At 71.3% G+C, this 57,671-nt stretch carries 39 protein-coding genes, 1 tRNA gene and 1 pseudogene (2 of these 41 cut by a window edge); 18 read left to right on the top strand and 23 right to left on the bottom strand.

The features are described 5' to 3' along the window. Positions 1-836 carry the 3' portion of an ATP-binding protein gene (locus WMF22_RS07080; RefSeq protein WP_438035271.1) on the top strand. It extends 574 nt beyond the left edge of the window, so only the last 836 of its 1,410 coding nucleotides appear in the window; its start codon lies off the left edge, out of view; the stop codon is at positions 834-836. A 40-nt stretch (positions 837-876) separates the two neighbouring features. On the opposite strand, the gene WMF22_RS07075 is transcribed toward WMF22_RS07080, so the two are convergent. The 3 genes from WMF22_RS07075 to WMF22_RS07065 all read right to left on the bottom strand — a co-directional run bounded on the left by WMF22_RS07075 (position 877) and on the right by WMF22_RS07065 (position 4,837). Further along, the gene (locus tag WMF22_RS07075) at positions 877-2,145 is read right to left on the bottom strand and encodes a glycoside hydrolase family 113 (protein WP_438035270.1); all 1,269 of its coding nucleotides are present in this window, start codon (positions 2,143-2,145) and stop codon (positions 877-879) included. 52 nt (positions 2,146-2,197) lie between these two features. Beyond that, entirely contained in the window at positions 2,198-4,195 is a 1,998-nt protein-coding gene (locus tag WMF22_RS07070) for a protein kinase domain-containing protein (protein ID WP_438035269.1), read from the bottom strand. Between the two features lie 294 nt (positions 4,196-4,489). Then, entirely contained in the window at positions 4,490-4,837 is a 348-nt protein-coding gene (locus tag WMF22_RS07065; protein ID WP_437298338.1) for a transcriptional regulator, read from the bottom strand. A gap of 204 nt (positions 4,838-5,041) precedes the next feature. Here WMF22_RS07065 and fusA point away from each other — a divergent pair, with 204 nt between their 5' ends. Next, positions 5,042-7,153: an elongation factor G gene (fusA, locus tag WMF22_RS07060; protein WP_438035268.1), complete on the top strand. Its 2,112-nt coding sequence runs from the start codon at positions 5,042-5,044 to the stop codon at positions 7,151-7,153. 25 nt (positions 7,154-7,178) lie between these two features. Here fusA and WMF22_RS07055 read toward each other — a convergent pair whose 3' ends face one another. Next, positions 7,179-8,801, bottom strand: coding sequence for a L,D-transpeptidase (locus WMF22_RS07055; RefSeq protein WP_437298336.1), 1,623 nt, complete (start codon positions 8,799-8,801; stop codon positions 7,179-7,181). A gap of 252 nt (positions 8,802-9,053) precedes the next feature. Between WMF22_RS07055 and WMF22_RS07050 the strand changes: the two genes are divergently transcribed. Further along, positions 9,054-9,127: transfer RNA gene (locus WMF22_RS07050), tRNA-Arg, on the top strand. A gap of 190 nt (positions 9,128-9,317) precedes the next feature. Here WMF22_RS07050 and WMF22_RS07045 read toward each other — a convergent pair. Together WMF22_RS07045 and WMF22_RS07040 are read right to left on the bottom strand one after the other, a co-directional pair. Continuing rightward, complete coding sequence (locus tag WMF22_RS07045; RefSeq protein WP_438035267.1) at positions 9,318-10,268, bottom strand: hypothetical protein; 951 nt, start codon at positions 10,266-10,268, stop codon at positions 9,318-9,320. Positions 10,269-10,407: 139 nt separating this feature from the next. Then, the gene (locus WMF22_RS07040) at positions 10,408-11,442 is read right to left on the bottom strand and encodes a GNAT family N-acetyltransferase (protein ID WP_438035266.1); all 1,035 of its coding nucleotides are present in this window, start codon (positions 11,440-11,442) and stop codon (positions 10,408-10,410) included. Positions 11,443-11,533: 91 nt separating this feature from the next. Between WMF22_RS07040 and WMF22_RS07035 the strand changes: the two are divergent. Both WMF22_RS07035 and WMF22_RS07030 read left to right on the top strand, forming a co-directional pair. Beyond that, positions 11,534-12,996, top strand: a pseudogene (locus WMF22_RS07035) (PLP-dependent aminotransferase family protein). A gap of 350 nt (positions 12,997-13,346) precedes the next feature. After that, a complete protein-coding gene (locus WMF22_RS07030) occupies positions 13,347-13,997 on the top strand; it encodes a methyltransferase family protein (protein WP_438035265.1) in 651 nt (216 codons plus the stop codon). An 87-nt stretch (positions 13,998-14,084) separates the two neighbouring features. Here the strand turns inward: WMF22_RS07030 and WMF22_RS07025 are convergent, their stop codons facing one another. Beyond that, positions 14,085-15,392 (bottom strand): serpin family protein, encoded by a 1,308-nt coding sequence (locus WMF22_RS07025; RefSeq protein WP_438035264.1) that lies wholly within the window; start codon positions 15,390-15,392, stop codon positions 14,085-14,087. 99 nt (positions 15,393-15,491) lie between these two features. Between WMF22_RS07025 and WMF22_RS07020 the strand changes: the two genes are divergently transcribed. After that, positions 15,492-15,977, top strand: a complete 486-nt coding sequence (locus WMF22_RS07020; protein ID WP_437298330.1) for a gluconokinase — start codon at positions 15,492-15,494, stop codon at positions 15,975-15,977. Positions 15,978-16,060: 83 nt separating this feature from the next. Here the strand turns inward: WMF22_RS07020 and WMF22_RS07015 are convergent, their stop codons facing one another. After that, positions 16,061-17,482, bottom strand: coding sequence for a hypothetical protein (locus WMF22_RS07015; protein WP_437298329.1), 1,422 nt, complete (start codon positions 17,480-17,482; stop codon positions 16,061-16,063). A gap of 884 nt (positions 17,483-18,366) precedes the next feature. Between WMF22_RS07015 and WMF22_RS07010 the strand changes: the two genes are divergently transcribed. Next, positions 18,367-20,970, top strand: coding sequence for a GAF domain-containing protein (locus tag WMF22_RS07010; protein ID WP_437298328.1), 2,604 nt, complete (start codon positions 18,367-18,369; stop codon positions 20,968-20,970). A 708-nt stretch (positions 20,971-21,678) separates the two neighbouring features. Here the strand turns inward: WMF22_RS07010 and WMF22_RS07005 are convergent. The 4 genes from WMF22_RS07005 to WMF22_RS06990 all read right to left on the bottom strand — a co-directional run bounded on the left by WMF22_RS07005 (position 21,679) and on the right by WMF22_RS06990 (position 27,808). After that, entirely contained in the window at positions 21,679-22,014 is a 336-nt protein-coding gene (locus tag WMF22_RS07005; protein WP_437298327.1) for a hypothetical protein, read from the bottom strand. A 735-nt stretch (positions 22,015-22,749) separates the two neighbouring features. Continuing rightward, entirely contained in the window at positions 22,750-24,891 is a 2,142-nt protein-coding gene (locus WMF22_RS07000; RefSeq protein WP_437298326.1) for a response regulator, read from the bottom strand. A gap of 472 nt (positions 24,892-25,363) precedes the next feature. Further along, complete coding sequence (locus WMF22_RS06995; RefSeq protein ID WP_438035263.1) at positions 25,364-26,479, bottom strand: prephenate dehydrogenase/arogenate dehydrogenase family protein; 1,116 nt, start codon at positions 26,477-26,479, stop codon at positions 25,364-25,366. A gap of 198 nt (positions 26,480-26,677) precedes the next feature. Further along, positions 26,678-27,808, bottom strand: coding sequence for a serine/threonine-protein kinase (locus tag WMF22_RS06990; protein WP_437298324.1), 1,131 nt, complete (start codon positions 27,806-27,808; stop codon positions 26,678-26,680). A 255-nt stretch (positions 27,809-28,063) separates the two neighbouring features. Here WMF22_RS06990 and WMF22_RS06985 point away from each other — a divergent pair, with 255 nt between their 5' ends. Then, entirely contained in the window at positions 28,064-33,145 is a 5,082-nt protein-coding gene (locus tag WMF22_RS06985) for a sensor histidine kinase (protein ID WP_438035262.1), read from the top strand. A gap of 119 nt (positions 33,146-33,264) precedes the next feature. Here the strand turns inward: WMF22_RS06985 and WMF22_RS06980 are convergent, their stop codons facing one another. The 3 genes from WMF22_RS06980 to WMF22_RS06970 are packed head-to-tail and all read right to left on the bottom strand — an operon-like array spanning position 33,265 to position 36,324. Continuing rightward, on the bottom strand, positions 33,265-35,418 hold the full coding sequence (locus WMF22_RS06980; protein WP_437298322.1) for a heavy metal translocating P-type ATPase: 2,154 nt from the start codon (positions 35,416-35,418) through the stop codon (positions 33,265-33,267). A gap of 2 nt (positions 35,419-35,420) precedes the next feature. Continuing rightward, positions 35,421-36,017 (bottom strand): hypothetical protein, encoded by a 597-nt coding sequence (locus tag WMF22_RS06975; RefSeq protein WP_437298321.1) that lies wholly within the window; start codon positions 36,015-36,017, stop codon positions 35,421-35,423. Between the two features lie 46 nt (positions 36,018-36,063). Continuing rightward, the gene (locus WMF22_RS06970; protein WP_437298320.1) at positions 36,064-36,324 is read right to left on the bottom strand and encodes a hypothetical protein; all 261 of its coding nucleotides are present in this window, start codon (positions 36,322-36,324) and stop codon (positions 36,064-36,066) included. Positions 36,325-36,927: 603 nt separating this feature from the next. On the opposite strand from WMF22_RS06970, the gene tssC reads away from it, so the two are divergent. From tssC to WMF22_RS06955, 3 genes are all read left to right on the top strand, one after another. Continuing rightward, positions 36,928-38,400 carry a type VI secretion system contractile sheath large subunit gene (gene tssC, locus WMF22_RS06965; RefSeq protein WP_437298319.1) on the top strand — a complete coding sequence of 491 codons (1,473 nt, stop codon included), beginning with the start codon at positions 36,928-36,930 and terminating at the stop codon, positions 38,398-38,400. 82 nt (positions 38,401-38,482) lie between these two features. Next, complete coding sequence (locus WMF22_RS06960; protein WP_437298318.1) at positions 38,483-40,597, top strand: M13 family metallopeptidase; 2,115 nt, start codon at positions 38,483-38,485, stop codon at positions 40,595-40,597. Positions 40,598-40,630: 33 nt separating this feature from the next. Beyond that, positions 40,631-41,263, top strand: a complete 633-nt coding sequence (locus tag WMF22_RS06955; protein ID WP_437298317.1) for a glutathione S-transferase family protein — start codon at positions 40,631-40,633, stop codon at positions 41,261-41,263. 651 nt (positions 41,264-41,914) lie between these two features. On the opposite strand, the gene WMF22_RS06950 is transcribed toward WMF22_RS06955, so the two are convergent. Then, positions 41,915-42,259, bottom strand: coding sequence for a hypothetical protein (locus tag WMF22_RS06950; RefSeq protein ID WP_438035261.1), 345 nt, complete (start codon positions 42,257-42,259; stop codon positions 41,915-41,917). On the opposite strand from WMF22_RS06950, the gene WMF22_RS06945 reads away from it, so the two are divergent. Next, entirely contained in the window at positions 42,258-43,328 is a 1,071-nt protein-coding gene (locus tag WMF22_RS06945) for a glycoside hydrolase family 43 protein (protein ID WP_438035260.1), read from the top strand. The genes WMF22_RS06950 and WMF22_RS06945 overlap by 2 nt on opposite strands. Before the next feature lie 23 nt (positions 43,329-43,351). On the opposite strand, the gene WMF22_RS06940 is transcribed toward WMF22_RS06945, so the two are convergent. Continuing rightward, positions 43,352-44,014, bottom strand: coding sequence for a hypothetical protein (locus WMF22_RS06940; protein ID WP_437298315.1), 663 nt, complete (start codon positions 44,012-44,014; stop codon positions 43,352-43,354). Here WMF22_RS06940 and WMF22_RS06935 point away from each other — a divergent pair. Together WMF22_RS06935 and WMF22_RS06930 are read left to right on the top strand one after the other, a co-directional pair. Continuing rightward, positions 43,986-45,698 carry a family 43 glycosylhydrolase gene (locus WMF22_RS06935; RefSeq protein WP_438035259.1) on the top strand — a complete coding sequence of 571 codons (1,713 nt, stop codon included), beginning with the start codon at positions 43,986-43,988 and terminating at the stop codon, positions 45,696-45,698. The genes WMF22_RS06940 and WMF22_RS06935 overlap by 29 nt on opposite strands. Before the next feature lie 2 nt (positions 45,699-45,700). Continuing rightward, positions 45,701-47,188: a UxaA family hydrolase gene (locus WMF22_RS06930; protein WP_438035258.1), complete on the top strand. Its 1,488-nt coding sequence runs from the start codon at positions 45,701-45,703 to the stop codon at positions 47,186-47,188. Positions 47,189-47,285: 97 nt separating this feature from the next. Here WMF22_RS06930 and WMF22_RS06925 read toward each other — a convergent pair whose 3' ends face one another. The 4 genes from WMF22_RS06925 to WMF22_RS06910 all read right to left on the bottom strand — a co-directional run bounded on the left by WMF22_RS06925 (position 47,286) and on the right by WMF22_RS06910 (position 52,055). Continuing rightward, positions 47,286-48,599, bottom strand: a complete 1,314-nt coding sequence (locus tag WMF22_RS06925) for an MFS transporter (RefSeq protein WP_438035257.1) — start codon at positions 48,597-48,599, stop codon at positions 47,286-47,288. A gap of 31 nt (positions 48,600-48,630) precedes the next feature. After that, positions 48,631-49,761, bottom strand: a complete 1,131-nt coding sequence (locus tag WMF22_RS06920; RefSeq protein ID WP_438035256.1) for a mannitol dehydrogenase family protein — start codon at positions 49,759-49,761, stop codon at positions 48,631-48,633. Between the two features lie 53 nt (positions 49,762-49,814). Next, positions 49,815-50,828, bottom strand: coding sequence for a zinc-binding alcohol dehydrogenase family protein (locus WMF22_RS06915; RefSeq protein WP_438035255.1), 1,014 nt, complete (start codon positions 50,826-50,828; stop codon positions 49,815-49,817). Positions 50,829-51,023: 195 nt separating this feature from the next. Next, the gene (locus tag WMF22_RS06910; protein WP_438035254.1) at positions 51,024-52,055 is read right to left on the bottom strand and encodes an amidohydrolase family protein; all 1,032 of its coding nucleotides are present in this window, start codon (positions 52,053-52,055) and stop codon (positions 51,024-51,026) included. 741 nt (positions 52,056-52,796) lie between these two features. Between WMF22_RS06910 and WMF22_RS06905 the strand changes: the two genes are divergently transcribed. From WMF22_RS06905 to WMF22_RS06890, 4 genes are all read left to right on the top strand, one after another. After that, positions 52,797-52,949, top strand: a complete 153-nt coding sequence (locus WMF22_RS06905; protein ID WP_437298308.1) for a hypothetical protein — start codon at positions 52,797-52,799, stop codon at positions 52,947-52,949. Continuing rightward, entirely contained in the window at positions 52,946-54,037 is a 1,092-nt protein-coding gene (locus tag WMF22_RS06900; RefSeq protein ID WP_438035253.1) for a PfkB family carbohydrate kinase, read from the top strand. Before WMF22_RS06905 ends, WMF22_RS06900 begins: the two co-directional genes overlap by 4 nt. Next, complete coding sequence (locus tag WMF22_RS06895; protein ID WP_438035252.1) at positions 54,034-54,705, top strand: bifunctional 4-hydroxy-2-oxoglutarate aldolase/2-dehydro-3-deoxy-phosphogluconate aldolase; 672 nt, start codon at positions 54,034-54,036, stop codon at positions 54,703-54,705. Before WMF22_RS06900 ends, WMF22_RS06895 begins: the two co-directional genes overlap by 4 nt. Positions 54,706-54,977: 272 nt before the next feature. Further along, positions 54,978-56,099, top strand: coding sequence for a YncE family protein (locus WMF22_RS06890; RefSeq protein WP_438035251.1), 1,122 nt, complete (start codon positions 54,978-54,980; stop codon positions 56,097-56,099). A 96-nt stretch (positions 56,100-56,195) separates the two neighbouring features. Here WMF22_RS06890 and WMF22_RS06885 read toward each other — a convergent pair whose 3' ends face one another. After that, positions 56,196-57,140 carry a lamin tail domain-containing protein gene (locus WMF22_RS06885; protein ID WP_438035250.1) on the bottom strand — a complete coding sequence of 315 codons (945 nt, stop codon included), beginning with the start codon at positions 57,138-57,140 and terminating at the stop codon, positions 56,196-56,198. Positions 57,141-57,151: 11 nt separating this feature from the next. Beyond that, on the bottom strand, positions 57,152-57,671 hold the 3' end of the coding sequence (locus WMF22_RS06880; RefSeq protein WP_438035249.1) for a PEP/pyruvate-binding domain-containing protein. 1,643 nt of this gene lie beyond the right edge of the window; the window shows 520 of its 2,163 coding nt (coding positions 1,644-2,163); its start codon lies off the right edge, out of view; it ends in the stop codon at positions 57,152-57,154.

Below are 57,671 nucleotides of genomic sequence, written 5' to 3'. Positions count from 1 at the left end.
AGCTGCGCAGGTGCGTCTATCGCCCGCTCCTCTCGATCCGCGCCGCGATCGACCGCTACGGGGCCGGCTCGCACGACGCCCGCGCGCCGCAGGGCGGGCTCGACGAGCTGCGCGAGATCGCCGTCGCGTTCAACGAGATGGCCGCCGCGCTGGCCGAGCAGCGCAAGAGGCAGCTCGGGATCCTCGCGAGCGTCGCGCACGACCTGCGCAACCCGCTCGCCGCGCTGAAGCTCACCGTCGACGGCCTCCGGCCGGATCGGCCCCTCCCCCACGAGGAGCGGCTCCGGTCGATGCTCGCCCGCATCGGGAAGGAGGCCGCGCGCTGCGATCGGATGCTCACGGACCTCATGGACATCGCGCGGCTCGAGGGCGGCGAGCTCGAGCTGCGCCGCGAGACCCGGGACGCGCGCGAGCTCGCCCGCGACGTCGTGGAGCTCTACCGCCCGACCGCGACCGCGCACGAGCTCGGGCTGTCGCTCCCCGAGGAGCCCGTCCCGCTGTGCTGCGACCCGATCCGGATCGAGCAGGTGCTCAACAACCTGGTCGCGAACGCCATCAAGTACTCGCCCGCGGGCGGCGCCGTGCAGGTGACCGTCGCGCGGGCAGGCGCCGAGGTCTCCATCGCGGTATCGGATCGCGGGGTGGGGATCGCGGCCGACGATCAGCGACGGCTGTTCGAGCGCTACTTCCGCGCCCCGTCGTCGAGCGGCGTGGCCCCGGGCGTCGGCCTCGGCCTGTGGGCCGCGCTCCGCATCGCCGAGGCGCACGGCGGGCGCATCGAGGTGACGAGCGCCGAAGGCAGGGGCTCGACCTTCACCCTCCGCCTACCGTCATGAGCGCATCGTCCCGCAAGGAGCGGCTCGTCCGCTCCTCCGGCTACGGGAACAGGCCCCCGGGCTCGTCGGGATCGAGCTCCCAGCCGAAGAGCCCCGGGGTGCGGGCGCGGTGCCCGCCGAGCGCGTCGCCGGGCAGCCGGGGGCCGTCAGCGGCCCAGCGGGTGGCGAAGGCGTCGCGCAGCACGAGCTCCGCGAGCTTGCCCCTCGGCGAGAAGCCCCACTCGGCCTCCTGCGAGACGTCGTCCGGATCGGCGTAGAGCCGCCAGACGAAGAAGCCGGCGCACGTGCGCGCGTCGAGGAACGGCGCGATCACCGCGGCGTAGGCCTCGGCCTGCGAGCGCTGGTCGACCACCACGCCCTTCATGCGGTCGGGCCACTCCCACGGGCGCACGGCGGGATCGCGCCGCGTGGTGTAGCCGATCTCCGTCAGCAGGATCGGCTTGCCCCACGCGCGCGCCACGGCGTCCACCCCGGCCGCCACCTTGCGCCCGCCGCGCAGGAGCTCCTCGAACGACGCGCCCTCGCGCTCCGCCAGCGGGTAGAACGCGTTGATGCCGATGAGGTCGAGCGCGTCGAAGATCAGCGTGTGCTCGACGTCGTCCCAGTTCGCCGAGTAGGTGAGCAGCCCCGGGTACACGCGGCGCACCGCCTCGATGATCGGCAGGAAGCTCGCCGCCCGCTGCGTCGTCACCCAGCTCCGCAGCTCGACGCCCACGCTGAGCATCTCCGCGCCGCCCTCGCGCGCGACCGCGGCCCACGTGAGCAGGAACCGGCGGTACGACTCGGCCCAGCGCGCCCAGCCGGCGTCGTCCCCGGGGTCGATGAGGGCCCGCCACTCGCCGCTCTCGACCCAGAGGTGCGGGACGAGCAGCACCTTGAGCCCGCGCGCGTGCGCCTGCGCGATCGCCGCGAGCACGTTGCGCCGGTTCTCCTCGAACGGCGCCTCGAAGACGAGATCGACGCCCGTGCCCTTGCCGTCCCACACGCGGCCGAACGGCGTCAGGCTGACCCACGTCGCGCCCATGGCGACCGCCTCATCCATCGCCCGCCCGCTCGCCGCAGTGCCGTAGCCTCGGCCCGGGTGCCGCAGGTTCTCGATCGGCCCGATCGTCACGCCGCGCACGCCGCCCCAGCCCGACACGGCCCACCCCGCCGCGCCGTACGGCAGGTGCTCCGGCGCGACCCGCGGCGCCTGCTGCGCGACCCGCGGCGCGGCGCTCGCAGAGCGCACAGGAGCGCCGGCCACCGCCGCCGACACGGCGAGCGCCGCGCCCGCTGCGCGGGCGAGCGCCCAACCTCCTCGACTCATCCCTGGCACGGGCCGCCTTATACCAGGCAGGCGGACCGCCGGGCCGCGGACGTCACCCGCCGTCGCTCGCCTGAGGTCGCTGCGCGCCGTCGCCCTCTGCGGGCTGCTGCGGCGCGCGCGCGCCCTCGGCGGGCTGCGCCGGCCCAACCGCGCCCTCCTCGGGCCGCGGCGGCTCGCGCCGGGACGCGTCGCGCTCGTGCCGCGCGCGGGTGGTCGCCTCACGCCACGCCCGCTCGCGCTCGAGCTTCTCGCGCCGCCGCCGCCGCTCGCGCTCGACCTCGTCGTAGATGACGTCGGGGCGCCGCGCGTCGGGCCGGGCCCCTCGCGCTTGCGCCACCCGCGGCGCCTCGCTGTCCGGGCCCACGGCGCTCGCGGGAACCAGCTCGGCCGCCGGGGGCTCGGGAGAGGGCTCCGGCGCGGCAGGGGCGGCCGCGCTCGATCGCCTGGCCACCACCGACGAGCGCGCCTCCTGGACCGCGCGCTCCGCCAGCCCCTTCGCCGCAGGCAGCGCGCTCCCGCCTCCGTCGAGCGTGCGCATCTGCACGAGCCACACGCCGCCGATCCCCGCGAGCATCCCGAACAGCGCGAACGCGATCGCGAGCCGCCGGGGCCACGGCGACGGCCCCCGGCGCACCACCGTGAGGCGCTCCGCATCGGCCTCGGCCAGGGCACGCGCCGGGAGCACCGGCGTGACGCGAGGCGCCGCGCCGTCGCTGACGCGGTGCACGACCTTGCGGCCGAGCGGAACGGGCGTGTCCTCGGCGGTCGGCTGCTGCCCTGGCCTGCCCGCCTGGGGATCGGAGCGGCGCTCCGGCGGGCTCACCGTCAGGACCGGCGGGGGCGGAGTCCGGCTCGCCCGGAGCTGATCGCCGCCGTCCCACCCCGCCCCCGCGTGCGACACCAGCGTGGCGTCGGACAGACGTCCTGCGGGAGATTCCCACTTGGCCGTCGTCTCGAGGTCGCTCAAGAGATCGTCGGGCGACATCCTCGGCAGGTCCGCCAGCGTGTCGGCCTCCCACTCGTCCGCGGCGACCGGTGCAGGCGTCGCCATGCGGACGGTCTCGTCCGCCCGGAGCGCCTCCCACACGCGCTCGGCCGCGTCCTCCGCGCCCTCGCCCCCGAAGCGCGCGAGCGCGAACGCGAGCTTCGCGACGTCCGAGGGGCGCGCCTCCGGGTCCTTGGCGAGGCAGCGCAGCAGGAGGGCCCGCAGCTCCGGGGGCTCGACGCCCGCCGGAAAGGGCGCGGGCGGCTCGGTCAGGACCTTGGTGCAGATCTCGAGCTCGGTCGGCGCATCGAACGGGCTCGCCCCGCAGAGCAGCGCGTAGGCGACCGCGCCGATCGACCAGATGTCGGCGCGCTCGTCGATGCCGCCCGCCGACCGCATCTGCTCCGGCGCCATGAAGAGCAGCGACGTCCGCATGGCGCCCGAGGCGGCGTTCGGCCCCTCGCTCTCGACGCCGCAGGCGACGGCCGACACCCCGAAGTCGAGGACCTTCACGCTCGGGGCGCCGTCGCCGAAGCTGAGAAAGAGGTTCTCGGGCTTGATATCCCGGTGGAGGATCCCGATGCCGTGCGCCTCGGCGACCGCCTCGCAGATCTGCAGGAGGTACTTCACCGCCTCCCTGACCCGGATCGGCCCGCGGCGCCGCAGGTAGCTCGTGACGTCGGAGCCCTCCAGGTACTCGCTGACAACGAACGGCGCGCCACCTTCGACCCCGACGTCGAGGATCCGCGCGACGTACCTGCCCTTGAGCGCGCGCGCGGCGCGGGCGCCCCGGAGCAGCCGATCGACGGCGTGCCTGTTCTCGACGAGCCTCGGATCGACGCGCTTGAGCGCGACGCGCTGGCCCGACAGGCGATCGGTGGCGAGCTGGACGACGCCCACGCCGCCGGCGCCGATCCGGGTCTCCACCGCGTACCTGCCGGCGACGATCTCTTGCCACCTCGGGCCGCCCTCGGCCGCCCGCGGCGCACGTTCAGCGTCGATCCACGCGTCGGTCCGCTCCCGTGCGGCCGCGCGATCCTCTCCTCTGGGCTTCAGCGACGTCAACGCACTGCCTCGGTGTGTGTCCGCGAGCTCCGCGGACAGAGTCAAAGCCTGTCCCCTGAATAACAGATTCAGAGTGCTGCTATCGCGTCCATGACGTGTCGTCTAGTGACACCCGGGCACGAAAATGTCCGTTCTTCACGCATTTTGGCGCAGCTGGCTGGCCGGCCAGCTGGCCGGCCGGCCGGCCTGCAGCCATCTCCATCATCCGCGGCATCCGCGGCATCCGCGGCTATTTTCATGGGCCATCGAGCCATCGACACCGCGTCCATGCGTTCCGCGTGCCATCCACGCGGCTCACGGCGGGAGCCCCAATGCGAGCGCGACGAGATAATCGACGCCGCTCAGGATCAGGACGAGCGCTGCAGCGGACGCCGCGCCGAGCCCGAGCGCCTTCAGCGCGCGGAAGAGCGCTGTTCCGCGTGTTCCACGCGCCCCCGGCCGCCCGTGCTGGACGCCGCGCGTGACCCAGCACCACCCGAGCATGGACAGCGGGCCGAACGCGTAGAGGGCCGCGCCCCAGGTCGCTCCGTTCCAGCAAGCGGCGCGCTGCTCGGGCGTGAGCCGCCGTCGGTCCCAGCGCTGCAGCGCGAACGGCAGCGCGATCCCGAGGACCATCTGGAGCGCGAGGCGGAGAGTGCTCATTTCGTGCGCCGAGCTCCCGGACGAGCGCTCCACTCAGGCAGCGCCGGACAAGCGCAAATCGCCAGAGCACGCCGCAGCGCGTCGCGGCAGAGCTCGGGTGAGCGACTCGCTGCCCGGCTTCGCTGACCTCCTGCCCCGAGGAAAGCGCCGCAAAAATCGCGTGCCGGCCTTCTCGATCTCGACGGGGATTGGTACGAACGAGGGATGACAACGACTGAGGCAGGGGACATCAGGAACGTTGCAATCATCGGGCACAAGGGGGCTGGGAAGACATCGCTTGCCGAGGCCATGCTGTACGTCGCCAAGGCGACGGCCAGGCTCGGCAAGGTGGACGACAAGTCGAGTGTCCTCGACGAGACCGCCGAGGAAAAAGAGCACGTTTGCTCGTTCGAGGCGAGCGTCGCGCACCTCTCCTGGGCGGGGAAGAAGGTCAACCTCGTCGACACGCCGGGCGAGGGCAGCTTCCTCGCCGAGACGCGGCTCGCCCTCGCGGCGGTCGACGCGGCCATCCTCGTCGTGAGCGGCAAGGACGGCGTGCAGCCGATCACCGAGCGCGTCTTCGGCTGGGTGAGGGACGCAAAGCTACCGTGCATGGTCGTCGTCACGAAGGTCGACGCCGAGAACGCCCGCCCCGACGAGGTGCTCGCCGAGGTCCGCGCGCGCCTCAAGGCGCCGCTCGCGGTGATGGAGGAGCGCGTCGGCGAGGGGCTCCAGCACCGGGGGGTCGTCGCCATCCGGACGAAGAAGGCCTGGCTCGACAAACCCGAGGCGCCCGCCACGGCCGCCGGCTCTCCCGTGCCGGCCGACGCCGCGGGCGCCGTCGAGAAGGCCCGGGGGAAGCTCGTCGACGACGTCGCCGGCAGCGACGACGAGCTCACCGAGCGGTACCTGACCGAGGGCGATCTCACGCAGGAGGAGCTCGATCAGGGGCTCCGCGCCGCGGTCCGCCAGGGGGCGCTGATCCCGGTCTACTTCGCCTCCGGGGTCCGCCCGAGCGGCGTCGCCGCGCTGCTCGACGGCATCGTCGAGCTCGTGCCGCCGCCGACCGAGCACCCGGCCTGGAGCGGCGTCGTCCCGAGCGGCAAGCCCGGCGCCGCGCCGCAGGCCGCGGAGCGGCCGTCGTCGGCGGAGGCCCCGGCCGCGGCGTTCGTCTTCAAGACCTCGATCGATCCGCACGCCGGCCGCACCTCGTTCGTGCGCGTGCTCTCCGGCGTGCTCCGGCCCGACGCCACGGTGCTCAACGCGAGCACGGGCGGCTCGGAGCGGCTCGGCAAGATCCACAGCGTGGTCGGCAAGGACCACAAGCAGGTGGACGAGGCGCGCGCCGGGGACATCGTGGCGCTGCACAAGCTGAAGGCGACGCTGAGCGGGCACACGCTCTCGGACGAGAGGCACGCGTTCCTGCTCTCCGCGCCGGAGCTGCCGCCGGCCCTCTTCTCGCGCGGCGTGCGGTTCGACGCCAAGGGCGGCGAGGACAAGGTCGGCAACGCGCTCTACCGGCTGACCGAGGAGGACCCGGGGCTCAGCGTGCACCAGGACGCGTCGACCCGCGAGCTCGTCGTCTCGGGGCTCGGCGCCCTGCACCTCGAGATCACGGTGGAGCGCATCCGCCGGCGCGTCGGGGTCGACTGTCGGCTCGGCCCGCCGCACATCGCCTACAAGGAGACGATCTCGAAGAAGGCCACGAACATCGAGGGCAAGCACAAGAAGCAGACGGGCGGACATGGCCAGTTCGGCGTCTGCTACATCGACATGGAGCCTTTGCCGCGCGGCGGCGGCTTCGTCTTCGAGGACGCGGTCGTGGGCGGCGCCGTGCCGCGGCAGTTCATCCCCTCGATCGAGAAGGGCATCGTCAAGTCGATGTCGAAGGGCGTCCTGGCGGGCTACCCGATGATCGACGTCAAGGTCCGGCTCTTCGACGGCAAGTACCACGACGTCGACTCCTCGGACGCGGCGTTCCAGATGGCGGGCAGCAAGGCCTTCAAGGCCGCCGCCGCGCAGTGCGCGCCGGTGCTGCTCGAGCCCATCGTGCGGCTCTCGGTGACGGTGCCGAGCGTCGCGATGGGCGACATCATCGGCGACATCAACAGCCGCCGCGGGAGGATCATCGGCACGGACTCGGTCGAGAGCCAGACGATCGTGAACGCGTTCGTCCCGCTCGCCGAGGTGCTCGAGTACGAGTCGAAGCTGAAGAGCATGACCCAGGGCAAAGGCACGTTCACGATGAACGTCGAGCACCTGGAGGTCTGCCCGCCGATGGTGCAGGACAAGGTGATCAAGGAGAGCGGCTTCAAGGCCGAGGCCGACGAGGACTGACCCGCGCCGCTTCCTGAGCCCCGCTCTAGGGATGGATGTGGACGATGGTCCCTTCCCCCGTGGCCTTCCCCGCGCTGACCCCGTGCCATCCGTCGGGCACGGGGGGATCGGTCCAGAGGAACACCCGGCGCGCGTCGATCGGCGACAGGTTGATGCACCCGTGGCTGCGCGGCTTGCCGTAGTCGTCGTGCCACGGCGCCGCGTGGATCGCGTAGCCAGCCTCGAAGTACTGCACCCACGGCACGTCGCGGAGCTCGAACTTGTTGTCGACCTCGTGCGCGTCCATGGTCGTCGTGACGTGTTTGTCGCGGATCCGGAACGTCCCGCGCACGGTCGAGAAGGTCTTCTTGGGGTCGCCGAGCCCGTCGCGCCCGGTCGCCGCCGCGGTCGCGTAGACCGGCCTGTTGCCCTCGTAGAGGATCAGCGTCTGGGTGAGGATCGAGATGTCGATCCACTTCACGTTCCCCTGCGCGAACGACGGCAGCTCCGAGGGCTTCACCGCGATGGCGACGTCGGAGTCGCGCACCCACGTCCCGTCCTTCGCCTCGACGAGGCGGGCGCCGCCGACCTTCTTCGAGCGCCCCGTGAGCTGCACGGCGGTGTGCCAGGGCAGCGCGCCCGCCTTCTCCATCTCGCCGCCGGAGATGTCGTAGCGCTTCGCGCCCTGCCGGTGCACGAACGCGAGCGGCAGCTCCCACCCCTTGGTCATGTCGACGCCGTGGAACGTGGAGCCGCGGGCGGGCTTGAGCTTCGAGGTGGGCACGAGCCGCGCGTCGGTGGTCAGGGCGAAGCGCCGCCCGCCGTCGCCCATGAAGGTGTCGACGAGGGCGAGCCCTGCCTTGCGCGCGATCCGGTTGGTGATGATCGCGTACCCTGGGACCTTGAACGACGAGATGTTCGGGAGCTGCCGGCCGCCCTTGAAGAACCAGGGGATCTCGTCGCTGCCGTTGCCGCCGAAGAGCTCGCTGTCGCCGAGCTCGGGCGGCTCCGCGGGCGGGTCGGCGACGGCGTTGCCCGCCGCGTCGAGCGGCACGTCGTTGGCGCCGACCTTGACTTCGTCCCACTTCTTCTTGAGCTTCTTGTAGCTGCGGAGGTGCCGCTCCAGGCTCATCTCGTACTTGAGCTGCTCCTTCGTGGACGGCATCCGGTAATAGTTCGGCGCGATGGCCCGGACGAAGGCGTACGGGTACGGCATCGGCTTGGACAGGTCGGGCCGCCGCGTGAGCGCCCGGAGGATCGGGTGCTGCGTGTCGATCGTGGCGTCACTGTCCGCGCACATGAACCCGGCGGGCAGCACGCGGTAGTAGCCGCCCTGGCAGTCGTCGAACGCGGCGGGCTTCTCCCCGCGGGGCGCCGTCCCGCCCGCGCGGAGGTAGCCGAGCTTGGCCGAGCGCCGGTCCGCCTTCTCGTAGATGGGCGCGACCATCTGCACGGCGCCGATGCGGGGCCCGTCCGGGCGCGGCAGGGTGGCGGGGTCGTTCTCGGCGGCCTTCTGGGCCGCGCCCGCGGACAGGCTGATGATGCCCTCGGGCGTCGCGTTCTCCCCGCCGGTGCAGGCCGGCAGGGCAAGGGCGACGACGGCCAGGGCGAGCGGGAGGGGTCCGCGCGCCGGGGCCGGGAGCGCGGAGCTTCGCTGTCGGGCATCCATGCTCCGGGAATGCCGGACAGACGGGCAGGGGGCCAAATTTTGGCCGTCGCGCCGCCGCCCTCGCGGGCGGGCGGCGGCGGCGCCACGGCTGGCGCGGGCCCTCGGCAAGCGACGGGTGACGACGGGTGACGACGGGTGACGGCGTGGGGACGGCGGGGCGGGAGGGCGGCAACGCGCAAAGGTGCAGGAATGGGGTTGCGCGAGAGCCCGGTCTTGGGTAGGTTCGGGGCCCCTCGCGAAACCCGCGAGAGTGCGCCACTAGCTCAGCTGGATAGAGCGTCGGCCTCCGGAGCCGAAGGCCAGTGGTTCGAATCCACTGTGGCGCGCTGGGTCCTCTGCCTTTCCGCAACGTTCGCGGCTGGCTGGTCTGCGCTTCGCCCGGAATCCACGCGAGCGCAAGGTGGGGAGCTGGTTCCCCGAGCCTCCGCGCGTTGATCGCCGGCGAGGGCGCGACGGTGGCCGACCGACGCCGCGGCGGTCGCGTCGGTGGCGTGGCCGCGCGCCCCAGGCGAAGTTCTAGGGGCCATCGTTCGCTTTTGCGCCAATCAAGACACGCCACTCATCAGCGTAGCTCGGATCGTCGCTCGGGAGGTAGGCGTCAGGGCCGCGCGCGTAGTTGTCCACGCTCGTGCCCACGATCGCGCGGTATGCCCCGCTCGCGTCGATATCACCTTCGTGACCGTCGAGAATCGAGGCGCCGGGCACACCGCCGACCCGGAACGAGATCCGGGATCTGCGGCTGCTCCGGTATTCATCTCGAATTTCTAGGGGACATCCTTCTCCGGTGGCCGGCAACATCGAGATCGGCGCGAAGTAGCCTTCAGGGGTCCAGCTCGAAGCGCGAACGCCTCCCGCGAGCAGCGCGCCCGTGACATCGGAGCCGGCGCGCACCTCGAACCACTGATAGACCGCGTCGAACTCGGCATATCGCGCCGCCCGGAGGAACACGGGACCGCTCGCCGGAATGGCACCGAGGATGTGCGGATTGGAAATGGTGAGCGTCAGGCCGTGCACCGTGCCGTCTGCGGACGTACACGCGAGGTCGCGCGACGCTGCGCTGGCTGCCTCCACCTGGCAGGGCGCGGCGAGATTGTAATCATAGACATCGGACGGCTCTTTCGGCCAATCCTCCACAATGAGCTCGAAATCAGCCGAAATCCCGGCCTGTCGAGGCTCGCAGACGGAAGTCTGCTCTGGGTTCGCCGGGTCGTCGTCGTTGCCCATGGGCTCGTCGTTGCCCGTGGGGTCGTCGTCGTTGCCCATGGGATCGTCGTTGCCCGTGGGGTCGTCGTCGCCCCTGGGGTCGTCGTCGTTGCCCCCGAGGTAGTCGTCGTTGAACGGGCGAGCAGCAGGACCGCACGCGATCGTCGTGCAGACCGGTGCGAGAGCCATGAGCGCAACAGCAAACGCGGATAACGTGCGTCCCATGCGACGGCGAATACGCAACGGGTGTGCCGGCACGGACATCGACGAAACCGCGGCATCTCGCGTCGTGCACACCAACGTGCGTGGCACACATCGTCATCGTTTGTTACGGAATGCGCCATGCGTCCCGTGAGCCGCCGCCGCGCAGCCGCACGGCCCCGTCGCGCGCCCGAGCGCCGCTTCACGCGCGGACGAGCTGCATCTCCGTCGACGTGAACGGCCGCGGCGGCAGCGCCGCGCGGTCGCGGAAGCCGAACCGCGCGTAGAACGAGTGCGCGTCCTGGGTGCCCAGGTGGACGTGGCTCGCGCCGCGGAGCGCGGGATGCCCGAGCAGCAGCCGCACCACCGCCTCGCCCACGCCGCGGCCCCGCAGCGAGGGCGCGACCATCACGTCGTACATCCACGCGCGCCTGCTCCCGTCGCTGATCGCCCGCGCCGTCGCCACGAGCCGGGCCGCCGCGTCGCGCGCGCCCACCCACGCCGACGAGCCGAGCAGCGCCCGCGCGATCGCCTCGCGCGACACGCCCTGGTTCCAGTAGCCGCCCTCCAGCAGATCGACCGCCTCGGCCACGTCGCGCGGGCCCAGCGCGCACGCGAGCACGCAGCCCGCCGGCGCCTCCAGGAACCCGGGCACCGGCGTGTCCGGGCAAGCGCCGCGGAGCAGCTCGATCGCCGCGGGATCGCCCGGCGCACCCCGCTCCCAGAGCTTCGTGAGGATCCGCGCCCGCTCCTCGGGCGTCCGGTTCTGCGCGAGCTTCGCCTTGCCGTCGAGCCGCGACAGCGGGACCGCGAGCACGAGGATCCCGGCGATCGCCTTGCGGTAGAGCGGGCTCGACGCGTCGAGCGGCGTGTACCCGCCCTCGGGCTGGTACTTCTGCATCAGCGCCTCCAGCACCTCGGCCTTGTGATCCGGATCGTCCACGCGCTCGATCACCCCGTGGACCTGCGCGCTCCGGTAGAGCGTCGTCGCCGGGCACGCCCGCTCCGGATCGGTGAAGTAGCTCGGGATCGACGCGACGACCTGCTCGCACGACACCACCGCGGGCCGGCCGACGGCCTCGATCTTCTCGCCCACGGGCGCGCCGTGGAACGCGATCGCGCCCCGGACCACGACGCCGTGCACCGTCCTCAAGACCGGCTCGCCCTCGGCCGTCGTCGACGCCAGGTGGACCACCTCCGCGAGACCGAGGAGCGCCTCGGCCTCCGCCCTCTCCATGCGAAACATCTCCCTGCGCATGGACCGAGGTTGGCGCGCACCTGGTACTCTCGAAAGATCCGGTTCGCCGATTTCTGCTAGACCAGCTGGCATGCCCTGGGAGCTCGCCCTCGCGGTCGATCCCGCCGCGCCGCAGCCGATCTTCCTCCAGATCGCGCGCGCCCTCGCCGACGACATCCGCCGCGGCCGGCTCCGCGCCGGCGCCGAGCTGCCGGGCAGCCGCGCGCTCGCGCGGTCCCTGTCGGTCCATCGCAACACCGTGCTCGCCGCGTACCGCGAGCTCGCCGCCGAGGGCTGGATCGAGGCCAGCGCCGCGCGCGGCACCTTCGTCTCGGCGGAGCTGCCGGCGCCGGCGCCCCGCGGCTTCGCCCGGCGCGCGGCCGCGCGGGCGGAGGTGCCGGCGCGGCTCGGCTTCGATCTCGGCGCGACCTCGCTCCGGCACGTGCCCATCATCCCGCCCGGCACGCTCCGCATGAGCGGCGGCCTCCCCGACATGCGCCTCGTCCCGACCGCGGCGCTCGCGCGCGCCTACCGCCGCGCGCTGCGCGCCGGGTCGACGCGGCTGCTCGACTACGCCGATCCGCGCGGCGACGAGCGCCTCCGCGCCGCCCTCGCCGCGATGCTCTCGGCGGTGCGCGGCCTCGCCGCAGGGCCGGAGTCGGTCCTCGTCACGCGCGGCAGCCAGATGGCGCTCGACCTCGTCTCGCGCGCCCTGATCGCGCCGGGCGACGCGGTCGCCGTCGAGTCCTACGGTTACCGCCCCGCGTGGGAGGCGCTCCGCCTCGCCGGCGCGCGGCTCCTCCCGCTGCCGGTCGACGCCGCGGGCCTCTCCGTCGACGCGCTCTCCGAGCTCGCCGAGCGGGAGCGCCTGCGCGCCGTCTACGTCACCCCGCACCACCAGTACCCCACGACCGCGGTGCTCGCGCCCGGCAGGCGCATCGCGCTCCTCGAGCTCTGCCGGGCCCGCCGGATCGCGATCCTCGAGGACGACTACGATCACGAGTTCCACTACGACGGCCGCCCGGTGCTGCCGCTCGCCAGCGCGGACACGGCCGGCGTCGTCGTCTACATCGGCACCCTGTCCAAGATCCTCGCCCCCGGGCTCCGGATCGGCTTCGTGGTCGCCCCCGAGCCGCTGATCGAGCGCCTCTCCCTCCACCGCACCTTCGTCGACCGGCAGGGCGACCACGCCGTGGAGCGCGCCGTCGCCGAGCTCCTCGAGGACGGCGAGGTGCAGCGCCACGCGCAGCGCGCGCGCCGCGCCGCGCCTACCGGGCGCGGCGCGATCGGCTCGTCGCGTCCCTGCGCGCGCGGCTCCCCGGCGCGCTCGACTTCGCCGTGCCAGCCGGCGGGATGGCCCTGTGGGCCAAGGTGGACGCCGCGATCGACGCGGACGCCTGGGCCGAGCGCGCGCTCGCGCGGAAGGTGGCGTTCTCCGCGGGGCGGCGGTTCGCGTTCGACGGCAAGAAGCGCCCCTTCCTGCGGCTCGGGTTCGCGGCGCTGGACGAGCGGGAGATCAGCGATGCGGTGGAGAGGATGGTCGAGGCGGTGTGAACGCCCAGGCGGGCGGGCCAGCTGAACACCGCGGCCCTCCGAGGGTCGATGGCGCACGTGGAAGCGTGGAATCGTCGACGAGACATCCCTATCTCCCCGTCTCTCCGGATACGCCTTCCCCGTGCACCACCGTGTTCCTCCGCAAGCCCCGATACGGCTGAACTCTCCTTCTCCCCCGCAGGCGCTGTCTCCGACAGACCTCGATCGTCCCGCGGCCCCGCCGTCGTCGAAGCGCGCTGCGCCCGCGGTGGATGGATGATGGATCCGACGCGGCGAAAGCCCCGCTGGCTTGACCTCGCTCGCGCCCCCTCTCACGATGCGAGGTAAGGGGGAATACAATGAATGGCGCGGTGCTCTACGACCTCGCGATGCGGCTGCCGCTCGCCGTCCTCATGCTCCATAACGCCCTGTTCGTCGGGCGCGAACTCTATGCTCACCTGTTTCTCTGGAGCGGGCCCAGGGGGCTCACGTACGGGACGACGGTGGCCTCGCTCGTGGCCACCGAGGCCTACCTGCTGCTCGTCGCGACGTTGACGCTCGTTCGCCTCCGCCCTGTACGCAAGCTGAGCGGCATCGTACCTCGCATCACCGCGCTCGCCGCCGGCCTGCTGCCGGCGAGCATCGCATGGCTGCCCAAGGCCCCGCCGATGCCCGGCCGTCAGGTGGTTGGCACGCTGTTCATCATCGCTGGAATGGGGCTCGCCGTGGTCAGCATCGGGTGGCTGGGCAAGTCGTTCAGCGTCATGCCGGAGGCGCGACGGCTCATCACCAATGGCCCCTACCGGCTCGTGCGCCACCCGGTCTATCTCGCCACCCTGATCCAGGGGACGGGGATCATCTTGATCTATCCGTCCATCGCCGCGGTCCTGATCTACACGGTCGAGATGATCCTGCAGGTCATCCGCATGGGCTACGAGGAGCGCGTGCTGCGCGACACCTTTCCGGAATACGACGACTACGCGCGCCGGACGTCCGCGCGGCTCGTCCCCCGCCTCTACTGAGCAGGGCTCGCGCGGCAGGCATGCGGCGCCACGGGACAGGGTGCAACGCCTGTCGCGGGATGCCTCGCTCGCCCGGACCCGGCGCTCTTACCTGGACGGGTCGGCCACGCGGCCGACGAACAGGATCGCGCTCGTCGCGCGATCCCGGATGACGAAGAGGAACGGGCGGTCGAAGCGGATGGTGGCGGGCTCGGGCGCCGACGTCTCGCCGATCACCATCGCGGTCGCCGCCGCCGCCTCGGTGCCCGCCTCGTTCACGGAGACGAACGCTTCGTGGAGCACATCGGTGATGAACAGGCCGCCCTGGCCGTCGATCCCCGAGAAATCCGCGCGATCTGAGAAGGCGGCGGGCATCCCAAGATCCTCGAGCGGCCGGGCGAGATCCAGGGTCGAGGCGATCTTGAACCGCGGCAGCGCCATCGTGACGCTCCGCGACCCGAGGGAGGCGAGGACGCCCTCCAGCCGCTCCCGATCGAGCCCCGCCTCGAAGCCCCCGAGCTCCGACGGCAGCACGAGCACCATCGACAGCTCGCCGCCGTCGTAGGGCAGCTCCAGCGCCTCGTAGCCGTCGCCCTCGCCATAACGGACCTGCGCGTGGTTGGTCATCATCGGAACGGACACCGTGGAGCCGTCCGCCAGGGTGAAGCTCCCCGGAGTCGTCTCCTCCTCCTTGAACGGAAGCTGCCAGGCAGCGTTGAAGTAGATGGCGTTCGTCAGCACGAGCCGGGTCGAGGGCCCGAGGGCGCCTTCAGGCAGGATGTCCTCGATGCGGCCCGCGGTGCGCTCGGCCACCCAGCCATTGATGATCTCCCGCGCCTCATCGGGCGCCTGGACGAAGTCGACGACGTGCAGCCCGGCCCCGTAGCTCTCCGCCAGCACGTCGAGGAACGACGGCACGAACGCGGAGCCGACCTGCCCCCAGATCGCGTTGGCCACGTGGAGCCGGAACCCCTTGCCGTCCTGCCCCTCGGCGCCCTCGCCGCGGCGCGCGAGCGCGAGATCGAGCGCGTTGAACGCCGGGTGGAGCCGCGCTTGCGGCAGCGTGAAGCGCAGCGCGCGCGCCATCTGCTCCGCCGTCTCCCCGCGCGCGCCGGCGGTCGTCATCGCCAGCGCGCTCGACACGCTGTGCGGCGAACAGAAGAGGTTGCCCGGCGCGGCGCCGATCCGGCGGTAGAGATCGAGCGCGAACGCCGTGTTGCCGAGGGCGAGCTCCCTGGCGTCGGCCTCTGGCACCCGAGGGGCGCGGGCCCGCTGCCTGTCCGAGGCGACGACGCAGCCCGCGGTGCCCGGATCGGCGCACCCGGGCCGCGGCTCCGGCTCGGCGCCGCCGGAGGAGCAACCGGCGCAGAGCAGGGAAAATGGCAACAGGACCACGGGGATCGGAGGCCTACGCATGCGCCCGGCGCAGCAGGGGGCGTGCCGAACCGCCCATGATAGGATGGCTCCCACCATGCGGAGAGCTCGAGAGACAGCCATCGGAGAGGCGCGGCGCCCGTGATCGTGCTCGTGATGGGCGTGAGCGGCGCCGGGAAGACGACGGTCGGGGCGCGCCTTGCGCGCGAGCTCGGATGGGAGCTCGTCGACGCCGACGACTTCCACCCCGCCGCCAACATCGAGAAGATGCGCGCCGGCAAGCCGCTCGACGATCGGGATCGCGCGCCGTGGATCGCGGCGCTCACCGCGCGCATCCGAGAGCTCCTCGACGAGGGGCGCGGCGCCGTGATCGCCTGCTCGGCGCTCAAGGCGGCGCACCGCGCGCAGCTGCTCGTCGACCCCGCGCGGATGCGCCTCGTGCACCTGATCGGCGATCCAGCGCTGATCGCCGCGCGCCTCTCGGCGCGCAAGGATCACTTCATGCCCCCCGGCCTCCTCTCGACGCAGCTCGCCGCGCTGGAGCCGCCCGAGGACGCGATCCGCGTCGACGTCGGCGGCAACCCCGAGGAGATCGTCGCCGCCGTCCGCCGCGCGCTCGGCGTGTGAGCCGGGCCCGCGCCGCGCCGCCTGCCGACGCCGGGCGCTTTCCAGGCGCTCTCTCCGGGAGAAACCCGAGCGCCCGCGCGCGGTCAGCCCGGGTCCGGCAAGCGGGTCAGGAAGAGCGCGCCCTGGTCGCTGGAGAGGCGTTCGCCCCCGAGCGCCATCGTGCCCTGGAAGGACCCGGCCAGCATCGGGCTCTCCCACGGGTCCATCTCCAGCCCGGAGACGTGGACGTCCGCGCCGATGCGCCGGGTCCACTGCTCCTCTCCGCTGGAGCTGAGCCCGGCGGCCCACGCGCTGCACGACGCCGGCTCATCCGCCGACCCGCACAGCGCATCGCCGGCCAGCACCACGCGCTCGCCGCTCGCCGTGACGCGGCGGGGGCTCCGTGCGTCGAAGCGCTTCACCCAGATCACACGGCCATCCGGGCCGATCTTGGCGACGAACGGCCGCGGGCCGCCCGGCAGATCGGGCTCGCCGAAGACGCCGCTGCCGGAGAGCAGCGCGGCGCCTTCTGGATCCACGGCGAGGTCGTACGCCTCCTCGAGCTGATCCGGCGAGCCACGGAACCGCTTGTGCCACACGAGCTCTCCGTTCCGGTCCAGCTTGGTCACGAACGTCGCCGTGCCCCGCCCGTCCTGGCTCGCGAGGAGCGCGTTCCCGTCGCGGTCGACCTCGATGCCGATCTCCTCGCTGTCGGAGCCGCTCGGCGGCAGGCTGACCCACGCGAAGCGACCCGAGGCGTCGAGCCGGACGACGAAGGAGCCGATGGCCCGCCGCTCGATCCGCGCGCCGGCGACCTTCGCGGCCCCCTCCAGCCTGCCGAGCACGAGCGCGCCGCCGCGACCATCGGCGGCGAGCGCCGTGCCGATCAGGATCGCGTCCTCCTCCGCGGAGATCTGCGCCGCCCAGCTCGCCGCGCCGCGCGGGCCGAGCTTCGCGAGGAACAGGTCCGCGCCCGAGGGCGACGCCGCCGTGAGCCGGTGCGCGCCGAAGCGGACCGTGCCGGAGAAATCGCCGAGCACGAGCGACTGCCCCCCGCCGCTCGCGGCCACGTCGATGGCGCTCTGCGCCGTGCCGTCGCCGAACTGCTTGCTCCAGAGCGGAGCGCCGCACGCGTCGAGCTCGGCCACGAAGGCGTCCGTCGCGCCCGCGCTCCGCAGCCGGGTGCCGCCGAACGTCAGCTCCCCATCGAAGGAGCCGGCGAGCAGCGCGCGGCCGGCGCCGTCGATCGTGAAGCCGCGCAGGGTCGCGCCCTTGCCAGGATACTGCCGGCTGAACGCTCTCTGCCGACACGCCCGCTCGGCCCGCTCGCCGTCGCCGAGCCCGGCCGCGCCGGCCGACCGCCCGCCGGGTGCGACCGCGGCACCCAGGCACACGCCCCCGGGACCGACTGCCCCCATCTCGCACATCCCGGGAGGCGAGCCGTGCTCCGCGTTCGCCCGCGCCGCACCGCCGCTGTCGCCTCCCGGTTCGCCCTCCGCCACGACGTCCGCAGCCTCCGAGGACATACACCCGGCGCCACAGCAGATGACGCCGCAGAGGGCGCTCCGTGCTCTCAAGACAGACCACATACTGCATCTCCTCTCCCGCCTCGACGCGGGCACACTGGAAACACTGCAGGATGCGGACCATGGCCCGCGCCTTTCAAGCTTCTCGCGAAGTTGAAAACTCCAAACTTTTCTCGATGGATGCGGGCTCATCCGGGGCGGGAGGACGCGTTCGTCCAGCGCCGCCTCATGTCCTCTTCACACCGTCTTCACACCGCCTTCACACCGTCATTCCCGGGCGAACCGACCCTTCGACCCCGGTCGCGCGGTCGATGGACTCACGCACTGGCAGGCGCGCGCCGACAGAGATGGATAAAGCATCTCTCGCCCTGGACACGGCCTGTTCCGGATCCAGATCACCGATGGTCGAGATCTGGCCGAGTCGCTCGCCGCTGCCGTCGAGGCGCGGGCGACTGGCATCTTGAACGCCGCCCGGCCCGGCAAAGGCGCAGGCGATGGGGCGGGTCGCTCGCGCGCAAGGCCCTGACGCCGGGGCGGCCCTGACGCCGGGCGGCGCCGCGAGCCGCGGGCGGGGCGCTCGCGCGGACCCCGAGGCCGCCCTCCCCCGGCTCCCCGGGTGGCCGGCGGCGCGCGCAGACCGGAAAGACGGGCGTCTACCACCGTAGCGCACCCACGCCCACTTAAGGTAGGATGCTGCCACCCGACTCCGGCGGACGTATTCCCGCTGGAGGAGCCCGCGACCGCGGGCGCCGGCCGCTCCATGACCCCCTATCCATCTACGATCACGACGGAGCTCCCTGCGAGCGAAGGCGCGACTGCGCGGCCCCCCCGCGAAAGCCCCGCCTTCGCCGCCGGCGCCCCCCGCGATCGCCTCGGAGATGGCGATGAAGTTGCTCTGCAAGCCCGCTGACGAGCGCACCGCGCGTGCGCAGGTGCTGAAGGTCGACATCGACGCCTACGCCGCCCTCCCTGACGCGGAGCGGCGCGCGGTCCACCTGCGCCTCGGGCGCATGGCCGAGGCGCGATCGCAGCGCGAGCGCTCGGACGAGGCGCTCTTCGAGGCCGCGCACCACCTGAACCTCGGCGCGCCCTTGATCGTCGAGCCGCGCGAGCGGGCGGCGCTCGCCGCGATGAACCTCGCCGCGGGCCGCAAGGCGAGGGAGCGGGGCGCGACCCCGGCGGCCGCCGATCTCTTCGAGGCCGGGATCGCGGCGCTGCCAGACGGGAGCTTCAAGCGAGACCACGAGATCGCCTTCTCGCTGCACGCGGAGGCGGCCGAGTGCGCGCACCTCGGCGGCCGGCTCGATCGCGCCGAGGCGCTGCTCGACGTGCTCGCGGCGGAGGCGCGCTCGGATCTCGAGCGGGCCAGGGCGCACGAGCTGCGCATCGCCGTGTACACGACCCAGGGCCGGCTCGACGAGGCGGTGGCGCTCGGAAAGACGGCCCTCGCGATGCTCGGCGTCCCCCTCCCCGAGGACGGGCCGGGGCGGAAGGCGGCGGCGGACGCCGAGCTCGCGGCCGCGCGCGCCGCGCTCGGCACGCGCCGGCTCAAGGATCTGCTCGACGAGCCCGAGGCGTCGGACGCCCGGACCCGCGCGGCGCTCCGGCTCCTCATGGCCCTCATGCTCCCCGCCGCAACGGTGAACCCGCCGCTCTGCACGTTCATCGCGGCCAGGCAGGTCAACCTGTCGCTGGAGCGCGGCCACGGCGGAGCTTCCCCGTACGGCTTCATGGCCTACGCCTGGGTCGCCGCGCGGGTGCTCCGCCGCTACGACGAGGCCTACGAGCTCGGCCAGCTCGCGCTCGAGATGAACGAGCGGTCCGGACAGCCAGAGCTCTCCTGCCGGCTGCGCGTCGTGCTCGGGGCCCACGTCAGCGTCTTCACCGATCACCTCCTTTCCAGCCTCGATCTCTTCCAGGCCGCGCTCGAGGCGGGGCACAGGACGGGCGATCTCACCTACCTCTCCCAGGCGTGCGTCCACACCGCGCTCGTTCGATTCGGGCTCGGCGACGAGTGCGAGGCGGTGCGGGCCGAGGTCGATGGGTTCCTCTCGCTGGTGCGGCGCGCGCGGGAGGAGCTCGCCGCCCTCGCGCTGACCGGGGTGCGCCGCGCGCTCGACGACCTGATGGACGCGACGCGCGCCGGCGCGTCACGCCCGCCCAGCCACGGCGCTCTCGACGACGCAGGGGATGAAGCGAAGCTCTCGGCGCCGGCGCACGGCGCCGCCGCGCGCATCCACTACGCGCTGCGGCAGCAGATCTGCTTCCTCAACGAGGACTATGAAGGGGCGCTGCGGATGGGCTCGCTCGCCGAGGCGAGGATGCAGGGCGGCGTCGACGATCACCTCGCGACCGAGGTGTTCTTCTACACCTGCCTGACGCTGCTCTCGCCCGCGCTGGCGCGCGGCCGGCAGCTGACCACCGTCTCGGTGGCGAGCTACCGGGATCGGTTCTCGGAGTGGGCCGAGCGGTGCCCGGACAACTACCGTCACAAGCACCTCCTCCTCCGCGCGGAGTCCGCGCGCGCCGCGGGCGAGGAGCTCGCGGCGATGAAGCTCTACGATCAGGCGATCGAGTCGGCGAAGGTGAACGGTTTCGTCCGGGACGAGGCGCTCGCCAGCGAGCTCTGCGCGAAGTTCCACCTGGCGAGCGGCAGGGAGAGGATCGCCCACGTCTACATGGCCGACGCCCACGAGGGCTATCTGCGGTGGGGCGCGCAGGCCAAAGCGCGACAGCTGTCGCGAAAGTACCCGCACCTTGTGGCGCGCGCCGCGCTCGTCGGGCAGCAGAGCCGTCCGCCGGAGTCCGCGCTCCCGGCGAGCACGGAGCGCCCCACGTCGCTCGACGCGTTCGCCCTCCTCCGCGTCTCGCGCGCGCTCTGCGGGGAGCTCGTCCTGGAGCGCCTCTTCGAGCGGCTCCTCCGGGCCCTGAGCGAGAGCGCGGGGGCGCAGCGCGCTGTGCTGCTCCTCGCGCGCGACGGCGCGCTGACCATCGAGGCCGAGCTCGACGGCGACCGCGGAGGGGTCCGCCTCGGACCTGCGACGCCGCTCGAGTCCACCGCCGATCTCGCCGCGAGCGTCGTCCAGCATGTCGCCCAGACACAGCAGCCGATCGCCCTCACCAGCGCGGCCATGGACGAGCGGTTCGCGGACGACCCTTACCTGCTCGAGGGCGGCCTTCGATCGATCCTGTGCCTCGCCATGACGCATCAGGGCCGCCTCACCGGCGTGCTCTACGCGGAGAACGGCGCGACCGCTGGCGCGTTCCGCGCCGGCCAGGTCGAGCTCTGCGGCCTCCTCGCATCGCAGGCGGCGGTGGCCGTGCACAACGCGTTGCGCCACCGCGACGCGCAGAGCACCTCGCGCGAGCTCCGTCGCTGCAACGAGGCCCTCGTCGATGAGGTCGCCCGCCTCACCGAGGAGCTCCGCGCGTGCAACCGCGACGCTAGCCCCACGAGCGAGCTGCGGCGCTGCAACGAGGCGCGCTAGCCCCGCTACAGCGGGGTGCGTCCGCGTCCGTCCCGCCCGACAGGATTCCCCGCCAAGAAGGGGAGAGCTTCAGCGAGGCGCGCGGGGCGCCGTGGGCAAAACACACATCGCGGAGGGGACATCCCCTCTAAAAATCCATGACGCCGGCACCAGAGGGGCCGCAAAACATGCATAGCGTGGGCGCGTCGGCGCGCCATTGGCTCCGTCCGAGATGCGTGCAAGCGCGAAGGGGAACGCAATCGTGCGAACAAGGCACGCCCGCAACGCGAAAGACACGTGGCAGCGCGGCAGCAGCGCAGACACCGTCCTGCACACAGCCCCTCGAGGCCGGCGCTGACAGGCGCATGCTCCGAAATCAAAATGCTCGGGACACCACGGGACGGTGGGAAGACACAAAGCACTTGCCGTCTCCCAGCCCACCCGTGATGCCCGAGCCTAAAGCGCGGCGCAGCTTCGTGCGCTACGGGCTCATCCGCGTCGTTCGGCTCGCTTCAGCGCACGTTCGCACGCCTAACGCGCTGGCCTGGCGGTCGAGCTAGCATCCCACGAACCTGCACATCGCGATAGAGCGCCGAACAAAGCCAGACCGAGCCATGCAGCCGCGAAGACGCATGGGGACGGGAGGTGATGAGTGGCGCTCCAACAGCCTATCCCCCGCCCGCCGTACCGCGGGCTCGGCGAGGGATGGCCGCTATCGACACGCTCGTCTCAGGCGCCGCCCGCGCCACCCTCGCCGCCGGCGCCACCCGCGCCACCCGCGCCACCGGTGCCGCCGCCCTCGCCCGCGCCACCCTCGCCACCTGCGCCGCCGGTGCCGCCGCCCTCGCCCGCGCCACCCTCGCCGCCGGTGCCGCCGCCCTCACCCGCGCCACCCTCGCCGCCGGCGCCGCCTTCGCCGCCTTCGCCGCCCGTGCCCGACGCCGAGCTCGTCGTCGTCGTGGAGGTGGTGGTGGTCTCCCCGTCATCGCCGCATCCGGCGCCGATCATCATCATGGTCGCGCCTAGCAGCAGCGCGCTTGCAAAGATGCTCTTCGAAGCGTTCATGGTTCGTTCTCTCCGTTGGGTTGTCCCCCCCAAAGAATGACTCGGCAGAACCCCGCGCCGATCACCGCTCCACACCGCCAAGCGACTCAATCCACGCAAATTCGCGCAAAAGGTGCGCCTCAAAAGGCGCTATGAGCACGCTGCGTTCGATGGGCCGGTGTCCACTCCGTGGTGATTCCGTTATGGTGGACGATAGGCCACCATACTGGATTACGCAAGCTTTTTGTCTCACTGCATCATCGTTGCATGTGGGTGCCGCCCCGTGAGCGCCCACCAGTCAAGCACATTCGCCTACATCGGCGCGGGCGAACATGACGCGTGAAGAGCGACTGTGCCTGACAGCTCATCCGCGATAACGGATTGACCTCCAGAGGTGAGGGCCCCATGAGCCAAAGTCTCCTCGCGTGAGCGACCTGGAGGAGCGGCGCCGGCGCCGCGCAACACGCGAACAGCGCCCGACTGCAGCGCGGACGCGCCTCGTCTGGCCCCCGATGGGTCGGCTCCCTGTCTGGTCATGAGGACACGTTCGCGTCATGAAGTGCAAGTCCCAGGCCCGATGCCCATCGGCCATGATCCTCGTCCCTGCTCATGAGCGCAGGCACGCCAGGGAGAGACCCGATATCGCTGGCGGGTCGGGCAAGGTAGCGGGCGAGCTCATGTTGGATGTGCGAGCGACAGAGAACGCGGAGGCGCGGCGCTATGGAGCGCCCGCGGCCCCTCGTCTCCGCGCGCTCTTCACGGGTTGATCTTCTCGCTCGACCCTCGCTCCCGGGCGCAGGGGAGGTCGCCTGCGCGGGCCCGGGCCGCGAGGCTGGCCACGGCGGCCACGAGGGCGGCGGGCTCGATCGGCTTCGTGGCGTGCATGTGGAAGCCGGCGTCGAGCGCGCGCTTCTGGTCCTCCTTGCGAGCATAGGCCGTCAGGGCCAGCGCGGGCAAATCGCCGCCGGCCTGCGGCGGGCGCTGGCGGATGGCGCGGATGAGCTCATAGCCGTCCTCGCCCGGCATGGCGATATCGCTCACGAGCACGTGCGGGAGATCCGCGCAGAACGCCGCGAGCGCCTCGTGGGCCGAAGCCACGGCCGTCACCTCGGCGTGGTGCTGCGACAGCACCTCCTGAAGGAGCTCCCTGGCGTCCGCGTCGTCCTCGACGAGCAGGACGCGGAGCCCGCCGAGGTTGGACGCGGACTCCGAGCAAGCGAGCGAGCGCGACCGCCCCTCCCTCGTGAGCGCCGGGAGCGAGCTGCGCTCGACCCCGAGGAGCGGGAGCCGGACCACGAACGTGGACCCCTTGTGCAACCCAGGGCTGTCGGCCACGACCGAGCCGCCGTGGATCTCGACGAGCTGGCGCACAAGGGACAGCCCGATGCCGAGGCCCGCGTGCGTCCTGCGGCTCGTGCTGTCGGCCTGGCGAAAGCGCTCGAAGACGAGCGGGAGGAAATCCGGCGCGATCCCCTCCCCCGTGTCGCGCACCGTGAGCTCCGCCGTCGCGCCGGCCCGCCGGAGGGAGACGAGGATATGGTCCCCGGGACGCGTGAACTTGAGCGCGTTGGACGTGAGGTTCGAGACGACCTGCTGCAGCCGATCCGCGTCGCCGTTCACCTCGATGTCGGGGTCGAGCGAGACGTCGATCGTGAGGCCCTTTGCCTCGGCGGCGGGGCGGATCGCGTCGATGGCGGTCTCCACGACGGGCGCGAGCGCCATCGGCGCGGCGCTGATGCTCAGCTTGCCCGTCGTGACCCGCGAGACGTCGAGGAGATCCTCGATGAGCTTCGTCTGCGCGGCCACGTTGCGCTCGATCACCTCGAGCCCGTGGGACACCCGCTGCTCATCGAACGGCTCGGACCGCAGGAGGTGCGTCCAGCCGAGGATCGCGTTCAGCGGGCTGCGCAGCTCGTGGGAGAGGGTGGCGAGGAACTCGTCCTTCAGGCGGTTCGCCTCGCGCTCCTCGGCGTGCACGCAGTTCTGGATGGCGATGGAAGCGAGCTGCGCGAGCTGCACGAGGACGGTCTCGTCGTCGTCGGAGAACTCGCCGTCGTTCCGATCCGAGAGCTGGATGGTCCCGATGTTCTGGCCGTCGGCCGCGGTGAGGGGCGCCGCGAGGTACCCCCGCGGCGGCGGCCTCTGCCCGAGGTTGTCCAGCCACTCCGGGTGCAGCGAGAGCTCTCGCTGCGTCAGCCGGAGAGGCCTGTTCCTGGCGCAGACGAGCGCGCACAGCTTGCCCGCGATGGGGGGAGGCGCCTCCTTCTGGAACGTCGTGTACCGCTCCGAGAGCGACACCGCGGTCCGCGCCCGCTCGCCGGGCCGCTCCAGCTTCACGAGGGTCATCGCCTGATGGGCGCCGCCGACGTCGCGGGCCGCCTCCGTGATCGCCGCGACCATGGCGTCGAGCGACAGGGCCGAGTTGATCGTGAGCGCGGCGCGGTTGAGCCGCTGGAGCTGCTCCGCGTGCGCGCGCAGCGACTCCGCCTGGAGCTTGATCTTCTGCGTCTTCTTGAAGAGGTCGACGAAGACTGACACCTTGGTGCGGACGACCTCGGGGGCGAACGGGGTCATGATGTAATCGACCGCCCCGAGCGAATAGCTGCGCTCGACATAGACGCGCTCGGTGTGCGCCGTCAGGAAGATGATCGGCGTGTGCAGCGTGCTCCGCCGCTTGCGGATGAGCGTCGCCGTCTCGAACCCATCTATCTCAGGCATCTTGATGTCGAGGAGGATGACCGCGAACTCCTCCTGAAGGAGATGGCGAAGCGCTTCCCTCCCGGACGCCGCCTTGACGATGTTCTCGCCGAGCGGCGCGAGGACTGCCTCCAGGGAGAGGAGCTGCTCAGGCCTGTCGTCAACGATCAGGATGTTGACTCTGCCTACTTCCGCCCTCATCCCGCGTCTCCTTGCCCCCCTTGCTCCGTTGTCAGCGCCGCGGCCAGCCTCGCAGCATCCTCAGGAATGGGGCTGTGTCCACCGCTTTCGGGCGGCGTCTGCCGCGTCCGCTCCAGCCCGCTCCAGCGCTCCGTGCGAGGAGGCTCGGGGAACCAGGTCGCCGGGGGCGCGCGGAGCGCGGGCCGGCCACGCTCAGCCCCGGAACGCTCGGCCCGCCCGGCATGGCCGCTCCGCAGATCCATTCCAGCCCCTCCCGTGCGCGGCGCTGCGCCGACGAGCTCGTATCGTAGTCGAGGCGCTGTCTTACCTGCGACCCAGGTCTCGCCTGCAGTATCCACAAGGGGGCGCCTGACGCCGCTGCATGATCCCCGCACGCAGACCCTACACCGGAGCACGCCGGGGTGGAATGAGGAAGACGCGCTCGGTGTGCCTCGTGTTTCGGTGGTGAGGAGCCCGTCGCCTGCGCCGGGCGCTAGACGGCGGAGCGCCGCTCCTGGAGCGAGCGCGAGTGCCGGAGGATCACCTCGAAGACCTCGGCGACGCCGTCGGGGTCGAGGCCGAGCTCGACGGCGCAGCGGCGGCGCGACTCCATCAGCCGCGCCTCGCGCACCGGATCCCGGACCGCCGCCCCGATCGTGGCCTTGGCGCGCCCGGCGCGCTGGACGAGCTCGGCCCTCCGCGCGAGCAGGCCGACGAGCTCCAGATCCAGGTCGTCGATGAGCTCCCGCGCCTCGCGGAGCTCGGGAGAGAGCGCGCCGAGATCGGGGATCGCGAGCGCGGCGAGGTCCTCGGGCGCGGCGTCCTTGGTCGGGACGTCGAGGCTCCGATCGACGGCGACGAGCGCGTCGATGAGGCGGCGGCGCGCCTCGCCCGCGAAGGGGTTCTCGCGGTGCAGCGCGGCGAACAGGTGCCCCGCGTCCACGCGCACCGTCTCGATCGTGTGCGCGATGCCCTGGAACGAGGGCGGCGCGTAGGGCGCGCCAGCGGGCACGCCCGCGTCCATCATGCCCTTCGCGATGAAGAACGCGAGCGCGTGCGTGAAGGCCATGACGCGGTCGTGCTCCTCCGGCGCCTGCTCCAGCACCTGACAGCCGATCCGCTCGAACAGCGCGACGACGCGGCGCACCGCGCCCGGGTGCACGGGGTTCGGGCAGACGACGACGCGCAGCGGGCGCTCGCCGCGGGCGAGGCTCGCCGGACCGAACAGCGGGTGCGTCGCCACCCAGGGCCGGCCTTCGCCGAGCACCTCGGCCATGGCGCTCGCCGGCACGCTCTTCACGCTGCCCACGTCGGCCACCAGCTGCCCCGGCGTGAGGTGCGGCCGCAGCGACAGGAGGGCCTCGCGCACCGCCGGCACCGGGACGGCGACGATGACGAGATCCGCGCCGTCCACGAGCTCCGGGAGCGAGGCGGCCCGCGCGGCGCCGCGGATCTCCGCGGAAGGGTCGAACGCGCGCACCGAGATCCCCGCATCGTGGAGCAACGACCCGAGCGCCGCACCGAAGCGGCCATACCCGAGGAATGCGACCTTGCCGATGCGCGCGGGCGGAGCGAGACCGCCCCCGGAATGCGGGAGAGAATGCGGCATGCGGCGGATACTACGACAGCCGGTCTACGCGGATCTCACGTTTTCTCGGCATAGCCGCGAGGATCTGCGACCGCGTCCGTTGGGAGACAGGACGGCTCTCCGGCTTCTCCACGCCCGCCGCGCTCGCGGCGACGGTGCCCCTGCGGCGAGGGCCGGAGGCGGCGCTCCTCTGCCCGCGGCGGCTCGGCCGGCGCCGGCTCACCTGAGCTGCGTCGCGGCCACGCCGAGGATCGCGAGCAGCGACGCGACGGCGGCGATCAGCGCGATGCGCGCCCTGCTCCGCCCCGTGTCCTGCGCGCCGTACGCGCCATACCGCTGGGTCACCGGGCCCGCCTCCGAGCTCGGTCCGGCGCTCTCGGGCGGGCGGGGCCTCGCGCTGAGCCCGAGCCCGATCGTCGGGAGCGAGGCGCGGGGGCGCGTCGGGAGCGTCGCGCCGAGGAGCCGCGCGGCCCGCTCCACGTGATCCTGGCCCTCCGCCGAAGCGTGGGGGGCGAGCGCGATCGCCAGCTCGGCCACGCTCGTGGGCCGCCGCGCCGGGTCCTTCTCGAGGCAGCAGAGGAGCACGCGGTCGATGGCCGGGGGGATGTCGGACCGCAGCGCGCTCGGGAGCGCCGGCGCCGCGCTCGCGATGCGCGGCGCGAGATCGGCGAGCGAGCTCGCCTCGAACGGCGGCCGCCCGGTCAGGAGCCGGTACAGGATCGCGCCGAGCGACCAGACATCGGCGCGGGCGTCGACGGCGACCGAGGATCGCATCCGCTCCGGCGACATGTAGAGCGGCGCGCCGAGATCCTCCCGCGTCTGCGCCGGCGCGCCGCCGTCGCTCGGGCCGGGCAGCTCCCTGGACGCGCCGAAGCCGAGCACCTTGAGGAGCGTCGCGCCGCCGGGGGTCGTCGCGAGGAACAGGCGCGCCGGCTCGAGGTCGCGGTGCACGATCCCCGCGGCGTGCGCCTCGGCCACCGCCACGCAGGCCTGCAGCACCCAATCGATGGCCTCCGAGAGCTCGAGCCGGCCGCGGCCGCGCAGCAGCTCGGAGAGGTCCTGCCCGTCGAGGTGCTCCGTGACGATGTACGCGACCCCCGAGGCGAGCTGGCCGACGTCGAGCACCCGCGCGACGTGCTCCCCCTTGAGCGCCACCGCCGCGCGCGCCTCCCGGAGCGAGCGCTCCACGCGCTCCGGGCCGCCGTCGGCGAGCAGGAGCTCGATCGCGACCCGCTGCGGAAGCACGAGGTGGCTCGCGAAGGCCACCGTCCCCAGCTCGCCGCTGCCCGAGATCCTGTCGACCCGGTACTTCTCGGCGATCACGTCCCCTGCGACGACAGGTGCGTTCATCAAAGCTCCCCGCAGCGCGCACCGGCGCGTGGGCAGCCGCCCGCCCCCCGTACATGCGCTGATTCATCCTAGCACCTTCGCTCGCCGGATTGGCGGTCGCCGGTCGTCGCCGGAGCTCGCGGTGGCGCCGCCGCGCGATGGCGCGAAGCGCACAACCCGACGTCTCTCCCATATCGCGAGACCCGGGACTTCCCGGCTCGCACCAGCACACATCCTGCTTTATATTCTCGCGGCAACGCGCGAGGGGGAACGCGTATGACTCGGGCGGAAGCGACTGAGGTCCACCGCTGCAGCCGATTTCTGCTCCGCAGACAGAGGCTTGCCGGGAGGATGGTCGTGCAGAAAACCGTTCGGGGGCGTCATCCAGCCCCGGGGGCGGCGGCGCTCCTGCTGCGCGAGCACGCCTTCCTGCGCCGGCTCCACGTGCCGGGGGTCGTGCGGCCGCTCGCGCTGGAGGGCCCGGAGGGCATGCCGGCGCTGCTCCTCGAGGACGCTGGCCCCGAGGACCTCGAGCGGCGGCTCGCGCGAGGGCCGCTCGCGCTGGACGCGTTCTTCGACATCGCCATCGCGCTCGCCGAGACGTGCGCGCGCGTCCACGGGAGCGGCGTCGTCCACCGCGCGATCGCCCCGGGCCGCGTGGTCCTCGGCGAGGACGGGCAGGTCACCCTCGTCCATTTCTCGGACGCGGCCGAGCTCACGAGCATGCCCCGCGCCGTGGAGCTCGAGAAGCTCGACGCGCTCCCCTTCCTGTCCCCCGAGCAGCTGGGGCGCAGCTGCTGGTTCATCGACGCGCGCTCGGATCTGTACGCGCTGGGAGCGACCTTCTACGCCATGCTCACCGGCGCGCCGCCCTTCAAGGACGCCGATCCGCTCGCGCTCGTGCACGCCCACATGGCGAGGAGCCCCGTGCCCGCGCACGTCGTGAGCCCCAGCGTCCCGGCGGTCCTCTCCGATCTCGTGCAGCGGCTCCTCGCGAAGATGCCGGACCTGCGGTACCAGAGCGCCGAGTGCCTCGCCCAGGACCTCCACGAGGCGCGGAGGCGATGGCGCGCCGCAGGCACCATCGCGCCGTTCGAGCTCGGGCGCATGGACCTCGCGCGGCGGCTCCCGCTGCCCGAGCGCCTGATCGACCGCGAGCGCGAGCTCGCCGCGCTGCGCGGCGCGCTCGCCCGCGTGTCGAACGACGGGACGGAGCTCGCGCTGGTGACCGGGGAGGCAGGCGTCGGAAAGACCGCCCTCGTCGAGGCGCTGCAGGCCGCCGTCGCCGAGCGGGGCGGGCGGTTCATCAAGGGCAAGTTCGACCTGCGCGCGGCGAACGTCCCCTATGCGTCCCTGGCAGAGGCGCTCCGCGCCCTCGCCGCCGCGCTCCGCGCCGAGCCGGAGGAGAGCCGCGCGCAGCTCAGGGAGGCCGTCAGCGAGCGGAGCCGCGCCCTCGGCGAGCTCTGCCCGGAGCTCACCGAGCTCCTCGGGGACGCGCCCGCGCCGCCGGCCGCGGATCCGATGCGCGCGGAGAACTGCTTCTTGCTCGCGATCCAGGACTTCGTGCGCGCGGTGGCCAGCCAGCGGCCGCCGCTCGCGATCTTCCTCGACGACCTCCAGTGGACGGACGCCGCGTCGCTCCGCGTCCTCCGCGCCCTCGCCGCGGATCCAGGCAGCAAGCACGTGCTCCTGCTCGGCGCGTACCGGTCGAGGGAAGTCGGCGCCGCGCACCCGCTCCACCAGACCATCGAGGAGATCCGGGGCGCGCAGGTGCCCCCGATGACGCACCTCTCGCTCGGCCCGCTCGGCGTCGAGGCGGTCGTCGCGCTGCTCGCCGAGGCGCTCCGCTGCGAGCCGGAGCGGGCGCGCCCGCTCGCAGAGCTCTTCCTCGCCAAGACGGCCGGCAACCCCTTCTTCATCCGCCAGCTCCTCCGGTCGCTCCAGGAGAAAGGCCTGCTCCTCTTCGACGCGATCCGCTCGACATGGACGTGGGATCTCGGCCGGATCGAGCGGGTCGGCGTCACCGACAACGTGGTCCAGCTGATGTCGGAGTCCGTCCGCAGGCTGCCCGAAGCGGCGCAGGAGCTCCTGCAGGTCGCCGCGTGCATCGGCAGGCGCGCGGAGCTCAGGCTCATCGCGGCGGTGCTCGGCCGATCCGTGGACGAGACGACCGCGTCGCTCGTCCAGCCGCTCCGCGAGGGGCTCGTCGTGCCCGACGGCACGTGCGAGCGCGAGGCGGGGCTCGCGATCCGGTTCGTCCACGATCGGGTGCAGCAGACGGCCTACGAGCTCGGGCCGGAGCAGCTGCGGATGCAGCTGCACCTGCAGATCGGCCGCTTCCTCGAGGCCACCTGCACCAACGGGACGGACGCCGCGCTGTTCGACGCCGCGGACCAGCTGAACCTCGGCGCCGCGCTGCTCGACGCGGAGCAGCGGGACCGCCTCGCCGAGCTCAACCACCGCGCCGGCGTGAAGGCGCGCCGCGCCGCGGCCTTCGGCCCGGCGCTCGCGTACTTCCGCAGCGGCCTCCGGCTGCTGCCGGACGGCGCGTTCCGCTCGCGCTACGAGCTCTGGTTCTCCCTCCACCGCGACGCGGCGGAGTGCGCCGCGCTGACCGATCAGCACGCGGCGGCCCGCGCGCTCGTGGAGGAGGGGCTCCGCCACGCGGCGTCGATCCCGGAGAAGGTCGACCTGGAGGCGCTCCGGATCATGAGCGCGACGATCACCGGCGATCACGATCTGGCGCTCGGCTGGGGGCGCGACGCGCTGCGCGCGCACTTCGGGCTCGAGCTGCCTGCGGCGGATCTCGACGCGGAGATCGCGGCCCAGCGGCGAGCCATCACCAGCCAGCTCGCGGGGCGCTCGCCCGAGTCGCTCGTCGATCTCCCCCGCGTGACCAGCCCGGAAGAGCGGGCCCGCATGAGGCTCCTCGCCGAGATGGTGGCCCCCGCCTGGTTCGCGGACCGGAAGCAGCTGGTGCTCCTCACCTCCCTCGGCGTCCGCTTCGCGCTGGAGCACGGCAACGCGAGCGAGTCGATCCTCTCCTACGCGGGGCACGCGATGCTCCTGGCGGCCGAGGGCGACCTCTCGAGCGCCCAGGGCTTCGGCCAGCTCGCCGCGGAGCTCGCGCGGCGGTTCGAGGATCGCGCCCAGGAGACGATCGCCCGGTACATGGTCAACGAGTTCGTCCACCCGTGGGTCGCGCCGCTCGCCTCGAGCGGGGCGCCGTTCCGAGAGATCATCGAGCTGGGCGTGTCGTCCGGCGAGCTCCGCTTCTCCTCGTACGCGCGCACGGGGCTCATGGCGCACTCGTTCGCCGCAGGGGTGGAGCTCGATCGCGTGCTGGTCGATCTGAACGACGGGTTCGCGTTCAGCCGGCAGACCGGCAACAAGTCGACGCTCTTCTACCAGCTCGCCTTCCGGCAGGTGATCCGGTGCCTCAAGGGGCTGACGAGGGGCCGGAACGTGGCCGATGACGCCGAGTTCGACGAGCGGGCCTTCCTCGAGGCGGCGCAGCGGGAGCCGCCGGCGAGGTGCGTGTATCATATAGGGCGCCTTCAGGTCTCGTACCTGCTCCGGGACCTGGCCGAGGCCATCGCCCACGCCGACGCGGCGGCCCCGTTCATTCATTTTCTCGGCGGCTACATCCCCGAGTGCCAGTACGCGCTGTTCACCGCGCTCACGCTGCTGTGGCGATGTGATGAGGCCGACGAGCAGGAGAGGGCCGCGCTGCTCGCGCGCGTGGCCGACCTGCAGCGCGCCCTGCGAAGGTGGGAGCTGGGCTGCCCGGCGAACTTCCGCCCGCGGCGCCTCCTCGTCGACGCGGAGATCGCCCGCGTCGAGCGCAGGTTCGAGCTCGCCGGCGCGCGGTACGACGAGGCGGTCGAGGCGGCGACGCGCGGGGGGTTCCTCCACATCGCCGCGCTCGGCAACGAGCTGGCTGGGCGCTTCTACAACGGGCTCGGACGGGCGCGGATCGCGGCCATGTACCTGCGCGCCGCGCACCAGGGGTTCGCCCGCTGGGGAGCCTCGGAGAAGGCCCACGCGCTCGCCGAGGAGTTCAGGCTCGGCGGGCCCGGCGACGAGCCCGAGCTCGCGGAGCGGCTCCCGGCGGTCGCCCTCGACGCGCTCAGCCTGCTCAAGGCCGCCGAGACCCTCTCGAGCGAGATCGTGCTCGATCGGCTGCTCGAGAAGCTCCTGGGCGTCTGCCTGGAGGCCGCCGGCGCGCAGCGCGGCGCGCTCGTGCTCGAGGAAGAGGGGGAGCTCTTCGTGCGGGCCCAGGGGTCCGTCGCCACCCCGGTCTCCATCGAGCGCACGCCGCTCTCCCGGTCGCGCGAGATCCCCCGGCGGGTCGTCGAGCACGCCCACATGGCGCGCGAGCTCCTCGTGCTCGACGACGCGGACAGCGCGCCGGCGCGCGACCGCGATCCTCACTTCGCCGCGGGCGGCTCGCGGTCGGTCCTGGTCCTGCCCATCCAGCGGAACGAGGCGCGGCTCGGGGTGGTTTACCTCGAGAACAACCTCACCACGTACGCCTTCACGCGCGCTCGCGTCCACGTGCTGGAGCTCCTCTCCGACCAGATCGCGATCGCCCTCGAGAACGCCCGCCTCTACCGCGAGGCGCAGCACGCGGTGCGCGTCCGCGACGAGTTCCTCAGCGTCGCGTCGCACGAGCTCAGGACGCCCGTCACCTCCCTGCGCCTCGGCCTCCAGGCGCTGCTCCGCCGGGGAGACCACGCGTCCGACGAGCGCCTCGCGCGCGCCCTGCAAAGGATGGATCGGCAGGTGCAACGGCTCGTCCAGCTGATCGACGACGTGCTGGACGTGTCGCAGCTCCACACCGGCCGGCTGGAGCTGCACGTCGAGCCGGTCGATCTCGCGGAGGTCGTGGACGACGTCCTGGAACGGCTCACCGAGCGCATCGCGCACTCCGGCTCGTCCGTGAGCGTGCGCGCCGAGCCGTCCGTCGTGGGATCGTGGGACAGGAGCAGGCTGGAGCAGGTGGTCTCGAACCTGCTCGACAACGCCCTCAAGTTCGGCGCGGGCAAGCCGATCGAGGTCTCGGTCGCACGGAAGGACGGCACGGCAGAGCTCGTGGTGCAGGATCAGGGCATCGGGATCCCGGCGGCGCGGCTCCCGCACGTGTTCGACCGGTTCGAGCGCGCGGTGTCGAGCCGCCATTTCGGCGGGCTCGGGCTCGGGCTCCACGTCGTGAAGAGCATCGTCGAGGCGCTCGGCGGCGCGGTGCGCGTCGTCAGCCGGCCGGACGAGGGGGCGCGGTTCACGGTGGAGCTGCCCTGCGAGCGGCCGGCGGCGAGCCACGCGGCGTCGGCGACGCTCGGCGGCCTGCACGCCTGACGCAAGCCGACGCAAGCCGACGCAAGCCGACGCAAGCCGACGCAAGCCGACGCAAGCCGATGACTGCGGCCTGCTCTTCGGCTGCTGCGGGACCATGAGGCGGCGCGCTGACGAGCGCGCTAGGGGCCGCCGGCGCGGGCCTTCCTGCGCGGCGCCGCCATGAGCGGACGGAGTCCGTTCACGCAGGCGAGGACCGCGGAGCCGTTGTTCATGAGCGTCGCCGCGACCGGGTTGAGGAGCCCGGGGATCGACAGCGCGTACGCGACCGCGTTCACGGCGAGGATCATCGAGAAGTTCTGGTGGATGAGGCGCATCGCGGCGCGCGAGATGTCGATCGCCTCAATGAGCTTCGACAGGTCGTCCTCCACGAGGACGACGCCCGCCGTCTCCCGTGCGATCTCGGCGCCCGCGGACACGCTGATGCCGATGTCGGCGTACGACAGCGCCGGGGAGTCGTTGATGCCGTCCCCGACGACCGCGACCGTGCGGCCCTCCTGCGTCAGCCGGCGCGTGATCTCCGCCTTGTCCTCGGGCAGCATCTCCGCGAAGTACCGGGTGATGCCGAGCTCGAGCGCGACCTGCCTGGCCACCTCGCGGCTGTCGCCCGTCAGCATGACGATATCCTCGATCCCGCGCGCGCGCAGGCTGCGGATCGTCGCGCGGCTCTCGGCCCGGATGGCGTCGCGGCAGGCGAGCGTGGCGACGTGCCGGCCGTCGACGGCGAGGAAGAGGAGCGATTTCGCCGCCGCCTCGAGCGCCTTCCTCGCGCCGGGCTCGGCGCGGCAGGTGATGCCGAGCTCGTCGAGGAAGCGGGGGCTGCCGAGCTGCACGACCTTGCCGAACACCCTGGCCTGCACGCCCCGGCCGACGAGGTAGCGGGACTCCTCCCGGTCCGGGATCGTCAGGCACCACGCCTCGGCGAGGCGGAGCACGGCCTGCGATACGGGGTGGGTCTGCCGCGCGGACACCGCGGCGGCGAGGGTCGCCGCCTCGCGCTCGGACAGGGCGTCGTGGACGACGAGGTCCGTCACCTCGGGGATGCCGGACGTCAGCGTGCCCGTCTTGTCGAACACCACGGTCGACACCTTCGCGAGCTTCTCGATGTAGGCGCCGCCCTTGATGAGGATCCCACGCCGCGCCGCGGCGTTCATCGACGCGAGCACCGTCGTCGGGGCCGAGACCCGCGGGCCGGTGCCGAAGTCGATCGTCAGGATCGCCGACACGCGGCCGAGGTCCCTCGTCGCGGCGAGCACGACCGCCGAGCAGGCGAGGGCCGGCGGGACGAGCCGGTTCGCCACGAGCTCGGCGTAGTTCTGCGCGCGCGTCTCCAGCGCGGGCGCGCTCTCGATGAGCCGCGCCGTGCTCGCGGCGGTCGTGTCGCCGCCGACCCGCTCGGCGCGGATGTACAGCTTGCCGTCCTTGATGACGGTCGCCGCGAAGCAGCGGTCGCCGGGGCCCTTGAGGACGGGCATCGACTCGCCGGTCAGCGTCTGCTGATCGACGAGCCCCTCGCCGTCCGTGACCGTCCCGTCGACCGGGATGACCGAGCCGGTGTAGACGACGAGGACGTCTCCGGCGGCGAGCTCGGCCACCGGGATCTGCACCTTCGCGTCGCCGCGGACCACCCACGCGAGATCCTGCTGGTACTCGAGCAGGCCGCTGATCGCGCGCCGGGCGCGCGCCTGGGTGAGATCGCGGATGTGGTCGCCGAGCGTGACAAGCCAGATGATGCCGGCCGCGTTGATGGCGTTTCCGGTCGCCACGGCCGACGCGATCGCCAGGCTGTCGAGCAGGTCGACGTTGAGCTTGCGGTCCCGCACCACCGAGCCCCACGCCCGCTTGAGGATGGGCGCGGACGTCGCCGCGATGAACGGGTACGCGAGCAGCGGCGAGACGAAGCTGCCGAGCGAGAGGACCATGCCGACGCTCGACAGGTAGAGCGGGCGCTTCGCGAGGGCGGCCGCGCGGCGCGCCTCCCGGGCGGCGCGCGCGGCGCGGAGCGCCCCCCGCGGGGCCGGCGCGGCGGAGGCCGAGGCGGCGGCGCCCACGATGGCCTCGAGGTCGGCGTGCCGCGGGTCGTGCTCGACGACGGCGCTCGACGCGCCCTCGGCGATGCGCACGGACAGGACCCCTGGCACGGCGGTGAGCCCCGCCTCGAGCAGCGGGCCGAAGGCCGCGTCCTTCCCGAGGCGCGGGAGCCGCAGGCGGACCCTGCCCGGGATCGCGTGGACCACCGAGACCGGCTCGGTCGCGGTCGACAGGAGCGCGGCCATCGTCACCCCGCCCCGCCGCCGGTGGGCGCGCCCGCGCCCGCGCCCACGCTCGCGAAGAAGCTCTGGATACGGCCGTGGTTCAGCACCACGAAGAAGTCGACCCCGTACTTCACGAGCGTGATCCAGTGGGGCATGCCCGGGGAGCGCCGCATCAGCAGCTGGAGCATCCCGGACCCGACGAGGAGCGCCGGCACCAGGAGCTTGAGGTCGACCTGCGCCGGCGGGACGACCTGCGACGCCGCGTTCAGCCTGTCCGCGGCCTGGACGACGAGGCGCGCCGTCCGGCCCGGGCTCGGCGGCTCGGCGGGCGCCGCGCAGGGCGAGGGCGTGAGCCCATCGATCGGGCGACAGCTACAGCCCGAGAGCTCGGGGATGTGCGCGAGCTCGGAGAAGACGTCCTCCAGCGGGACATCGGGCTCGTGCTCGACCGTGAGGCTCCCCGCCCACGCGCTCGCCCGCGCGTCGACGACGCTGGGGCAGGCGCGCGCCAGCTCCGCGAGCTCCTCGGCCCTCGCCGGGTCCCTGCGCAGCGCGGGGACGGCGAGGCGCACGCGCCCTGGAACCCAGTGGATGATGACGACCCCTCGATCGCTCGGCATGGCTCACCTCCCGGCCTGCGCGGCCGGGTCACCGGAACACCTCTCGTCAGCTCCCGGGCGGCTCCATCTCCGCGCGCGACCACCCCTGCGCGCCGCCCGAGCCGGCGCGCTGCTCCTGGCGCGCCATCTCCTCCCTCACCTCGGCGACGAGGTCGGCGAGCCTCTCCCTGCCCTCGCCGAGCGAGCCCCTGATCCTGTCCACGGCGACGAAGCCTAGCTTCATGGCCCTCTTGACGGTCGGACGGGTGATCCTCGTCAAGCTGGCGAGCCCCATACCGATGATGATGCCGAGCCCGAGGCGTTCCATCCCCACTCCTCTCCTCGAAATCCACGACCCATGGCGCGCGTTGGCGCCGAACGCCGGCGACGCGCGGACGCGCGCCGGATGAGAGACAGAGAATCTGGATCCCACAGGCACAGGGCACACGGAGAGATAGAGACAGCCGATGTCCGCTGTCCCTCCGTGCTCCCACTGCCCATTTCACTCGGTCCCGAGCCGTTCGGAGCGCTGGCGCCGCGCGGCGCCGCGCGGCCACGACCAGGACGGGCGTCGCCGCGGGGGCGTCGGCGCCTGATCCGGGAGCGCGAGCGGGCAGACTCGAACGAAAGCCCTTATGTCTTCGGCTTCCGTGGGAGCACCCACACGTGATTTGTAACACTGCAGTCGCGCGTTCGCCATGGGCTTTTCATGTCCGGTCGACACCTGACTCGCGTGCTGAAGGAGCGTTCCGCGCGGGCGTCCGAGGCGCGTTTCTCCTCTGGCGGCGCCGCGCCATGCCGCGCGTTTCTCCTCTGGCGGCGCCGCGCCGTGCCGCGCGCCGCCCCCGCCCGGGCGCGGCGGGGCGCGGCGCGCGGGCGCCGGCGTGTCCATCGCTTCCAGCCGGCGAGCGACCGTGGTAAATTTCCGGACATGCAAGAGGGGCAGCACGAAGAGCCGGTGATGGGGAGCAATGGCTCTCTCCTTGCGGAGCTCCTGGCGGAGACGGGGGTCGCCTCCACGAGCGGCGCCTACCACGATGTGAAGCGGGGCGTGGAGGCGGTGGTCGGCAAGGTCGCGGGCCGCCCGGAGGCCGGCGCGGCGCTGGACAGCGCCCTCATCGACCTGTGGATCGCGGAGATCGACCAGCGGCTGTCGCGGCAGATCGACGAGATCCTGCATCACCCGGTGTTCCAGCGCCTCGAGGCCGCGTGGCGAGGCCTGAAGTTCGCCATCGATCACATCGATTTCCGGGAGAACATCCGCGTCGAGATCCTCAACTGCTCGAAGGACGATCTGCTCGCGGATTTCGAGGATTCGTCCGAGGTCGTGAGGAGCGGCCTCTACAAGATCGTCTATTCGTCGGAGTTCGGCAATTTCGGCGGCAAGCCGTTCGGCGCCGTCATCTCGAACTACGAGTTCGGCCCCGTGCCCCAGGACATCGCGCTCCTCCAGAAATGCGCGGCGGTGGCGACGATGGCGCACGCGCCCTTCCTGGCCGTCGCGGGCCCGCAGTTCTTCGGGCTCAAGGACTACCGGAAGGTGCCGCACCTCGGCGACATCAAGGCGCTCTTCGAGGGGCCGCAGTACGTGAAGTACACAGCGTTCCGCGAGTCCGAGGACGCGCGCTACGTCGGCCTGCTCCTCCCCCGCTTCCTCCTGCGCCTGCCCTACGGGGCGAGCACCGCCCCCATCCGGGCGTTCTCCTACGAGGAGGACGTCGTCGGCAACCACGCGGCGTACTGCTGGGGGGCGCCCACCTACGCGATGGCGACCCGGCTCGCCGAGAGCTTCGCGCGCCACCGCTGGTGCCTGCACATCATCGGGCCGCAATCCGGCGGCACGGTCGAGGGGCTCACGCTCCACGAGTACGAGGCGCTCGGCGCCATCCAGACGAAGATCCCGACCGAGATCATGCTGACCGAGCGCCGCGAGTTCGAGCTCAGCGAGGAGGGCTTCATCGGGCTCACGTTCCGCAAGGACACGGACAACGCCTGCTTCTTCTCCGCGAACTCGGCGCAGAAGCCCAAGTACTTCGGCCAGAGCGAGGAGGCGCGCGCCGCCGAGGTCAACTACCGGCTCGGCACACAGCTGCCTTATGTCTTCCTCGTCAGCCGGCTCGCCCACTACCTCAAGATCATGCAGCGCGAGCAGATCGGCACCTGGAAGGAGCGCGGGGACCTCGAGCGCGAGCTGAACAGCTGGCTCAGCCAGTATGTCGCGGACATGGATGTCGTGTCGCCCGCCGTGCGCTCGCGCAGGCCGCTCCGCAAGGGGCGGACCTCGGTGACCGAGGTCGAGGGGAGCGCGGGCTGGTACCGGGTCCACCTCGAGGTGCGCCCGCACCTCAAGTACATGGGGGCCTATTTCACGCTGAGCCTGATGGGCAAGCTCGACAGGGAGTGAGGCCGGCCCCGCTCCGGGCGGATTCCCGCGGCGGGCGGCCATCGCGAGCCCGCGCAGCAGCCGGTCTGTGGTAGAGCGCTGTATGCGCACGCTCCGACAGCCTGCCGCTCCCCTCGCGCTCACCGTGGCCCTCTCCGCGCTTGCGGCCTGCGGCCCCGCCGCGAGCCCGCCGCCGGCGCCCCCGCCCCCCACCGTGAAGGCGCTGATGCCGCCGGCGCCGCAGGGCCTCCCTGTCGTCGAGACGAAGCTCGAGAGCGTCGGGCTCGACGAGGCCGCGCTCGACCGATCGGCGAACCCCTGCGAGGACTTCTATCAGTTCGCGTGCGGCGGATGGCTGGCGAAGACCGAGATCCCGGGGGACGAGTCCGTCTGGATGCGGAGCTTCCACGAGATCGAGAAGCGCAACGAGGCGGAGCTCCGGCGCATCCTCGAGGACGCCGCGAGCGCCGGCGACCGGGATCCGGTGACCAAGAAGATCGGCGCCTACTACGGCGCGTGCATGGACGAGCCCGCGGTCGAGGCCGCCGGCGCGAAGCCCATCGCGGACCTCCTCGCGAAGGCGCGGCGGGTGCGCGACCCGAAGGGCCTCGGGGCGCTCGTCACCGAGCTCCACCGCCGCCGCATCTGGGCGCTGTTCGACATCGAATCCGCGCAGGACATGAAGGACGCGACCCGCGTCATCGCGCAGCTCGACCAGAGCGGGCTCGGCCTGCCGGACCGCGACTACTACCTCAACGAGGACGACAAATCGAAGGCGCTCCGCAGGACCTACGAGGAGCACGTCGCGCGGATGATGCGGCTCGCCGGGGCGCAGGAGGCGGCGGCGAAGGCGGCGGCGCTCGATGTTTTGCAGATCGAGACCGAGCTCGCGAAGATCTCGAAGACGCGGGTCGAGCGCCGCGACCCGGCGGGCCTCTACAACAAGCTCGACCGGGCGGCGCTCGCGAAGGCCGCGCCGGCGTTCTCGTGGGACGCGTATTTCCAGGGGCTCGGCCTCCAGGACGTCAAGGAGGTCAACGTGACCTCCGTCCGGTTCTTCGAGGGGCTCTCACGGCTGCTCACGTCAGTGAAGCCCGCCGCGTGGCAGAGCTACCTCTCGTGGCACGTGGTGCGGTCCATGACGCCCGCGCTGCCCAAGGCGTTCGTCGACGAGAGCTTCACGCTGCAGGCCGCGCTCACCGGGCAGAAGGAGGTGCGGCCGCGCTGGAAGCGCTGCGTGGACGCGACCGATGACGCGCTCGGCGAGCTGCTCGCGCAGCCGTTCGTCAAGACGAGCTTCCCCGGCGCGAGCAAGCCCGCGGCCGAGGCGATGGTGCACCAGATCAGCGACGCGTTCGCGCGCGACGTCCGGGCGCTCGACTGGATGGATGAGGGCACGCGGCAGCGCGCGCTCGCCAAGCTCGCCGCGATGGCGTACCTCATCGGATATCCCGACAAGTGGAGGACCTACGATTTCGAGGTCGATCCGAGATCGTACGCGAAGAACGCGCTCGCCGCGCGCGCCTTCCACACGCAGTGGGACCTCGGGAAGATCGACAAGCCGCTCGATCGCGACGAGTGGCAGATGAGCCCGCCCACCGTGAACGCCTATTACGACCCGCAGCGCAACCACATGGTCTTCCCGGCCGGCATCCTGCAGCCGCCGTTCTACAGCGTGAGCTCGGCCGCGGCGGTGAACCTCGGCGGCATCGGCATGGTGGTCGGGCACGAGCTCACGCACGGGTTCGACGACGCGGGCTCGCAGTTCGACCAGAAGGGCAACCTGGAGGACTGGTGGTCGAAGGAGGTCGGGGCGGCGTTCAAGGAGAAGACCGGCTGCATCGAGGCGCAGTACTCGGCCTTCGAGGCGCTGCCGGGGCTGAAGCTGAACGGCAAGCTGACGCTGGGCGAGAACATCGCGGATCTCGGGGGCGTCAAGCTCGCGTTCATGGCGTACCGCGCGATGCGCAAGGGCGCGGCGGAGCAGACGGTCGCGGGCGGCTTCACGGAAGATCAGCAGTTCTTCCTCGCGCACGGGCAGTCCTGGTGCGGCAAGCTGCGCGACGAGGCGCTCCGGCTGATGGTCCAGGTGAACCCGCACTCCCCGCCGCGGTTCCGCGTCAACGGCCCGCTCGTGAACCTCCCGGAGTTCGGCGAGGCCTTCAAGTGCGCGCCGGGCACGCCGATGCGGCCGACCAAGACGTGCGCTGTCTGGTAGCCGCGCGCGGCAGGCTCGGTTAAACGAGCCTCCATGATCCTGATTGGTCAGTACGACTCTCCCTTCGTGCGCCGCGTCGCCGTGGCGCTCCAGCATTATGGGCTCGCGTACGAGCACCGCCCGTGGTCGGTGTGGGCCGACGCGGAGTCCATCGCGAAGTACAACCCGCTCCGGCGGGTCCCCGTGCTCGTGACGGACGGCGGGGAGCCGCTCGTCGAGAGCGCGGCGATCCTCGACGCCCTCGACGACCTGGTGGGGCCCGATCGCGCGCTCCTGCCGCGCTCGGGCGAGGCGCGCCGCGCCGGGCTGCGGATCTCCGCGCTCGCCACGGGGCTCGCGGACAAGGCGGTGAGCCTGCTCTACGAGCACGTGCTGCGCACGGGCGAGCGCCGGAGCCCTGTCTGGGTGGAGCGCTGCACCGCGCAGATCGGCGAGACGCTCGACCTGCTGGAGCGGGAGCGCGCCGCCCGGCGCGGCGACACCTGGTGGCTGGGCGCCTTCAGCCACGCCGACATCGCGGTCGCCTGCGCGCTGCGCTTCGCCTCCGAGGCGCACCCGGCCCTCACCGACGCCGCGAGGCGGCCGGCGCTGGCCGCGCACGCGGCGCGCTGCGAGGCGCTCCCGGTGTTCGCGGCGGTGGTGCAGCCCCTCCACGTGGCCGTGTAACCCCGCGCGCCAGGAATCCCGCCGGAAACACCGGTCGATGAACGAGACCGGGACGCGGCAAGCCGCGTACTGGCCATCGCCTTCGCCGTCGGACTCAGGCACGAATGGCCATCGCATCTACTATCGACGCCCTCAGCAACAACCTGCTGTACGACGTGAGCTCGTCGCCGGGCCATTTCGGTTGACGCCGCTGATGTGAGCGCTCACAATCGCTCGCGAACCACCCCTTCGCTTTGTTCAGGACAGGCCGTCGAGCGCGCAGGGCGCTCGTCCTCGGGATCGACCCCCGCACGGCTCCGCTCGCTCGGTCATCGCGGAGAAAGGCGCGTGATTCACTGCGCCGCGCAACAGGGGTGGGCTCTCCGCGGTCCGACATCGTCGCACGAAAGCCCGTGGCGGCCAGCCGAACCAGCTGTGGACCAGGACGTGAGCCCGAGCTCCGGACATCGGACCGGGCGGGCACCGGCGTCCATCGGCGCAGCAACTACGCGGGGAACCGAGGAGCGAGATGGCACGTTCGGGAAGCAGATCGAGAGCACGATTCCTGGTGGCGCTCTTGTGGACCTCCGGGTGCAGCGACCCGGCGACGACGACCGGCGGAGACGCAGGACCCGATGCCGAGCCCCCCGCGTGCTCCGAGGGCACCTGGGATCACGATGGCGATGGCGCGACGAGCTGCGTCGCATGGACAGCCTGCACCGCAGGCACCTTCGCGAGCGCCGAGGGCTCGCCTACGTCGGACCGGCGGTGCACGGCGTGCCCGGAGGACACCTTCAGCGACACGATGAACGCGCCGAGCTGCAGGACGCACGCGCCCTGCGCGCCCGGGACGAGGCAGACCGCGCCGGGGACGAGCGCCACGCCAGCGCAGTGTGACGGCTGCTCGCCGGGCACGTACTGCGCTGGCGGGACCGCGGCGCCCGTCGATTGCGCGGACGGCACCTGGGACGACGACGCCGATCCCGCAACGACATGCGTCGCGTGGACCGATTGCATGCCGGGGGAGCTCGTCGGCACGGAGGGGAGCAGCACCACGGACCGCAGCTGTGTCAAGTGTACGAACGGCGAGCACACGGCCACGATGAACGCAACCAGCTGCTCCCCGGGTGCCTGGGTGCTGAGCTACTTCGGGCCGAATCAGGACGTGGCGAGCGATTCGCTGCACCTCGCCTACAGCACCGACGGGCTCCGCTGGTCGCCCCTCGCCGATGGACGGCCTGCGTACCAGCTCACCGGGATGGGCACGAACCACATCCGCGATCCGTTCCTGTTCCGCAAGAACGATGGAACGTACATCTATATCGCCACCGACTGGACGCTCTCGGAGAACGACGCGAACTACTGGAACCATCCGAGCTCCAAGATCTTCGTCGCGGACTCGACCGATCTCATCACCTTCACGAATCCCCGGCTGATCACGCTCACGAACCTTCCCGGCCCCGGGGCGACCCCGATGCACGCGTGGGCCCCGGAGGCTTACTACGACCCCGATCGCAAGCTCTATGCGATCATCTGGTCCGGGAACGACACAACGGGCGCGAACCGCATCTACGTCAGCTACACCGAGAACTTCGTCACCATCGTCAACCCGACGCCCGACGTGCTCTTCGATCCGGGCTACAGCGTCATCGACGCGACGATCACGCAATGGAACGGCCGCAACTACCTCTTCTTCAAGGACGAGACGGACAGCAGCGGGAGCGCGCTCACCGGATCGGGCAAGGACATCCAGATCGCGCGCTCCTCGACGCTCGCGCTCGATCCGGGGACGTTCACGCGATGGAGTCCGGGCTACATCACGCGCGGGTCGACCCAGAGCAGCAGACGGGCGACGGAGGGGCCGTTTGTCATCAAGGATCCGCGGCAGAGTCGATGGTACCTGTTCGCCGACTACTACCTGAACGGCGGTGTGTTCGGGTGCTGGAGCACGACCGATCTCGACGCGGATCCGGGCTCCTGGACGGAGCTCCCGAGCGCGCAGTACCGCTTCCCGTCCGGCGTGCGCCACGCGAACGCGGTCCGGGTCACGCAGGCGGAGCTCGACGCGATCATCGCCCACTACTGACCATCCTACCCGATCCGCGGCACCTACAGCGAGGAGTCTCCCTTTATCATGTGCGCACCGAGATCTCCCCACCCAGAGTGCACATCCACCTCTGCGCCATGCGTTACGCTCACGGCGGCAGCTTGCGCCTTCTCCGCGCTGCTCGTGGTGGTCGGGTGCTCGGATCGGCCCTCGACAGATGCGCCGGACGCGTCGACCGGATCACCGAGCAACTCGTTGCGCATCACGACGGCGAGCACAGCGCTCAGCACCTCGGAGTCCGGCGGGCGGGTGACCGTGAGCGTGGCGCTCGACGCCGCGCCGAGCGGGCCTGTCACGGTACCGGTCTCGAGCTCGGATGCGACCGAAGGCTCCGTCTCACCGGCGACCGTCTCCTTCACGGCGGAGGACTGGAGCGTCCCTCGAGAGATCACGGTCGCGGGCGTGGACGACGCGGAGAGCGACGGGGATCGGATCTTCCGCGTCCGCTTCGGGCCCTCGGTCTCTAGAGACCCAGCGTGCGACGGCCTCATCGCGGAGTCCGCTGACATCACGAACACGGACGACGACGGTCCAGGGACGGCGGCGATCGTCGTCAGCGACCCGTCGGGGACCCTCGCCGAGCGCGGCGCGCCCGTGACGTTCACCGTGCTCCTCGCGTCGCCGCCGAGCGCGCCGGTGACGATCGCTCTCAGCGTCAGCGACACGACCGAGGCGACGCTGAGCCACGCGGACCTGACGTTCACGGAGGCGAACTGGAGCACGGCGCAGACCGTGACCCTGAGCAGCGTCGATGACTGGCAGGCCGACGGAGCTCAGCCCGTACGCGTCGTCTTCGACTCACCGGCCAGCGAGGACCCGGAGTATGCGGCCCTCGCCGCCCCCGCTGCTCTCGAGCTCTCCAATCTCGACGACGACGTCGGAGGGGGTTACCAGATCCGCACGACGCACAGGGAGGACGCCCCGCTCTACGTCGCGCACTCCTATTATCACGCGATGATCACCGACCTCGACGACAGGGCAAACAACCAGCTTCCTGCCGATTTCCAGTGGAGAGTGGTGCCCGGCCTGGCGAACCCGGATGATCCGACGCTGGTGTCGTTCGAGCCTGTGGGTTTCGGCGGTCGCTACCTGCACGTCGACAGGATGAACTCGACCCGGTACCCGCTGCAGAGTGAGACGTCCAACCGGGCGAGCGGGCTCTGGCAGACCCCGCCCGAAGAGAGGAGCCACCTTCTGTGGATCGACGTGTTCACGGAGTCCACCGCGTTCCGGAGCGACGCCACGTTCCGGATCGTGCCCGCGCTGAACGGGGATCCGACGATGGTCTCGCTGCAGTGGCACTCGGATGCGACACGTTATCTCCGGCGCCTGAACTACCAGATCTATGCGCACGCGCTCGACGGCACGGCGGTCGAGCGTGCGGAGGCGTCGTTCGCGCTCGAACCGCTCGGCTATTTGATCTCGCAGCGCGCCGATCCCCACATCACGCGGCATACGGACGGTTACTACTACTTCACCGCGAGCGTGCCGGCGTACGATAGCATCGAGATCAGGCGCGCGACCACGATACGAGGCCTGGCCAGCGCGACCCCGAAGGTCGTCTGGACGAAGCACGCGACCGGCCCGATGGCGGCGCACATCTGGGCGCCAGAGCTCCATTTCATCGACGGCAAGTGGTACATCTACTTCGCCGCCGGAAGCTCGACCGACATCTGGGCCATTCGCATGTACGCGCTCGAGAGCTCATCGGCCAACCCGATGGATGGCACATGGATCGAGCGAGGGAAGATCGTGACGGACTCGGACACCTTCGCGCTCGACGCGACGACGTTCGAGCACGACGGCAAGCGCTATCTCGTGTGGGCGCAGGAGGACCCAAGCGTCGCGGGCGACAACAGCAGCTTGTTCATCGCGGCCATGGTGAACCCGTGGACCCTGGCCAGGCCCAGCGTGCGGATCGCCAAGCCCGAGCACGCCTGGGAGACGGCGGGGTTCGCGGTCAACGAAGGTGCTGCCGTGCTCCAGCGGAATGGGCGGGTCTTCATCAGCTACTCAGCGAGCGCGACGGACGACCGCTACTGCCTCGGCCTGCTCACGGCGAGCGCGACGGGCGACCTGCTGAGCCAGAGCTCGTGGACGAAGAACGCCAATCCAGTGTTCGTCAGCGCGAACGGGCTGTATGGCCCGGGCCACAACTCGTTCACGACCTCGGCGGATGGATCGATCGACGTGCTCGTGTACCACGCGCGGAACTACGAGAAGATCACGGGGGACCCGCTCTACGACCCGAACCGTCACACGCGCGTCCAGCGGCTCGAATGGAATGCAGACGGAACGCCGAACTTCGGCGTACCGCTCCTGAACGGCGCGAATACGATTGGTGACTGACGATGAGCTTGGCAGCCTCCCTGTTGCAGATCGATCCCCGAGATGATGTGGCCGTCGCCGTGCGCGGCCTGGCCGCCGGCGATTCGGTGGCCGACGCGATCACCGCCCGCGTCGACATCCCGGCCGGACACAAGGTGGCGCTGCGCGCGATGGCCGCTGGCGAGCTGGTGCGGAAGTACGGCTGGCCAATCGGGCGGGCGACGGTGGCTATTCAGCCGGGCGACCACGTGCACACGCACAACCTGGCCACCGCGCTCTCCGGCCTCGACACCTACGCTTACGAGCCCACGAACCCTGAGCCCCTCCCCGCCACCGAAGACCGCACCTTCATGGGCTACCGGCGGAAGAGCGGGCGGGTGGGCACTCGCAACGAGATCTGGATCCTATCGACCGTGGGCTGCGTCTCGCGCACCGCCCAGAAGGTGGCCGCCGAGGCGGACAAGCGCTTCAAGGGCCGGGTGGATGGGGTCTATGCCCTTACCCACCCCTTCGGCTGCTCGCAGCTGGGGGGCGACCTCGAGGCCACCCGCCGGATGACGGTGGCCCTGGCCGGCCACCCGAACGCGGGCGGAGTGCTGATCATCGGCCTGGGCTGCGAGAACAACCAGCTCGCTCTGCTCCTCGAGAGCGCCGCGCACCTCGATCCGGATCGCCTGCGGTCCTTCACCACCCAGACGGCCGAGGACGAGATCGAGGCGGGCCTCGAGGCCGTCGAGGAGCTCGTGAGGATCGTCGAGCAGGACCGCCGCGAGCCCTGCCCCGTCTCCGACCTGGTGATCGGCCTCAAGTGCGGCGGCTCGGACGGCTTCTCGGGGCTGACCGCCAACCCGCTGGTGGGCCGCATCGCTGACAAGGTCTGCGCCGCCGGTGGCTCGGCCATCCTGACCGAGATCCCGGAGATCTTCGGCGCCGAGCGCCTGCTCATGACCCGCGCCGAGAGCGAGGCGGTCTATGAGGGAATCGTCGGCGTGGTGAACGACTTCAAGAGCTACTTCATCGCCCACGGCGAGCCGGTGTCGGAGAACCCCTCGCCCGGCAACATCGCCGGAGGCATCACGACGCTGGAGGAAAAGTCCCTGGGCGCGGTGCAGAAGGCCGGCCGCGCCCCGGTGACCGAGGTGGTCCACTACGGCGGGCAGATCCGCGGCAAGCCGGGCGTGGCGCTGCTGGAGGCCCCTGGCAACGACGCGGTCTCGTCCACTGCGCTCACCGCCGCCGGCGCGACGGTCATCCTCTTCACCACCGGCCGGGGCACGCCCCTCGGTTTCCCCGCGCCGACGCTCAAGCTCGCCACCAACTCCAGCCTGGCCCAGCGCAAGCAGCGCTGGATCGACTTCGACGCCGGCCGCATCGCTGCGGGCGAATCCATGGATACGGCCGCCGACGCCCTGATGGACCTGGTGCTGGCCACCGCCTCGGGCCGTCCGACCCGCGCCGAGGAGAACGGCGAGCGCGAGATCGCGCTCTGGAAGCGGGGCGTCACCCTTTGAGCCCACGACGCCTGTCGGAGGCCAGGCTCGGCCTCGTTCCGCCGCACGTCGAACGGCCCGCCTAGCCGCCTCCGGCGATCGAGCCGGATGGACGGCCTCATCCCGCGCTGGTAGGCGAACTATCTCGGTCGATCTCCAGGCTGGGGTACCTCGCTGCGCTCGGTACCGACCTGACCTGGAGCGGCTCGATCTTGCCGACGATGACGAGGTAGCTGAACGCGCCGAGCAGGCAGAAGCCGCCCGCCACGACGAGCGGGATCGTGAACGATCCTTTGGTCAGCGAGAGCATCACGCCGGTGAACGTCGTGATGACGATGCCGGCCAGATTCGACGCAAAGTTCTGGATGCCGCTGATCGAAGCCACATGGCGCGGCGTGGGCGCGACGTCGCCGGGGAGGGACCAGATGCTGGCGCCGGCGAACGCGAGACTCGCGTAGGAGATGCCGAAGAAGCCGAGCATCAGATAAATGTTGGAGGTCAACGCCGACAACGTGATCGCCGACGACACCAGCATGCCGCCCACCATGCAGGTCTTGCGTGCGGCGGTGAGGCTCCAGCCACGGCGATAGAGCGCGTCGGAGACGAGACCGCCGATCCAGCCGCCCGGGATCGCCATCAGCGCGGGGATCATGCCGAGCGTGCCGAGCGACCTGAGCGAGAAGCCGCGCGTCTGCACGAGGTAGCTCGGGAACCACGTGATGAAGAAGTAGTTGGTGAAGTTGAGGCAGAAGAAGCCGAGCATCATGCCCCAGAGCGTGCGATGGCGGAAGAGCGACGCCCACGTCACGCTGTTCTGCGCGTCCTCTGCGGGCGCTGCGTGGACGACGTCCTTCTCGCCCGTCATGTCGCCATGCGCGGGGCTCCTGTAGATGACGACCCAGCCGAGGATCCACACCGCGCCGAACAGGCCCGTGATGATGAAGGCCGCCTTCCATCCGAGCGTGTCGATGATGAGCGCGACGAGGGGAATCGACAGCGCCGAGCCGACGCGCGCGCCGCTGTCGAAGATGCCCGTCGCGAGCGCGCGCTCGCGCGGCTTGAACCACTGGCTCACGAGCTTGGCGCAGGCCGGGTAGGCGCCGGCTTCGCCGACGCCGAGCAGCAACCGGCAGCCGAACATGGCCGCGACGCTCGACACGCCGGCGGTCGCAGCGGTGAAGAGCGACCACCAGCCGACGGCGATCGGCAGCGCGATGCGCGCACCCACGCGGTCGACGAACCAGCCGAACGGCATCTGCATGAGCGCGTAGGTCCAGAAAAAGCCGCTCATGATGAACCCCATCTGGGCGGGGCCGATCCCGAGCTCCTTCTCGATCTGGGGCGCCGCGACCGCCAGATTGGCGCGATCGATGTAGTTGATGGCGACGGCGAGAAAGCACAGGAAGAGCACGACCCAACGCATCTTTCTCATCTGCATCTCTCCTTTGGGCAGCCTCACATGCTCACGCGGTCACGGCCGTGCGGAGCGCCGCGCGCAGCTGGGGCTGTTCGAGGTTCAGGCCGAGCTCGCGCGCGAGCTCGATCACCGGCCCGAAGCGGCGTCGCTTCTTTTCGCCATGGTTGCGCGCGATATCGGAGAGCCGGTGATCGAGGAATGGGTTCTGGAAGCGCTGGCGCACCTCGTCGAGGTAGGCGCGCGCGGCAGCGCCCTTGCCGAGCGCATCGAAGACGGGCACCACCTCGTCGCGCCAGAGCGCCTCCAGATCGGCGCGCAAGGCTGGATCCCGCATCGCGTGTAGCGTGTTCTCGTCCGCGGGGCGCCCGCCCTGCTGCCAGCGCTCGGCGAGGTAGGTGTGCCCGAGGTTAAGCAACAGCAGCTTCAAGCGTTCGTAATGGAGCAGGTCGTCCGTCACGATCATCGCTTCATGCTGGCACGGCAGCACCATTCCCTCGCGCCGCTCGATCGCCCAGAGCGCGTAGGGCTCGGCGATCGCGCCGACGGGGCGGATCGGCTCGGAGACGATCCGGTCGACGAGCGAATTCACCCAGATGCACGTGTGCTCGATGTAGCGCAGGAAGGCGGCATCGGCGCCCCACTGGCGCGCGACGCCGGCGACGAGCGCACGCAGCGTGTCACCGTTGTTCGAGACGAGCTCGCAAGGCAGCAGCGTGAGCGGCGCGGCGCCCGCGTCGAAGCGCGCGCGCAGCAGGACGACGAGCTTCGCGGCGAACCCGCGCGGCACGCCCGCGCCGGGCGCGAGCAATGTCGCCGTGTCCTCGGGCAAGCAGGCGTATCCGCTGTCGCTCGTGTTCGAGATCACGACGCGCGCATCCTTCGCGAAGCGCTCGCGCACGAGCGGCCAATCGGTGTTCGCGTCGAGCGCTTCCGTGATCGAGCTGCATTCGATCATCGTATCGACGACCTCTTCGCGGCGCAGCCCGCGGATCCGCACGGGGTAACGCGCCTGCGCGCGCAGCGCGTCGATCCGCGCGCGGCTCTCGGGGTTCGACGTGGTCTGCACCACGGTGATCGTCCCGAGCGCGCGGCCGGCGAGGAGCGCCTCCGAGATGAAAAAGTCCGCATGAGCCTGCAGGAACCGGCTCGTGCCGAACTGAAGAATCGGATTGCCCATGTCAGTGCTCCGGCGGCTCAGCGGGCGCGTACCCACGCGAGGCTCGTGTGCGCTCACGACATGCCCACCATGATCTTGGACGTTCGACCGGGGTGGGCAGCCCAGTCAGCGAGCGCCTCGGGCACGCCTTCGATGGGGATCGATTTCGAGATCAGGATGTTCGGGTCGAACGTGCGTCGCTCGAAGAAGGCGATCACGTCCGAGAACTCGTTCAGGCAGTTGCGCGAGCCGAGGATGTCGAGCTCCTTCATCACGAACAGCCTGGTCTCGTAGCTCACCGGCTCTTTGCCGTACCCGATGTACACGACCCGGCCGCAGAATTTCACCCAGTCCACCGCGTCGCGGTACGTCGCGGTCGCGCCCACGGCTTCGATCACGACATCCGGCCCGTCGCCGTTCGTCAGGTCCATCACGCGCTGGCGTGCATCGGCGTTCCCGAGCACCGCCTCCCGCGCGCCGAGCGCCCTGGCGAGCGCGAACTTTTCGTCCTGCGTGTCGAGCGCGATCACGCGCGCCCCGCGGCTCACCGCGCCGGCGATGGCCCCGAGCCCCACGCCGCCGCAACCCATCACCAGCACGGTCTCCTCGGCCTCGACGCGCCCCCGCGCCGCCGCGTGAAAGCCTACCGAGAACGGCTCGACGAGCGCGAGCTCCGTGAGGCTCAACTTCCGTGACGTGAAGAGCTTCTGGTACGGCACGGCCACGAGCTCGGTCAGCGCGCCATCGCGCTGTACACCCATGGTCTTGTTGTCGCGGCAGGCGTTGCGCCGTCCCGCGCGGCACGAGGGACACCCGCCGCACGCCGTGTACGGCGTGAACGTGACGTCGGCACCGACGCGCCAGTCCGCCTCGACGCCCGAGCCGAGCTCCACGATCGTGCCGGCCACCTCGTGCCCCAGCACCCGAGGGTACGTCACCATCGGGTTCTTGCCCAAGAACGTGTTCAAGTCGGAGCCGCACAGACCGACCCGTTGCACGCGGATCAACACCTCATCGTGCGCCGGTTTGGGCTCGCGGATCTGGCTCACCTGTGCAACCGACGGACCCGTGATCGTCAGGGCTTTCATGCTGTCATTGCCTCGCTGAGCGACTTCGTTCACTCGCGGCTTTCACGGCGCGCTCCGCAGCCGGGGCCGCTTCGTTCTGCCAGAGAACAGAGCGCCATGTCGAATGGCCGAAGCCGAAGCGACGTGGCGTTGCTTCACGATCCATGAGCGGTGCGGCGGGCGCCGCCTTCGTCGTGGCGCCCGGGACGCCGCTGTTCAGGGGTGACGCGCGTAGAACTTCTGCGCATTCTTGTACATGACCTTGTCACGTGCTTCCTGACCAAACTCCTTGAGATAGAGCTCGGCGATCTCGATCTCCGAAGCGAGGCTGCCGCCCATGTCGACGACGGGCCAGTTGCTGCCCCAGATCAGCCGGTCTTCGCCGAAGGCCTTCATCAGCACATCGAAGTGCGCCTTGTACGCCGCGAGGTCGGTCGGCGCCTTCCAGGGATCGTCCTCGGTGGCGGCCGGGTTGTACATGTCGAAGAACGACGAGAATTTGATGTAGATGTTCGGGTGCCTGGCCAGCCGCTGCATCGCATCGACCCAGGCCGGATCCGGCGTCGGCCCTTTCGCGCCCGCCAGGTGGTCGATGATGATACGGAGCCTGGGCACCGCGGTCGCGAGCGCCTCGACCTTGTCCTTCGGGTTCAGGGTGCCGCGGCTGATGATGTCGAGGGTCATGCCCTTGGCCGCGAGCTCCTCCAGCGAGGCGAGCTGCTTTGCGTCCAGCGTCAGCTTCGGGCTCCAGAGGAAGCCGCGAATGCCGACCACACGCGGGTCCGCGGCGAGGCGCGCCAGATCGGCGCTGAAGCTCGGCGATCCGATCTCGAGCTGCGCGACGAGGAACTTGAAGAAGTCGTTGCCCTTCGTCGTCTCGAGGACCTTGAAGTTGTCGTCGACCACGGGGCTGGCTTCGACGACGCCGGTGCCGATGATGCCATTCTGCTTCGCGATGGCTTCATACTCGGGCGGCAACACGTCGCGGTAGATCGGCTTCTGCTTGGCTTCCGGCCAGACGACGCCGCCCGGACGCGTGACCTGGTAGAGATGGATGTGCGTGTCGAGGATCGGACCCCGCTGCTCCGCCGGCGCCGCCAGCGGGGCCGCCGCTTTGCTCGTGTCGCCCGCCGTCTCGGGTGACGTCGCGGTGGTCGCGGAAGACGACGCACACGCGGCGAGCGGCGAGAGCGTCATCATCAGGCACAACTTGGCGAAAGTCGTGGGAATACTCGTGAGTATTTTCATGGTGGAGTCTTTTTGGAGTCGGTGCCGAACGCGATCCCGATAGCGAAGGTGTCGCTGCGCACGACGACCCCCTCATGGCAAAGCAGAATAAGGAGGCTCCAATGTGAACGTTCACATAAGCGATGTCAACACCATTTCTCCATGAGGCCAAGCTCGGACTCGGGTGGCGGGCAAGTCTCCTCCGGAGCGCCGCGGTGAGAGAGGCAGGCACCGGACCGCTTCCACGTTCGATATAGATTCCAATTTCCAATCCGCTTGCCTCCGGTCAAGGGCCTGTCCCAGCAGGGAGCATCTGGGATCACCGCTGCCGCGGGCGGGCTGGACGATTCGGTCCGGTGGTCGCCGTCGACCAACACGACGGCGTGGCGGCGGCGAGCCGCCATCTCCTCGACCTGGGTCATGGGCGCGGCGGCCGGCCGCCGCTGCGCGCCCATCGGGATCGAGGATGGCCTAGCGCCGATCCATTTTGGTTGACACCCGTTATGTGAACGTTCACAATTTGCCCTGGGGTTTCCTTTCGCTCTCCCCTGAGCAGGCCGTCATGCGCGGCCGTCTTTCGACCCTGGGATCGGGATCGATCACCAACCCTGGATAAGGCGACGCTGGAGAACTGTTCGATAAGTTTTCCAACATCGTCGCAGCGCCGCACGCCGCCGGCTCGCTTCCCACGCGCACGGCGTGGGGCATCGGAGGCTGTGTTGAAAGCCTTGCCGAACAGCCCGCTAGTTCAATAACTCATTCATGCGTCGAAGGGGCGGCGTTCACTCCACGGCCTGCGGGGCAGAGCTCGGTCGCCTCGACATCCTCGTGAACGACGCGGGGTGGATGCGCAGGTCGTCGGCCGCCCAGCGCTCGGACGAGGACGGCGGCTGGATGAGCCGTCGAGGAGAATGAAGATGCAGATTCGCAGTGCAAAGGGTTGCCATTGGGACCAGGTGAGCCTCGGCGAGGTGATGCTGCGCCTCGACCCGGGTGAGCGCCGCGTCCACACGGCGCGGACCTTCGACGTCTGGGAGGGCGGTGGAGAGTACAACGTGGCGCGGGGGCTCCGGCGCTGCTTCGGGCTCCGCACCGCCATCGTCACGGCGCTCGCGGACAACGCCGTGGGGCGGCTCATCGAGGACCTGATGCTCCAGGGCGGGGTCGACACGTCCTTCCTGCGCTGGGTCGACTACGACGGCGTGGGCCGGGACGTGCGCAACGGCCTCAACTTCACCGAGCGCGGCTTCGGGCCCCGCGCCGCCGCCGGCTGCTCGGACCGCGGCCACAGCGCGACGTCCAAGCTCAGGCCCGGCGACGTGCCGTGGAAGACCATCTTCGAGCGCGGCGCGCGCTGGTTCCACACGGGCGGCATCTTCTGCGCTCTGTCGGAGACCACGGCCGGCGTGGCGCACGAGGCCATGGAAATCGCGCGCGCGCACGACGTGCGGATCTCCTACGACCTCAACTACCGGCCCTCGCTGTGGAAGAACTTCGGCGGCCAGCAGCGGGCGCGCGAGGTCAATCGCGCCCTCATGCCGTACGTCGACTGCGTGTTCGGCAACGAGGAGGACTTCGTCGCGGGCCTCGGCTTCGAGGTGTCCGGCGTGGACAGCAGCTACAGCCAGCTCGACACGAGCGGCTTCCGCCGGATGATCTCCGAGGTCGTCGCGGCGTACCCCAACATCTCGGTCGTCGCCACGAGCCTCCGGACGGCCAGGACCGCCAGCGTGAACGGCTGGGGTGGCGTCCTGTACTGCGAGGGCGAGTTCCACGAGGTCCCGCAGCGAGACATCGAGATCCTGGACCGCGTGGGCGGCGGCGACTCGTTCGCTTCGGGGATCATCTATGGCCTCTTGACCGAGCAGCGCCCAGCGTGGGCGCTCGAGTGCGGCGTCGCGCACGGCGCGCTGGCGATGTCGACCCCGGGGGACACCTCGATGGCGTCGCTCGCCGAGGTGCGGAGGGCCATGAGCGGAGCCGGCGCGAGGATCGAGCGATGAGCAGGGAGCAAGTCGTCCGCCGCATCGAGGAGATCGGCGTCGTCCCCGTCGTGCGCGCGCCGAGCGGAGAGCTCGCCGCGCGGGCCGCTCGCGCGCTGTGCGCGGGCGGCATCGAGGTCGTCGAGATCACGATGACCGTCCCCGACGCGCTGTCCGTCATGCGCGAGATCGCCTCGCGGATGGGGGACCGCGTCCTCGTCGGCGCGGGCACCGTGCTCACCGCGGACGCGGCCCGCAGGTGCATCGAGGCCGGCGCCGAGTTCATCGTGAGCCCGGGGCTCGACCTGGAGGTCATCCGCGCGGCGCACGATCTCGGGAGGGCGGTCTTCCCAGGGGCGCTCACGCCGACCGAGGTGATCACCGCGTGGAACGCCGGCGCCGACACGGTGAAGCTGTTCCCGTGCTCGGCGATGGGGGGCGCGAAGTACCTGCGCGCCCTGCGCGCGCCGCTCCCGGAGGTGAAGATGATGCCGACCGGCGGGGTCAACCTGACGACAGCCAGGGATTTCATCGAGGCCGGCGCCGTGGCGCTCGGGGTCGGCGGCGAGCTCGTGGACGCCGCGGCGCTCGCGGCGGGCAAGGACGAGGTCCTCACGGAGCGCGCACGTGAGTTCATGTCCGTGGTCAGCGCCGCGCGTGCAGAGCTCAAGAACAGCGCGCGGGCATAGAGGACAGCTCCGGCGGGCAGCGCCCGGCGGGGCAAACGCAGCACCCGCCGGCGGTGGTGCGGCCCCTCCACGTGGCCGTGCAGCGCCTCCGTCGTGCTAGAGTGGGGCGCTCAGGTGCCCGAGAGCTCTCACGGCGTGGCCCTCGTCCTCGCGCTTGCGATGTTGCTGGTTGCGAACGCCGCAATCGCCACTGGAGAGCTGACAGGCCCAGTACAGAGCGTCGAGATCGCCGTACCGGATTTTCATCCAGGAGATAAGGAGAGCGCCAGTCAATGAAACGTACACGCGCGGCGCGCCGCTCATTCCACCGATGGCCGGGGGCCCTCGCGATCCTGGTCTTGACGCTGGCGGGCTGCTCGGGCGCGGCGCCCGTGGCCGCGCCGCCTCCGCCAGCCGCTGCATCCCGGGAAGCCCAGGCGCAGGCGCCGCCGGCGGCTCCTGCGGCGCCGGGCGCGCCCGCCGCCGCCCAGGAGGAGCCGCCGCGCGCGGCGGCGCACGTCGCCGCGCAGCTCACCGTCGACAAGGCGATCGTGCTCGGCAAGTGGCCTGAAGGTATCGCGGTGGTCGGCGACACGGCGTGGGTCGCGGAGAGCGGGAACCGGCGCGTCGCGCGCGTCGACCTGAAGCGAGGAGAGGTGACGGCGCACGTGGCGGTTGGCCGGCTGCCGGTGCAGGTGGTCGCGTCCCCCGCGGGGGTGGTCTACACGCTGAGCCACACCGATCAGACGATCTGGGCCATCGACGGGCAGACGGCGCGTGCCCGCGCGCTGGCGCGCTTGCCCGACTCGCCCGAGGACATGGTGTTTGCGGACGACGCGCTCTGGGTGCTGCTCTGGAGCAAGGGGAGCTCGACGGACTCCTCGGTCGTGCGGATCGATCCGGCCACGGGAGCTCAACGCCGCTCGCCCGCGCTCGGCCGGGACGCGTTCGCGCTCGCCGTCGGGCACGGCCGGATCTGGGTGGCGCACGGCAATGGAGACGTGAGCGTCGTCGACAAGACCTCGCTGGAGCCGCGCGACGATCTCCACATCGGCGACCTCCACCGGCGCATCGCCGCCGGCCCAGGCGCGGTGTTCACGGATGTGCGCTCCGGGGTCGTCCGTCTGGATCCGGTGAGCGGCAGAGCCACGCACGAGGTCGCGCTCGGCGAGCCCGTCGCCGTGCTCCAGCAGGCGGGGGACGAGCTCATCGCCGTGGGCCAATCGGGTCGCACGTGGCTGCTCGACCCGGACAACCTGGCCCTCCGCGCGATCCTCGCCGCCCCCGAGGGCGTGAGGTCGCCGCACGCTGCAATGCGATACGGAGAGGCGCTGCTCCTCACCGAGTTCGATGACGCCGGCGGAGCTGGGAAGGCGGACGGCCGCCTGCTCATCCTGCGATCTTCGCCTCGCTGACGCCGAACCATGCCCCAGCTCGGCCTGCGGGCAGGGTCCCGGGAGCGAGCGCGGGCGGCGCGCGCAGGGCCAGCACGGTCCAGCGCGAAGGCGCGATCATTCTTCTGGCGGCTTCACGCCGGGGGTCGGCTGCCCGGCGACGTAGCCGTCCGCGGCCCATTGATAGGCCAGGCTCACGCCGGGCGCCTGAGCTTCGAGCACGAGGCCGCCATCACTCACGCCGCCGGGCGCCGTCAGCACGAGCTCGCCGCCGCTCGGATCGAGCGCAAAGCTCGTGTGGAGCTCGCCCTGGTCCGTGTCGCCGTCGGCAAACAGGACGAGCACCTCGTGACGCGGAAGGGTGACGGCGGGCAGCGGCCACTTGCCGCGCTCGGCGAAGTCGTCGGACAGCGTCCAGCCGGTCAGATCGACGTCCTCCGCCGACGGATTGAACAGCTCGATCCACGGCTCGTACTCGCCGGATTCATCCGCCAGCGTGGTCGTGTTGTTGAGCATGACCTCCGAGATCGACACGGCCAGCGGCGCAGGACACCCCCAACAGAACGCCGGGCTGCCGGTCGAGATCATCGGGACGGCGTCGACGAGCGCGGAGCCGTCGGCGGCGAAGGCGCTGAACGTGAACGGAGCAGCGAAATCGAACTTGAGCTCGTAGCGAGCCGTGCCCGCATCGGCCCGCGCGACGTCCGTCCAGTTATGATGGCTGTTCACGTACTCGAGGCGGCTCGACTCGGTGACGCACGCCGTCGTTCCGTCGAGCGATACGCTGAAACCGTCCAATCGATACAAGGAGGATTCGCCGACACCGAAGTCTTCCCAGGTCCGCCTGAGCTGGACGACCGCGCGCCCGTCGGAGGCCTCGAAGCGCAGCACGTGGGTCGCTCCGAGACGGCCTCCGGGGCGTTCGCCGCACAGCGCGTCGCTCGAGTCCGGCGGTGCTCCGCCGGCTCCGCCCGCGCCCGCTCCGTTCCCCGGCTCGGAGCTGGAACAGGCGGCGCACGCCAGCGAGAACCCGAGGCCGTACAGGATCGTTTTCAAGGTCATGTCTGGCTCCATCATGGCGTGTAGGGTCTGGCTTGCTTGATCACGGTGCGCCCGTCGATCGTGACGTCCACTTCCACGTCGAGCGACAGCGGGGCGAGGCTCGTGTACACGCTGGCCGCGAAGTGGTCCTGCACCACGAAGAGCAGCCCCGCGAGCTCGTTCAACGCGGTATCGGACCAGAGCCGAGCGCCGCCCGCCGCCAGCGAGGACGGTGACACCAGCGTGATCTCGCTCGGCGATCCGCCGGCAGAGCGCCGGAACGTCAGGATCTCGGGGCTGGCGGTGGGATCCAGCGGCTCCGCGACGCCGACCTCTCCCACCTGGCTGACCACACGAACCAAAGGCTCCGCCGCGCCGGGTTCGAGCCCCGTGAGCGCGACGGCTTCCAGGCGTTCACCGACGAACGTGGGGTGGACCGCGACGCCCATGAACACCTTGGTGTGATCGATGCCATAGTACGCGCGATCGTCGAACGCGCGTTCGTTCCACAAGCTGGCCCAGACCCGGCGCACCGCGAGCAGGGCGCTCTTT

The organism is Sorangium sp. So ce204 (assembly GCF_051526795.1).
In the GTDB taxonomy this organism is placed as follows: domain Bacteria; phylum Myxococcota_A; class Polyangia; order Polyangiales; family Polyangiaceae; genus Sorangium; species Sorangium cellulosum_B.
Note: the sequence above shows the minus strand (reverse complement) of the source record. Positions and strands in the feature narration are given on the sequence as shown.

Bases quoted from the DNA above. Each gene is read 5' to 3' on its own strand.
- WMF22_RS07075 (WP_438035270.1), bottom strand. From the start codon at position 2,145: ATGAGTCGAGGAGGTTGGGCGCTCGCCCGCGCAGCGGGCGCGGCGCTC.
- WMF22_RS07065 (WP_437298338.1), bottom strand. From the start codon at position 4,837: ATGAGCACTCTCCGCCTCGCGCTCCAGATGGTCCTCGGGATCGCGCTG.
- fusA (WP_438035268.1), top strand. From the start codon at position 5,042: ATGACAACGACTGAGGCAGGGGACATCAGGAACGTTGCAATCATCGGG.
- WMF22_RS07055 (WP_437298336.1), bottom strand. From the start codon at position 8,801: ATGGATGCCCGACAGCGAAGCTCCGCGCTCCCGGCCCCGGCGCGCGGA.
- WMF22_RS07045 (WP_438035267.1), bottom strand. From the start codon at position 10,268: ATGTCCGTGCCGGCACACCCGTTGCGTATTCGCCGTCGCATGGGACGC.
- WMF22_RS07040 (WP_438035266.1), bottom strand. From the start codon at position 11,442: ATGGAGAGGGCGGAGGCCGAGGCGCTCCTCGGTCTCGCGGAGGTGGTC.
- WMF22_RS07025 (WP_438035264.1), bottom strand. From the start codon at position 15,392: ATGCGTAGGCCTCCGATCCCCGTGGTCCTGTTGCCATTTTCCCTGCTC.
- WMF22_RS07015 (WP_437298329.1), bottom strand. From the start codon at position 17,482: ATGTCCTCGGAGGCTGCGGACGTCGTGGCGGAGGGCGAACCGGGAGGC.
- WMF22_RS07010 (WP_437298328.1), top strand. From the start codon at position 18,367: ATGAAGTTGCTCTGCAAGCCCGCTGACGAGCGCACCGCGCGTGCGCAG.
- WMF22_RS07005 (WP_437298327.1), bottom strand. From the start codon at position 22,014: ATGAACGCTTCGAAGAGCATCTTTGCAAGCGCGCTGCTGCTAGGCGCG.
- WMF22_RS07000 (WP_437298326.1), bottom strand. From the start codon at position 24,891: ATGAGGGCGGAAGTAGGCAGAGTCAACATCCTGATCGTTGACGACAGG.
- WMF22_RS06995 (WP_438035263.1), bottom strand. From the start codon at position 26,479: ATGCCGCATTCTCTCCCGCATTCCGGGGGCGGTCTCGCTCCGCCCGCG.
- WMF22_RS06990 (WP_437298324.1), bottom strand. From the start codon at position 27,808: ATGAACGCACCTGTCGTCGCAGGGGACGTGATCGCCGAGAAGTACCGG.
- WMF22_RS06985 (WP_438035262.1), top strand. From the start codon at position 28,064: ATGACTCGGGCGGAAGCGACTGAGGTCCACCGCTGCAGCCGATTTCTG.
- WMF22_RS06980 (WP_437298322.1), bottom strand. From the start codon at position 35,418: ATGGCCGCGCTCCTGTCGACCGCGACCGAGCCGGTCTCGGTGGTCCAC.
- WMF22_RS06975 (WP_437298321.1), bottom strand. From the start codon at position 36,017: ATGCCGAGCGATCGAGGGGTCGTCATCATCCACTGGGTTCCAGGGCGC.
- WMF22_RS06970 (WP_437298320.1), bottom strand. From the start codon at position 36,324: ATGGAACGCCTCGGGCTCGGCATCATCATCGGTATGGGGCTCGCCAGC.
- tssC (WP_437298319.1), top strand. From the start codon at position 36,928: ATGCAAGAGGGGCAGCACGAAGAGCCGGTGATGGGGAGCAATGGCTCT.
- WMF22_RS06960 (WP_437298318.1), top strand. From the start codon at position 38,483: ATGCGCACGCTCCGACAGCCTGCCGCTCCCCTCGCGCTCACCGTGGCC.
- WMF22_RS06955 (WP_437298317.1), top strand. From the start codon at position 40,631: ATGATCCTGATTGGTCAGTACGACTCTCCCTTCGTGCGCCGCGTCGCC.
- WMF22_RS06945 (WP_438035260.1), top strand. From the start codon at position 42,258: ATGCCGGGGGAGCTCGTCGGCACGGAGGGGAGCAGCACCACGGACCGC.
- WMF22_RS06950 (WP_438035261.1), bottom strand. From the start codon at position 42,259: ATGCAATCGGTCCACGCGACGCATGTCGTTGCGGGATCGGCGTCGTCG.
- WMF22_RS06930 (WP_438035258.1), top strand. From the start codon at position 45,701: ATGAGCTTGGCAGCCTCCCTGTTGCAGATCGATCCCCGAGATGATGTG.
- WMF22_RS06925 (WP_438035257.1), bottom strand. From the start codon at position 48,599: ATGAGAAAGATGCGTTGGGTCGTGCTCTTCCTGTGCTTTCTCGCCGTC.
- WMF22_RS06920 (WP_438035256.1), bottom strand. From the start codon at position 49,761: ATGGGCAATCCGATTCTTCAGTTCGGCACGAGCCGGTTCCTGCAGGCT.
- WMF22_RS06915 (WP_438035255.1), bottom strand. From the start codon at position 50,828: ATGAAAGCCCTGACGATCACGGGTCCGTCGGTTGCACAGGTGAGCCAG.
- WMF22_RS06910 (WP_438035254.1), bottom strand. From the start codon at position 52,055: ATGAAAATACTCACGAGTATTCCCACGACTTTCGCCAAGTTGTGCCTG.
- WMF22_RS06905 (WP_437298308.1), top strand. From the start codon at position 52,797: ATGCGTCGAAGGGGCGGCGTTCACTCCACGGCCTGCGGGGCAGAGCTC.
- WMF22_RS06900 (WP_438035253.1), top strand. From the start codon at position 52,946: ATGAAGATGCAGATTCGCAGTGCAAAGGGTTGCCATTGGGACCAGGTG.
- WMF22_RS06895 (WP_438035252.1), top strand. From the start codon at position 54,034: ATGAGCAGGGAGCAAGTCGTCCGCCGCATCGAGGAGATCGGCGTCGTC.
- WMF22_RS06890 (WP_438035251.1), top strand. From the start codon at position 54,978: ATGAAACGTACACGCGCGGCGCGCCGCTCATTCCACCGATGGCCGGGG.
- WMF22_RS06885 (WP_438035250.1), bottom strand. From the start codon at position 57,140: ATGACCTTGAAAACGATCCTGTACGGCCTCGGGTTCTCGCTGGCGTGC.